Here is a 46,970-nt window from a genome sequence, read left to right as displayed (position 1 = left end):
CGCCGGTACGCAGCACTGAACGTGCAGCCCACCTTTGCCACGCAGTCCGGCCCTCTGCTGCTGCAGGACGGCAAGGTGCATCCGGCGTTCAACCGTTCCGGGGCGTCTTTCAAACTGCGCAGCGGGGTGGGTGTCTGCCGGGACGGCCGGGTCCGGTTCGCGGTCAGTGCCGGGCCGGTGAACTTCTACTCGTTCGCCGTGTTCTTCCGGGACACGCTGGGCTGCCCAGACGCCCTGTACTTGGACGGGAGCATCAGCGCCTATGCCACCGCAGATCGCAGCACACAGCTGGCGGAGTTCGCGGGTATCTGGAGTGTCAGCCGCTGACCGCGGTCCATCACGGACAGCCGCCTGCCCCCAGAGTGGGAAGCAGGCGACCGTTGCCCGGCAGGGAGGGGGTCAGTTACCGACGGTCAGGGTCACGCGGCTGAGGGGTTCGGCGGCCGCGTCACCGATCGGGCGGACCTCGTAGGAGATGGTGCCCGCGCCGGGCTTGCTCTGGTAGCTCCAGCCGCAGGTGGCGTCCAGGGGGATGTCCTTGGTGCCGATGGTGCGCTCGCCGCGCTTGACGGTCACGCTGTAGCCCTCACCCTGGCCGACTCCGCCGAAGCGGAAGGGTTCGCTGACGGTCTGCCCGTCCGTGATGCTGAGGGTGTAGTCCTCGGTGCAGTTCGCGGCGCTGGCGTCGGCGCTGGCCGCCGCGACGGTCGTGCTGACCGTCCCGAGTTCCGTGCCGTCCGGGCCGTTGACCGAGTAGGTGTGCGCGCCGGCGGCGGGACTGGGGACGTCGAAGGTCCAGGTGCCGTCCTCGCCGACGGTGATCTTGCCGAGGCTGGTGCCGTCCTCGAACAGTTCCAGTTCCTCGCCGGGCGTGCCGGTGCCGTTCATGGTGAAGCCGCCGGCCGGGAGTTCCGTGTCCGCGGCGGGAGCCGCGATGGCGAAGCCGGTGGCCACGGCGCCAGTGGTGTCGGTACCAGCGGTGTCGGTGGTGGTGTCGGTGCCTGTGGCGTCGGTGCCCGTGGCATCCGTGCCGGTGGCGTCCGTACCTGCATCAGCGACCGTCACCTTGAACTCGCTGCGGGCCGAACCGCCCTCCACGGTGTACGTGTGCTCGCCCACGGTCGGGGCGGGCAGGTCGGCCGTCCAGCTGCCGTCCTCGCCGACGGTGGCGGCCGCGACCTCCTGACCCTCGTCCTGGATGGTCAGGGCCACTCCGGCGGGGCCGGTGCCGCTCATGGTGAACGGCTCGGGCGGCAGGTTCGCGTCGGAGGCGGGGTTGGTGACCAGGATGCTGGCCGCCGGATCGGTCACCGTGGTGGCCGTGCCGTCCGTTCCTGCCGGCTGACGGTTGACCAGCCAGCAGCCGCCCAGCAGCAGGAGTGCCAGCAGCGGAATGATCCACCAGGGGAATCCGCCGCGCCGCTCGCGTTCCGGGGGGGCCGGAGGCACGGGCGTGGTCGTGACCGGCGTGACCGGCGGCACGTTGGCCCGCGCCGCCGTGGCAGCCGCTGCGGCACCGGCCGCACCCAGACCGGCCGCGCCCACACCGGCCGCCGCGACGCCAGCCGCGCCCCCCGCACCGAGCAGGGCGCCCAGGCTGCTCAGGCCCGTGGGCAGCAGACCGGCCAGACTGCCGCCCATCCCGCCCAGCAGGCCGCTGAGACCGGCCGCGCCCAGATTCCCGGCGCTGGCGCGGCGGCCCAGGACCGCCAGGACCAGCGGGGTCATCAGGGCCAGCAGGCGGCCGGCGCTGGCACCGCTGCCGCCCAGCGCCGTTCCCAGCCGGCCCGACAGACCCTCGACATTCCCGAAGAGGCCGCCCAGCAGCCCGCGACCCTGGCCCTCGATGCGGGCCGTCTCGGCCGCGTCGTTCAGCGTGTTGGTGTTCAGCTGGCCGTGACTGTCAGCCAGGGACTCGAAGGGTCGCGCGAGGTTCAGCAGGTCGGTCGCTCCGGACTCGGTCCGGCCCTTCTGGACCAGGGCATTCAGGACGAGCGGCAGGGCCGCCTGCGTGGCGCGGCGGCCCGCGCTGCCACCGAATCCGGCGGCCGTCCCGATCCGCTCGGCCGCCTCACCACTGAACTGCCCCTTGAGGAAGTCGAGCATTCCCTCGGCACTCAGGGCGCCGGCCGCGCCGACCGCCGCCACGGACGGCGTGGTCATGGAAGGCACGCCGACGACCGGAGCCTGGAGGTCCGGCACATGGGCCCGGTCGGCCGGGGTGACCGCAGGGTCCGGCTTGCCCAGCCCCACGGCGCCACCCAGTCCCGCCACGCCACCCAGCGCCGCACCGCCCAGCGCGGTTCCGGCGCCCAGCAGGCCACCCAGGCCGCCCAGCATGGAGCCGATGTTCCCGGCGTTCGCGCCCCGCTGGCCCAGCAGGCTCAGCAGCAGCGGGAGCGCCATGCCCATCAGGTGCTGCGCCCCGCCGGCCGGCACGCCCGCCTGCTCGGCGACCGTCTGCGCGACCGTGCCCGAGCGGCTGCCCAGCAGCACCGGCCCGAGCAGTTCGCCGGCCTGCCGCAGGTTCTGCGCGCCGTCCGCTCCCTCCATGGCTTCCTGAACACTGCCAAAGCGCGGGAGGTTCTCGATGGCTTCCGCGATCTGGGCCGGGCCGCCGGGGGTGGCGGCGTGGTCGGCCAGGGCGTCGAGTTGCAGGGGCAGTCCGACCCCCAGGGCCCGCTGGGCGCTGCCGAGGTCCAGACCTGCGGCCTGACCGAGTCGCGCGGCTCCGTCGCCTCCGAAGAACGATTGAATCAAATCCGTGATGTTCATGACGCCTCCTGGGTGTGTGACGCTGCTGGATCTGTACCGTTACGGCTCTGGTACCGGCGCCTCTGCCAGCCCGGTTCACGCCGCGTCGGGTCGCATTCGGGTGGGCAGGACTTCCGGCGCAAGTGTAAGTTATTTCACTCGGGCGCGGCGATCGGATCAGAACGGCCCTTACCGTAACATTCATGTCCGGCGCGCGCTGCAACGGCTTCTTCATGCATTCCGGCGCGGCCCTTCCCCCGGTGGGGGCAGTCGCCTGTCGGGGCGTTCCCCGGCTTCACCTGCCGCGCCGGTTCAGGGTGCGCGGCGGTAGGTGCTCTGGACCAGACCGCTCGGGAAGGCCCGCGTCCCCAGATGCTTCCAGTGCAGGTCCGCCTCCAGCGGTCCGAACAGCGGCCGGCCCTGACCCAGCAGCACCGGCACGCGCGTCACGGTCAGTTCGTCGATCAGACCGGCCCGCAGGAACGCCTGCACGGTCTGCCCGCCGTCCACGTACACGCCGCCCGCCCGGCCGCTGTCCCGGAATCGCGCCCGCAGATCGGCAGCCAGCGCCCCGACCGGGCCGGGATGCACGCTCAGGCCAGGGCGGCCCGCCGGCAGATCGTCGGCCTGCAGCGTGCGGCTGAGCACCACGACCTCGTGGCCGGCGTACGGCCAGGGCTCGAAGTCACGCACCGTCTCGAAGGTCGCGCGGCCCATCACGATCACCTGCACGCCGTCCATGAACGCCCCGAAGCCGTGATCCTCGTCCGCCGGGGCGGGCACACCCTCCGGGGACGCGCCGGGCAGCCAGTCGAGTTCGCCACCGGGCCTCGCGATGAACCCGTCGAGACTGACCGCCACGAACACCCGGAACGACACGCCACTCATGCGGACACCCGCCCACGCGGCCCGCGCCCAGGGGACTCCATAACCCAGTCAATCGGAGGCTGGATCATATCTGCCCCAGGTACCGGTCGCGGTACACCACGTACGCCAGTCCCAGCGTGCTGAGCGTGCTGACCAGACTGCTCAGGCCGTAGCTGATCAGCGGCAACGTGATTCCAGTCAGCGGCAGCACGCTCAGGGCCGCGCCGATGTTCTCGAGAACCTGAAACCCGATCTGCCCCAGGATGCCCGCGAACAGCACCTGATCCTGCAGGCGTGGCGATTCGGCGGCCATGCCCGCCAGCCCCCAGAACAGCGCGCCGTACAGGACCAGCACGACCACGCCCCCCACGAAGCCCTGTTCCTCCAGCCACGTGGACACCGCGAAGTCCGTGTGCGCCTCGGGCAGGAACCCGTTGTGCGACTGACTGCCCTGCTTGTACCCCTTGCCCTGCAACCCGCCGCTGCCGACCGCGATGGTGCTCTGGATGACCTGATACCCGGCCCCGCGCGGGTCCTGGTACGGGTCGAGGAAGATCGTCAGCCGCTTCTGCTGGTACGGCTCCAGGTTCGGGTACAGCACGGTCGGCACCGTGACCCCGACGGCCAGGACAGCCAGCAGCGCGTGCCAGACCGGCATGCGGGCGGCCAGCATCATCACGGCGAACATCACGCACAGCACCATCGCCCCGCCGAAGTCCTGAATGACCACCAGTCCCAGCGCCGGCAGGAACACCGCCAGCGCCCGCACGTACGTCCTGGCGCCCTTGAAGCCCTCGCGGAGCGTGACGGCCAGCATCAGGATCAGCGCGAACTTCAGGATCTCCAGCGGCTGGAACTGCAGCGGCCCCACCACGATCCAGTTGCGCTGCCCGTTGACTTCCTTGCCGATCACGAAGGTACTGACCTGCATCAGCAGCGCCAGTCCGTACAGGTACGGCGCGGCGCGGTAGATGCGGTCCCGGCCCGCCCACCACAGCAGCGCGATGGGCGCGGCGGCCAGGGCGACGCCCATCAGCTGCTTGTTGAAGATCCCGCTCGACGCGCGGGGCGACAGGGCAGCGGTACTGACGGTCATCAGGCCCACGACCAGCAGGGCCGCGATCACCACGGGAAAACGCAGGTCGTACTTCAAAGGCAGCTCCGGCGGGCAGGGAAACACGTCACCCCCACAGGCTACGACCTGCCGGGGTGACGTGGATGGGAAAGCGGGGAGTGGGGGGTGCGCGGCGGTCCTTATACGGATTCCGTCTGTTCCGTTGACAACCCGGAAAACCACCGGGTTGCCCACTCCACGACCGGAACCCGTTCGCCTTCTACTCGCGTCCGCTCGGATTGAACGGTTTGGACAAACCATTCAATCGAAGTTCGTGTTACAGGCGGCTCTTGGGGTCGAAGGCGTCGCGCAGGCCGTCACCCAGAAAGTTGAAGGACAGCACGGTGATCAGGATCGCCAGTCCGGGCCAGAACGCCAGGTAGGGATGCTCCAGCACGACCTCGTTGGCGTTCGAGAGCATGTTGCCCCAGGTGCTGACGGGCGGCTGGATGCCGAAGCCCAGGAACGACAGGGCCGCCTCGCCCAGGATCGCGCCGCCGACTGCCAGGGTGCCGTTCACGATGATCACGGCGACCACGTTCGGCACGAGGTGACGGAACATGATGCGGGCGTTGCGGGCGCCCAGCGCGCGGGCGGCGTCCACGTACTCCAGGTTCTTGAGTTTCAGGACCTCGCCGCGCACGAGGCGGGCGGTGCCCATCCAGCCGAAGAACGTGAAGATCCCGATGATGATGAACACACTGGCGTTCGGCGTCTGTCGCAGCGCCACGATGGCCGGGGCGTCACTGGCGAGCAGCAGGGCGCTGAGGGTCAGCAGCAGCGGCAGTTCCGGGATGGACAGCATCAGCTCGATGAAACGGCTGATGACGGTATCGACCAGTCCGCCCAGAAAGCCGGACAGCAGGCCCATGATGGTGCCCAGGCCGACGCTGAAGATGGCGACCGTGAAGCCCACGATCAGGCTGACGCGGCTGCCGTAGATGATGCGCGACAGCAGGTCGCGGCCCAGGCTGTCCTGCCCCAGCAGGTGCTGCGAACTGGGCGGCGAGTAGATGCCTTCCAGGTCCTGGGCGTTCGGGTCGTAGGGCGCGATCAGCGGCGCGAAGATCGCCATCAGGATCAGCGCGGCGATCACCATCAGGCTGACCATGGCGGCCTTGTGGCGGCGCAGGCGGCGCAGGGCGATCTGCAGGGTCGAGCGGCTCTTGGCGGGCGGGGCGGCCGGGGTGGCAACAGCGGTGGTCATGGCAGCCGTCCTTTAGGAGTACCGGATCCGGGGATCGACGAGGGCGTAGGCGAGGTCGGTGAGCAGCTGGAACACGACGGTCAGCAGGGCCAGCATCATCAGGCAGACCATCACCACGTTGAAGTCCTTGGTGACCAGCGCGTCCAGGATGGCCTTACCCATGCCGGGCCAGGAGAACACGGTCTCGGTGATGACAGCGCCGCCGAACAGGCCGGGAATGCTCAGGCCCATGATGGTCACGATGGGGGTCACGGCGTTGCGCAGCGCGTGCTTGTACAGCACCCGGCGGTCCGCCAGTCCCTTGGCGCGGGCAGTGCGGACGTAGTCCTGCGTGAGCGTTTCGAGCATGTTGGCGCGCATGAAGCGCATGGTCACGGCGATCTCGCGCAGCATCAGGATCATCAGCGGCAGCAGCAGGTACTTCAGTTTGTCCAGCGTCACCGCCCACCACCCGGCTTCCGGGGGCACGTCGCCGCCCAGACCGCCCGGCGGCAGGGACAGCACCCCGCCCGTCAGCTGCGGCAGATAGATCGCGAAGAAGTACAGGGCCAGCGCACCCACCCAGAACACCGGGGCGCTGACCGCCACGAACGCGAAGAAGGTCAGGACGTAATCCAGCACCGAGTACTGCCGCACGGCGCTGAAGATCCCCAGCGGCACGGCGATCAGGGTGCTGATCACCAGCGCCGGCACGGTCAGCAGCAGCGTGTTCGGCAGGCGGTTCTGGAAGATGTACTCCAGCGCGGGAATCCCGAAGTCCTGCGAGTACCCGAAGTTCCCGGTGACGGCCTGCTGCAACCAGAAGAAGTAGCGGGTGATCCAGGGCTGGTCCAGGCCGTACGCGGCGCGCAGGCGGGCGATGTCCTCGGGGGTGATGTTGCTGTTGCCGAACACCAGCTGATCGACCGGGTCGCCGGGTTGCAGGGCGGTCAGGCCGAAGATCACGAGGCTGATCACCAGCAGCAGCGGAATCATCTGAATCACTCGTCGTAGTGCGTAGGTTCCCATGTTCGAACTCCTGAAAAAACGGCGCGGGAGGGAAAGCGTGTGTGCCTTCCCTCCCGCGCCCGGTGCTGGGCGGGCCACGCCCGGTGGCCCCGCCCGCAGGCGTTACTTCTGCTTGTACTCCTCTGCGACGCCCTTGCTGGTCCAGCCGATCTTGGCGGCGTTCCAGCTGGGGTACAGGGTGTAGGCGCTGAAGGTGTAGTTCGCCAGTCCGGGAACCTTGGTGTACACGTTCACGCGGTAGTACAGCGGCAGGGCGGGCAGTTCGCTGTTCCAGATGCCCTGCATGCGGTCAAACAGCTTGATGCGGTCGGCGAGGTTGAATTCGACCTGCGCCTGCTTCTGGAGCCTGTTGAATTCGGCGTTGTTCCAGCCGGGGTTGTTCTGGCCGGCGTAGCCGTTGGCAGCGGTGGGGATGCTTTCACCCTTGAACAGGTTGCCTTCCTCGAAGATGGGGTTGCCGGTCCAGGCGTACATGGCGAGGTCCCACTTGCCGCTCTCGCCCTTGCTCAGGAAGTCCGGCCCGAAGATGACGCTGGCGGGGTAGTTCTGGATGTTGACCTGCACGCCCACGGCCTTCCACTGGGCCTGCAGGATCTGCTGCACGCGCTCGCGGATGGTGTTGCCGGCGGTGGTGGAGAAGTTCAGCGTGAGTTTCTTGCCGCCCTTCTGCAGGATGCCGTCGCTGCCGGGCGTCCAGCCGAGCGCCGCGAACAGCTGCTTGGCACGGGCGACGTTCAGGTTGTAGTCGTTGACGTCTTTCTTGTACAGCTTGCTGATGGGGTTGACCCAGCTGTTCGACACGGCCTGACGGCCCTGGAACAGCGCCTTGGTCAGGGCGTCACGGTCGATGGCATACAGCAGCGCCTGACGCATGCGGGGATCGTCGAGGTCCAGGTCCTTGGAACGCTGGCCGCGGGTGTTCACGTCGATGTGCTCCCAGACGGCGCCGGGCACGAAGTAGGTCTTGTACTTGCCACGCTCGGTCTTGGCCAGGTCCACGCCCTGGTCGAAGGTCAGGCCGACGGCGCTGACCGCGTCGAGCTGCCCGGACAGGATGTTGACTTTCAGGGTGTTGGTGTTCGGGATGAATCGGTACGTGATGGTCTGCACGTACTTGTCCTGATCCTTGGGGTGCCCCCAGTAGTTGGGGTTGCGGGTCATGGTCAGGCTGTTGCCGCTGCGCCAGGCGGTGGGTTTGAAGGGTCCGGCCACGACCTTGGGCAGGTTGCGGGCGGTGGTGTACGCGGAGATGAACTTCTTCCACTCCTCGTTGGTGACCTTGGCGTCCTTCTCGTTCTTGGTCTTGGCGTCGAAGGCGTTCCAGGCGGCGCTCATGACGTGACTGGGGGCCAGGTCGGGGCTGGTCTGGTCGGCGAACAGGTAGGGCGGCTCGTAGGTGATGGTGAAGGTGTCGCTGTCGGCGGTGGTGATCTTGGCGCGGTTCCATGGGGAGCGGTCAGGGACCGGCACGCGGTCGTCGTTGATCAACTTCAGCCAGAACTGGAAGTCGGCGATCTTGATGGGCGTACCGTCGCTCCACTTGGCGTCCTTGCGGATGGTGTACGTGACGCTGTTGCGGATCACGTCGCCCTTGGCGTCCTTGACGATCTTGTAGTCGCCGTTGGCGATGCTGGGCACGCGGGTGGCGATGTCGGCGTAGGGTTCGCCGTCGTCATCCAGGCCGATCAGGTCGGCGCCCATGTACCCGTTGACTTCGCTGGTGATGGCGAGGTTGTTGGTGTTCCAGGGGTCGTAGATGTTCGGCGGTTCCTGCGACGTGCCCACGACGAGGCTGTTGTTAGCAGGTCCTGCGAGTGCGGCGCCGAGGAGGAATGCAGTAAGGGCAAAGGTCTTTTTCATGATGGCCTCCCTGAACACTGGGCTGATGGTGCCGCCCTTTTCCTTGAATGATGAGCGTCAGTATAAGGCCCATTAACCTGCCGTCAAGGGTGGTCGGAACCATTCCCGCTGCACGGAGCGGGCCTCATCTTCATCTTTCGGGTGGGCCGGGGGACACAGACACAGAAAAACGCCCCGGTCGGCAGGGACCAGGGCGTGCAGGGAGGGCGTCAGGGACGGATCAGTGGCTGGAGCAGCCGCCCGAGCCTTCGCCGTCCGGCGACTGCGAGCCGTCGGTGCGGAACGAGGAGCCGCAACCGCAGGCGGACGTGGCGTTGGGGTTGTTCACGGTGAAGCCGCCGCCCATCATGTTCTCGACGAAGTCCACCTCGCTGCCGCGCAGCAGCGGCAGGCTCATGCGGTCCACGAGCAGCTTCACGCCGCGGTCCACCACGATCAGGTCGCCTTCCAGTTCGCGGTCGTCGATGGCCATGCCGTACTGGTAGCCACTACACCCGCCGCTCTTGATGAACACGCGCACGCCCGCGTTCTCCTTGCCACTGCCCGCAAGAATGCTCTGAGCCTTCTGCGCGCCGAATTCGCTGATGCTGATTTCACGGGCGGGCACGCCGCCGCTGGTTTCCTGGGTGGTCGTCGCGGTCATGCGTGAAGCGTAACACCATTCGAATAATAAAAAGGTGCCTGGAAGGCAAAGTGCTGCCCCCGGCGCCAGCTGCCACAGGCTTCTCCCGCCACCATCCGGCTTACATTCCTTGAGCGTGCCAGTGTTAAGATGAAGGACATGACGAACCCGTATGCCGAGTGGTTCGAGCAGCTTCGCAGCGAATACGGCGAGCAGCTCCGGGCCATGCCCCTTCCTGACGGCCTGCCGGAACACCTGCGGACCCTGATCAACGCCAAGGACGAGGACGCCATCCAGTTCATGGTCAAACTGGCGTGGCAGTTCGGCGCGCAGGTCGGGTACGCCGCCGGCACCCGCCAGGGCGACACGCCCGCCGCGAACATCCCCAGCACCCCGCGCGTCCAGGCCTGATACCAGCAGAGCATCAGCACACTCACGCTTCACGCCGCCCCGCTCAGGAGGCGGCGTTCTTCGTGCCGTCCTCTCGCTCCTGCTCACCGCGGTTTTCAGGTGTGTTGAAGGGTTCCCTCAGCACACCTGAAACGAGCAGAGCGAGAAGCCGTAAACACCAAGCGGTTGGAAGTGGAGTTGAAGGGCGTGCCGTTCGCCCTTCAACGGAACTGGAAACCGCTGTCATACGGACTTCGATTGAATGGGCTGCAAAGACCGTTCAATCCGAGCGGATGCGAGAAGGAGAGAAACGGGTTCCGGACGTGGAGCTGGCAATCCGGTGAAGTTCCGGATTGTCAGCGAAACAAACGGAATCCGTATCAGTGAAGCTCTGACCGGGGCGCACTCCAGCATCCGACCGCCGGGTCCGGGTCGGGCAGCAGGCCAAGCGCGATCAGCTCCTGCAGGGTCTCGCGGGCCAGTTCCGCCAGGGTGTCGGCCGGGGCCTGGGTGGGTGGCAGGTCCGCCAGCCCCAGTTGCCGGGCGCGCAGACTCAGGTGTCGGGCCAGTTCGTCCATGCGTGACAGTCAAGCATGTCCGGCCCTCCGGCCGCAAAAGGCCGCCGCCCTGACAGGTATCAGGGCGGCGGAGACAGTCAACCGTACTTCAGTGGGATGGGTTCAGTCGTCGGCGTGGGCGTGGGCGAGGCTTTCGCGCTCGTCGGCTTCACGCAGGGCGCGGATCATGCGCACGATGCCCAGCACCGCGAAGTAACTCACGACCGGCAGGCCGATGGTCAGGATCCACAGGATGGTGTTGGCGTTCGCGGTGGTCAGCAGGCCACCCTGGATCAGTTCGATCTTGTAGCCCGCGACCGACAGGACGACCATCATGACCATGAAGGCCACGCCCGCCGCCAGTCGCACCGGGTGGTTGGTGGGGTTCTCGGCGTAGTACATGTTCTCGTCGCTGCGGTCCAGCATGGGCACGGCGAACATGGCGGCCATGATGATGCCGGGGAAGACCATCGCGCCCACGAACTCGGCGCTGATCACGCCACCCAGAACCTCCCACTCGAAGCCGGGAATGATGGCCAGGGCGCCGAAGACCCACAGCAGGTACCAGTCGGGCTTGATGGAGCTGATCGCCTGGGTGCTGGGCGGGCCGTAGTACTCGACCGAGTGCACGGGAATGAAGGCGCTGAACAGCACGACCAGACCGGTGAACAGCAGCACCAGCAGCAGCATGATGGGGGTCTGCTGGGTCATGAGCGGCACGCCCACGATCTTCTTGTAAGCAAGGCGCTTGGCGTACTGCGGCTGGGTGTGCTTCTGCTTGATCATGATCAGCATGTGCGCGCCGGTCAGGGCCAGGAGGATGCCGGGCAGCAGCATGATGTGGTAGCCGTAGATGCGCGGGATGATGCCGTCGCCGGGGAATCGGCCCGCGAAGGCGGCCTGCGCGGCCCAGTCGCCGACCCAGGGCACCGACTTGGTGATCGCGTAGATCACGCTGACGGTGTTGTAGGCGTAGTTGTCGTAGGGCAGGATGTAGCCGGTCACGGCGGTCAGGGACGCGAAGATCAGCAGCAGCATGCCGATCCACCAGTTGATCTCGCGGGGTTTCTTGAACGCACCCGTGAAGTAGATGCGCATCATGTGAATGACGGCGGCCGCCACCATGATGTTCGCCATCCAATGGTGGATGCGGCGCAGCATGTCCCCGAAGGGCATGGCGTTGATCTTGAGCGCCGAGTGAAACGCGGCCGGCACGAGGTTCGGGTTGGCCTTGGTGCCGGGGTCGAAGGAGTTCACGACCAGCGAGTTGCTGGGCTCGTACGACAGCGCCAGCAGAATGCCGGTCAGGATCAGGACGATCAGGCTGAACAGCGTGATCTCGCCCAGGAAGAACGAGTGATGCACGGGGAAGGCCTTGCGCAGGAACTTGTCGTTCAGGCGCGAGATGTGCAGACGGTCATCCAGCCACTGGTTCATCCGAGGATCTCCTTGACCTGCTCACGGTACTGTTCCCAGTCAGCCTCGTTCAGGAAGCCGTAGGGTGCCGACACGAACGTTTCGGTCACGACCAGCTGGTCGTTCTCGAGCTTGATCGGCAGCTGCGGCATGGCGCGCAGGGGCGGCCCGCCGATGACCTTGCATCCCTGCAGCACGTCGTACTGTCCGGAGTGGCAGGGGCAGAACAGCTTGGTGGCGTCGTTGGGGTCGTTCGGGACGGCGCACCCGGCGTGCGTGCACTTGTTCGAATAGGCGACGATCTGACCGTCGATGATGCCGTCCAGCTTCAACTCGGCGTGATCGTCCTTGCCGGGTTCCTTGAAACCGCCCTGCTCGAAACGGAACACGGCCAGCTGGTTGTTCGGCTCGGTCTTACGGATGACGTTATTGCCCTCGGCATCCTTGCCCATCGGCCACGCGGCGACACCCTGCTCGCTCAGTTCCGAGATCTTGATCGGCTGACCTTCCTTGCTGGCGTCGGCGTGCACCAGGATGTCGCCTTTCTGCGGGGGGGCCTTGTCGGGCGTGAGGCGGAAGGCGGGTTTGGCGGCGCCCAGCGTGGTGACCAGGCTGACCGTTCCGACGGCCGCGCCGGCGCCGAGGGCCGCGTTGATGAATTTACGGCGGGTGATTTCAGGATCCTGCTTCTTGTAACGCGTCATATCAGTCTCTCCGTTACCAGGGGAATTCGCCGCTGGCGTCCTCGACGAGAACCTCGCCGTCCATGAAGTACTTCTTGTACAGCGCCAGGCTGGCGGCCAGGGACAGCAGGATCATGGCGGCGTAGAAGCCTTCGGCGGTCACGTTGGGCATGACCGGTTCGGCCGCAGCCCATCCGGCGAAGTCTGTGATCATCTGCCGCACGAACAGCACGCTGAACAGCACGGTCATAGCGATGCTGGTGATCATGGCAAGGGTCGCCAGGGGCGTGGAGCGCACCTTGTGAATGCCGGGGTGCAGTTCCTGACCTTCAGCCCACACGCTGTACAGGCCGATCAGGCCGTAGGTGAGCAGGACCATCACGAAGGTGCCCAGGAAGATCTCGGGCAGTTTGATGTGGTCCGGCACGAAGCGGCTGCGGTTCTTGAGCACTTCGGGGTCGATCTTGCTCTGGCCGGCCGCGACGGTCGCGGGGGTCAGGGGTTCCTCGATCTTGTTCCCGAAGGAGTTCAGGACGTAGTTCGCGACGGCGTACACTTCGTTCTCCGCGAGCTGTCCGAAGGCCGGCATGGCCCCCTTGCCCTTGGTGACGATGGTGTGCACGTACACGGGATCCTGGACGATCTTCTCGTTGCCGGCCAGCGCGGGACCGGCCCCACCCTGACCTTCGGCACCGTGACAGCCGGCGCAGTTGCCTTCGTAGACCGTTTTACCCACGGTGGGGTATTCCTTGCTGATGTTCGCCACGACCGCCGGGTCTACCACCACAGGTTCAGGTGCCGTTTCCTTGTTGAACAGGAACAGCAGAATGATCCACATGATGGCCGCACTTACGATGGCGACCCAGGGCATGACAGCGTCGTTTCTTTCCACGTTCCCTCTCCCTAAGCGTGAACTGGCCTGTTATTTCCCGCCGTGCGACGAATGGAAATCCTGCTTCGAGGTGGCCTAATGCGGGTCAGCATAGCACGCACCGAACACGCTCCCAGCCGCGCTTTGAGGTGCTGACCGCGAGACTTCGGCAGCCTTTATGGTGCTCCTTACCGAGCGGTTAAATGTCCCCCGGCCCGGTCGGCGACCGGCACCTTCCCCAGGTCGGCCAGCAGCGGCCACAACGCCGACGCCAGGGCCGTCACGTCCCGGTTTTCCGGGTGCTCGCGCGGGTCCTGGCCTCCCTCGCTCAGCAGGGCGACCACCAGCGGGCGCGGCGTGAAGATCACACCCACGTCATGGTGCACGCCGGTCAATTCGCCGCTCTTGCTGGCCACGCGGTACAGGGGCGTGCCGTCCGGGTAGGCCGGAACGCCACGGCCGATCAGGTCGCGGTACTGCTGGCGGCCCAGAATGCTCAGGGCCAGGGCCGTGTGCGGCGGGTCGAGCAGGTCGCCGCCCAGCAGGAGGCGTAACAGCCGCGCCTGATCCGCTGCGGTCGTGGCGTTGCGTTCCCCGCGCCGCTGCGCCTCGTTGCGTTGATCGGGCGGCAGTTGCAGCTTCCCGACCAGCCGCGTGCCGTTCAGGCCGTGCGCGCCCAGCCAGCCGTTCACGGCGCCCACGCCCAGCCACCCGATGGTCAGGTTGGTGGCGGTGTTGTCACTGACGATGATCATCAGGGTCAGCACGTCCTGCCAGGACAGCGCCAGCCCGGCCCCCAGTTCGTGCAGCACACCCGCGCCCGGCACGCGGTCCTGTGCGCTCAGGGTCACGCGGCCGTCCAGGCTCAGGTCGCCGCGCTGGGCGGCCTGCAACGCCATGACCAGCAACGGCACCTTGATCGTGCTGGCGGCCGGGAACACCCGGTCCACGTTCAGGGTGGCCAGCGCCTCGCCCTGCGGCGTGCCCACCCACAGGCCCACCGTGCCGGCAAACCCGGCCCCACGCAGCGCCGCCTGGAAGGCATCCAGCGCCCCGGCCACGTGATCCTCTCCCCTGCCCCGCGTCATGTCAGTCCGGGAGGATCAGTCCGGCCAGCCCTGCGAACGGGTGCGCGGTGCCCACCGGACGCAGGGTGCAGAAGGGCGGCCCGCCGTCCGGTTCGACGCGGTGCGGGCAGGTCGGGCACTCCGGGAACGCCTGATCGGTGTAAGCGAGGTCGGCCTCGGCACTCTCGATCACCCACTCCCTCGCGCAGCCGGCGCGGAAGGTCACGGGCGCGGCCACCTTCTGGCGGCGGCTCATTCGAGATTCGCGATTCCCTCGCGGATGGCGTACAGCGCCGCCTGCGTGCGGTTGTTCAGTTGCAGTTTCGTGAAGATCTCGCTGAGGCGGTTCCGGACCGTCTTCTCGCTGATGTCCAGGCGTAGCGCGATGTCCTGGTTCGAGAATCCCTGAGCCAGCAGCTTCAGGATCATGGTCTCGCGTTCGTTCAGGTCGGCGTGCTTCTCGCTGGGCAGTTCCTCACGCTTGTCCCGGAAGTCGTCCAGGACGTTCTGGGCCATGTCGGCGTCCAGCAGCGCCTCGCCCGCCGCGACCCGCCGGATCACGTCGAGCAGCGTGGTCGCGTCGGCGTCCTTGAGGACGTACCCGCGCGCTCCGGCCTTGACCGCCTCGAACACGTAGCGGTCCTGCCGGTACATGGTGATCATGATCACCCGCGCCGCCGGGTCGATCTCCAGGATGCTCTGCGTGGCCTTGACCCCGTCGAGTTCCGGCATCTGAATGTCCATCAGGATCACGTCCGGGTGGGTGTCGGCGGCGTACCGGATCGCCTCACGGCCGTTGGCGGCCTCCCCGATGACGCGCATCCCCTCGGATTCCAGCAGGCTGCGCAGTCCCTGACGGAACAGCGCGTGATCGTCCACGAGCAACACGCGAATCATGCCCGCAGTGTAGGCCAAGCCCGCCCGCACAACAGGGCGAACGCCCCCAGGTCCGGAATGCAGCAAAACTGTAAGCCCCGACCCGCTAGACTGACCGGCGTGATCACCTGGTTCGATGCCCTGCTCGTCACCCTCTGGGCCGTCCTGACCGCGCTGGGCGCCCGGCGCGGACTGGCCGGCCTCGCCTGGGGCGCAGCCGGCGTCGCCGTGTGCTTCCTGGCGAACTCCCTGGGCGCCGGCGCGCCCGCCTCGCTGATCCTCGCGGCGCTGCTGGGCCTCGGCACGGCGCTCGCCATCAGCCGCCTGATCCCCTCACCCCTCGAACAGCCCTGGCACCTGGGGGCCGGCGCGCTGGGCGGCTTCCTGCTGGGCGGCCTGCTGATCTCCACGGTGTCCCTGGGCTTCCCGATGGACGTGAAGGTCGACGCGCGCGGCGCACGCGCCAGCTACCCGTCGGCCAGCCTGCCGCCCGCGCTGTACGACGCCGTGCGGAACTCGGCGCTGCAGGGCAGCCTGCGCGGCGTCTGGAGCAGCGGGCCCGCCCTGAAAACCCTGATGATTCCCGACCAGACCCGCTGAACCCTGCCCCCACGCGCCCCGAGCGACACGGACTCCGCTCCGGTGGGCCACCCCTCCACCCGAGTCCGGATCAGCTGGCCTGCACGGCTGGCGTTTCCGGGTGCGGCTCGTCCGAGCGCTGGCTCAGCACGGTCGCCACGACGACCAGCAGCCCGCCCAGCGCGCCGCGCAGGCCCACCCGCTCACCGATCAGCAGGAAACTGAACAGGGTGGCCGTGACCGGCTCCAGCGCGTAGATCAGGCTGGCGTTCGCGGCGCTGACCGTCCGCTGCCCGACCGTCTGCATGAGCGTCGTGGCGGCCGTGGCAGCCACGCCCAGGTACAGCAGCGGCGCCCACGCGCCGGCCGGTGGCCACAGCTGCCCCGGCGCCGACAGGGCCGCCCACACCCACGCCAGGACCGTGACCGTCAGCACCTGCACGAGCGTGAACGGCAGCGCCGCGTGCCGGTGCGCCATGCGTTCGAGCGTCACGATGAACCCCGCGTACGTGACCGCGCACGCCAGCGCCCAGGCGTCCCCGACCACCAGCGCGCCGCCCTCCCAGGACAGCAGGGCCAGTCCCGCCACGGCCAGCGGCAGCGCCGTCCACAGCAGCGCGGGCATCCGGCGGCGCTGCGCGAACACCAGCCACACCGGCACCAGCACCACGCTGAGGGCCGTGAAGAACGCCGCGCGGTTGGCGCTGGTCGTCTGCAGGGCAATCGTCTGCGTGCCGTACCCGGCGATCAGCCACGCGCCCAGGACCGCCCCGTCCCGCCACAGCCCCGACTCCCGCCACCCTCCCGGCGCCCCCGCAGCGCGCGGCGCGGCGCTGGGCGCCCGGCCCGGCCGCCACAGCAGCAGCGGCAGCAACGCCACCGCCGCGATCAGGAACCGCCACGCGATCAGCACTGCCGGGGGCAACGTCTCGCCGAGCGTCTTGACGACCGCGAAGGTACTTCCCCACAGGCACGTCACCAGAACCAGTAGAACCACACCACGCGCCTGAACCGACATGCCCGCGATTGTAGAGCCCGGCAGCAGAAACAGGCCCCCCGCGCGGGAGGGCCTGTCCAGTCGAGCCGACTGTGAAGCGGGTTACGGAGCGGTCAGCGGATGGTGGTCTGGAAGCAGGCGCGGCCCGACTCGCCGACCGCCAGGGTGCCCAGCGTGACCGTCATGGTGCCGCGCGCGAAGGTGCCGCCCGTGGTGGTCAGGCGGCCACCGTCGGCATCGGCGGCGCTGCTGCTGAGGTACGAGGTGACCGCGCCACGCGTGAGCTTCACGCCGAAGCCGGTCGCCGCGCTGGGCTCGTCCGCGTCGTAGGCGGTGATCAGGGCGTTCGTGTTGCCGGGAACGTGATCGACCAACACGAAGTTCGGGAGGGCCGCGCCGCCCAGGTTCTGGAAGGCGATGCAGTACTCCAGCACTTCCAGTGGCAGGCCGCCGCCGGACGTGCCGAACGCGGTGTTCTTCGTGACGTTCCGGACCTCCTTGGTCAGCTTGCCGTACACCATGTTCGTCACGGCGCTCGCCGAGTTGTTCGCAGGCGTGGGGTCGGTGTTCGGGCCACTGACGGAAGCCGTGTTCGTGATCGTCCGGGCGGCCGGGGTGCTTTCCAGCGTGGCGGCGGACGGGGCGGTGGCGGTCACGGTGACGGTCACGAAGGCCGTGTCGGCCGTGGTTGCCACGCCGGTATCGACCGGCAGGGTCGCCCCGACACTGATGGCGTTGCCGCTGCCGCTCGCCGCGCCGCAGGTGGCGCCGCCCGTGCCGGCGCAGGTCCAGGACACACCGGTCAGGTCGGCGGGGACGGTATCGGTCACGGTGGCGCTGCTGACGGTGGGGCCGTTGTTCCAGGCGCGGATGGTGTACGTGATGGTCCCGCCGGGCTGCGCGAAGGCCGGGCCGGTCTTGCTGACCGCCAGATCACTGGTGACGGCAGCGTCTACCGTGACCTGCACGGTCGCCGTGTCGCAGGCGGTCGTGACGGTCGCGTCGCAGATCTGGTACGTGACGCTGTACGTTCCGGCAGGCGTTCCGGCGGGCACGACCAGCTGTCCACTGCCGTTCACGGTCAGGCCCGTGATCCCGCCGTTGTTCTGGACGGTGACGGTCGCGTTGGTGGTGGTGGCGGCCGCGCCGCCCACCGTGTCGTTGCCCAGCACAGTGACGGTGCCGCCCACGCCGAAGCCGAAGTTGACGGCCGGGTCGTTCACGGCGTCGATCACGCGCGTGACCACGGCGGCGCTGGTGTTGTTGGCGGGTGTCAGGTCGGTCGTCCCGGCAGGCGTGGTCACGCTGGCGGTGTTGCTGAGGTTCCCGGTCGCGGTCGCGGTGCCGGTCAGGGTGTACGTCAGGAAGTTGCCGTCCGGCGTGGCGTTGGCCGTGTTTGTGTCCAGGCTCAGCGTGCCCGTGACGATGCTCACGCTGCTGGCCGTGAAGCTCTGCGTACCGCAGGTGGCCGTGCCGGTCGCCGCGCAGCTCAGGCCCGTCACCGTGAACCCGGCGGGCAGCGCGTCCGTCACGCTCGCCCCAGTCACGCTCCGGGATCCGTTGTTCCACACGCGGATGGTGTACGTCACGCTGCCGCCACTGCCCACGGCAGCCGGGCCGCTCTTGTCGATCGCCAGATCAGCGATGTCGGGCAGCGTGACGGGCGTGGCCGACTGCGTGTCCCCGTTCGCCGTGGCGGGCGGGGTGTTGCCGTTCGTCGAGATGTCGGTTGCCAGCAGGTCCACCGGGGGAATCGCCGTGCCGCCCACGAAGGTGTAGCCCGGGTTGGCGCTGCCGGTCGTGCTGGCGTACACGGTGTTGTTCAGGACGCTGCCGCTGGCGGGCAGGCTGGCCGCGTCAGGGTAGGACACACGCACCGTGAAGGTCACGGTCGCGCTGGCCCCGGCCGCCATGGTGTTCGTGCCGGTCAGCAGCGCGGTGTTCGTGGTGCCGTTGAAGCCGCTGTTCGCCGTGACCGCGCCGCTCGTGACGGTCGGGCCGGCCACGATGCTCAGGGTGCCGGTCGTGAAGGTGCGGGTCAGGTTCTCGGTGAGTTGCACGTTCGGGTTGCTGACCGGCCCGGTGTTCTTGACGGTCACGGTGTAAGGCACGTCGAACACCAGCCCGCTGACGGCAGTGACGGTTCCCACGGATTTCACGGTGTCGATCCGGTTTTCCGGGAACACGCAGGACGCCCCGTCGGACTGCGCCGCGACAGATCCGGTCGCCAGGGTGGTGAAGGCCCCGGTGGACAGGTTGATAGTGCCGTACGTGCCGCCGTTCTGGTACGCGTACAGGGTGCCGCTGACGTCGAAGAACGCGCTGCCGATGGCGTTGGCGGTCGTGAAGCCGGGGAAGGTGCCGCGCAGCACGGAAGCGCCGGTCGTGGGGTTGATCTCCATCACGCCGCCCGGCGTGAACACGCCGTACAGCAGGTTGTTCACCGGGTTGAACGCCAGGTCGAAGATCGGCAGGGCCTGCGACAGGGTCAGGGTGCTCAGCATGCTGATGGCGCCGCCGCTCGTGGTGGGCAGCTGAATGCGGTACAGCGGCGTCTCCTGCGCCAGCCTGTGAACGTACATCACGCCGGTGGAATCCACGGCGGCCGCCGCGATGCTACTACCGGCGGGAATGGTGGTGTTGAACACCTCGACCGCACCGCTCTGCCCCAGACGGTACAGGCGGAACGGCGCTCCGGTCGTGAACGGCGTGATGTTCAGCGCGTAGAAGTACCCGTCACCCTTGTTGAACGCCAGGGCATTCAGGCCAGGACCGAATCCGCCGGCCCACTGGGCCGCGCCGCCCGTGCTGAGGTTATTGCGGTCCAGCAGGTACAGGTTCGACAGCAGCGTGCTGGTATCCTGACGGATCTGGTAGAAGCGCGCGTCGCAGGTGTAGGGGGCGCCCGCCGTGCTGGCGGTCGTGGTCAGGGTGGCCGTGGCGGGCGCGGCGCCCGTGGCGGCCTGGGCGTTCACGGTGCCGGTCACGTTCGCGGCGGGAATGGTGTTCGTGCGGGTGGCGGCGCCCGCGTTCACGACCGTGACGTCCACGGTCACGCTGCACGTTCCGTTCGCGGCGATGCTGCCGCCCGTGAGGCGGATGGCCCCGTCATTGCTTTCGATGGCTGCGCCACCGTTCGTCAGGACCGTGTTGCCGGTCCCCGTGACAATGGTGCTACCCGCGCAGGAGTTTGCCGTGACCCGCAGCGGCAGCGGCAGGCTCAGGCCCATGGTGGCCGCGATGTTGTCCGTGATGGCCAGGGCGCTCGTGGCGAACGCGTACGGGTTGGTGACCGTGATGTTCAGGGCCGTCACGCCGCCCGCAGAAACGGTCGTGGGTGAGAACGACTTGCTGACGTTCAGGCGTGGTGGCGAGACGGTGAGGGGAACGCTGGCGTAATCGTCTTCGGTGGTGATGCCGTTGTTCGTTCTCGAGTCGCTGTCCGGCTGGGGGGACGAGATGATCTCTGCGACGTTCGTGATCGTGCCGGTTCCCGTGACGGTCGCGGTGATCGTCAGGGTGGTCGTGTCGCCCGTCACGGGGCTCGGAACGCTCCAGATGCCCGTGGCCGAATCATAGGTGCCGGTGGCGGCCGAGGAACTGACGAAACTCAGTCCGGCAGGCAGGATATCCCGCACCTGCACGTTCTCCGTGGGAACGGCCGGGCCGGAGGCGGGGTCCGGGCCGTCGTTGCGCAGCGTGACGGTGTACGTGACGTTGCCCCCCTGAATGGGCGCGGCGCTGCTGACGGTCTTGGTGAGTGACAGGTCAGCGACGCCACTGGTGATCAGCAGGGGCACGCTGCTGATGTAGAACAGGTCCTGGCTGCCCTGGATGTTCAGGGTGGCCGAGGACGCCCCGCTGGTGACCTTGCTGGTCACGTCGAAGGTGTCGAAGTCCACGCCATAGGCGTCGTCCCGTCCGGTCGCGGTGGCCGTGATCCCGGAGCTGAGGCCGCTGCTGATGGTGCTGTTGAAGATGCCCTGCCGGGGACCACTGAGGGCACCACCCACGTTGAAGATGTTGTTGATGGCCGAGGGCGCCTGTCCAGCCCCAAAGCTGAGCGCCTCAGCAACGTTGGTCGTGGTATTGACGTTCAGGGTTTCGTCGCCTTCCCAGGCCAGGACAGACGTTCTGGCTTCAAAGACGCTGGGGACGACCAGTCCATTGACGGTGCGGGTGGTCAGTTCGTTCTGGCTGCGGTCGAAACCCTCGTAGATCACCATATTTTTGTAGGTATCAGTAGGGGTTTCGTAGATGATATACATACCCCATCCACCCAGCACAGTAGAGTCGAAGCAATGCAATGAGTTCAGTCCCGCTTCAGTGGCCAAAAACTGTCCACCATTACCAAAATTACTGGACATTATGGTGAGATTCGACATTGTGTACTGCTTATTCGGATCTGCAAGACCCGATATGTACGTCGTTATATCTGCAACATTCGCAAAATACCCATTGTAAGCAAAAGTTGTCCCACCAGAAATCACCGGAAGAATATCATCGTATTGCGTCTGTGCGTTAACAGCAATCCCATCGAACGTCACAGCGGTGTCATTACGAACAGTGCCTGGATTCGTTGCCGTCTTACCGTTCCGGTCAGCAGAGGCCGCCCAGTACAGCAATGCCTTGACAATGGTGGCGCCCGCTGGCACGCCAGTCACAGCCTGTGACGTGGCCGTGGTGCCCACCTGGCAGGCGTCGGTAGCCGTCGTCGCAGAGTTTCTGAGGGTACGGAAGCTGGCGCCGGTGGTCACATAGTCGATGCGGCCCTGGAACTTGTAGGTGGGCGTGGTCGGCAGGGGGCGATCTGCCAGGGCCGTGCCGGTCACGGCCAGTCCCAGCAGGGCCGCAGCCGTCTGCCGGAGCCGGGAGGAGAATCGGGAGCTTCTGCTGGGGGGTGCGGTCATATGTGGTCCTCGCTTTCCGGGTGGGGTGGGGGGCGGGTCATTTCGTGAAATTTTCCTGCGTGACTTCTTGCGACGGCCTTACAAAGGTCGGGGAAAACTGCGTCCTCATGAAGGAAAATGGGGAGAGTACGGCCGGGCCGCCTCTCCCCCACCGGGTGGGTGCGGGTTACCTGTTCTGTCCGAGGGTTTCGTCGAGGGTCAGGTCCAGGCGCAGGTAGGCGCCCTGTTTGGTGTAGGTGCTGCCGATGCCGGTGAAGCCGGCGGGGTTGTACCCGGCGGTGATCCAGGTGCCGGGCAGGGCGCGGACGGACGCTTCGAGGCCGTAGCCGTACTGGGTGGTGCCGCTGGCGGGCTGGGTGATGGCGCGGCCCCAGACGCCCACGCCGAAGCGGTCGTTGACGTAGTAGGTGCTGCTGGCGCCGAACTGCGCGGTGAAGCTGTCGGGGTCGTTCAGGAGGGTGCGGGTGTCCAGTCCGGCGCGGACGGCCCAGGTGGGCTGGCGGTACTCGGCGGCGAAGTTGCTGCTCAGTTCGGGCTGGTTGCCGGCCAGGGTGCCGTTGATGTAGCGGACGGTGCCCAGGGAGTTGAAGGTGCGGTTGCGGTAGGCGTAGCCGATGGCGGCGCGCTGGCCGTTCTTGCCGGCGCCGAATTCCATCAGGCCGTCGGCGGTGAGGCTCAGGTGGTCGCTGAGGCTGCCGGTGACGCCGGTGCGCAGGACCACGCCGAAGCCTCTGGCGGTGTACGTGAGGTCCGTGCCGGCAGTGGCGGTGACTCGGTCGGTGCCGTAGCGCAGGTCGGCGCCGGCGCCGAGTTCAGTCTGGGCGGTGGCGAGGTTGTAGGTGGCGCTGCCGCGCAGGCCGGCGGTGACGCGGTCAGTGAGGGGCAGGGTGGTGGTGACGCCGAAACGGGCGCGGTTGCCCTGGCCGCCGGCGTTGGGAAGGTCGTAGGCGACCTGGTAGTTGGTGTTGCCCAGGCGGCTGTCGAGGGTCAGGGCGGCGGTGTGGCCCTTGTTCCAGTTGATCTGGTCGCTCAGGCCGACGCTGACGGCGTCGGTGATGGCGTAGCGGGTGGTGATGGTGGTGGTGGGGTCGAGGTTCCCGGTCAGCGGCTGGGTGTGGGTGATGTCCACGTCCAGGGGTTTCTGGTGGTAGCCGGCGCTAAGGACAGCTCCGACGCCGTACTGGTCCCCGAAGGCGTACTTGAGGCCCGCGCCGACGCTGAACGGCGCGAGGCGGTAGTCGGCGCGGCCGGTGACGCTGCCGCCGCTGGTGTCGGTGGCGGCGGTGCCCAGGGTGTTGTGGTATTCGGCCTGGACGCTGCTGCTGAGGTTGCCCGTCAGGCGGCTGTCGATGCTGGCGCTGGTGGTCAGGCCGGGCGTGAAGGGCGCGAGGCCGCTGTACGTGCCGTCCTGGTAGCGCACGCGCGCCTGGATGGTGTTCTGGCCGAGGGTGGTGCTGAGGTCGGCGCTGGCCTGGAATCCGCCGGAGTAGGCGAGCAGGCCGTCGGTGCGGGTGGTGCCGTTGTCGTAGGTGGCGCGGGCGCCGGTCGTGACGGTCTGGTCGAGGCTGATGGCGGCCGCGCCGACCGTGTAGTTCTGGCCGGTGTACTTGACCTGCGCGCCGAACGCTGCCTTGCGCTGGCGCAGCGGGTCGCTGAGGCGGTAGCTGGCCAGGACGATCTGGTCGTTCAGTTGCGCGTCCGTGCGGTCCAGGGCGCGGGCGAGCGTGATGATGCCGGTGCGGTGGTCGAGGATGTAGTCGACGTTGCGGGTCAGGGTGACGCGGCGCAGTTCCTTGCCGGTGTCGCGTTCCAGGGTGAGCAGTTCGAGGGTTTCGCTGCCTTCGGTGACGGGGCTGGCGTTGTTCAGGCGCAGCAGGCGGGTGCCTTCGGGGGTCAGGCGCTGCTCGCTGACGCGGGCGTCCGGGACGAGCGCGGCGAAGGCGGACACCTGGGGGTTGCTCTTGCTGGTGACGGTCAGGGCAGTCAGTTGCTCGCCGACCGGCAGGACGTCGATGGGCAGGCTGGTCTGGCGGTACTCGGCGCGCAGGGTGGGGTGGTCGTAGCTGAGCGCGACCGGGTCGATGCCCTGCAGGGGCACGCTCTCGGTGCTGCTGTCGCCGTACACGCTGAAACGCTTGAGGGTGTCGCGGTCGGTGGGCAGGCCGTCCTTGTCGGCAGAGACGTACAGTTTCCCGCCGGCCAGCGGCCCTTCGTAGGAGGCGCGGGCGGTCCAGGTCAGGTCGTCGGCGAGGTTCAGGTTGCCGTCCAGGCCGAGGGTGGCGCTGACCACGCCGACGCCGACGCGGCTGCTGTCGGGCCGGACCTCGAAGGTGTAGGGTCGCACTTCCTGGCCGACCAGCACGCCGAGTTTCAGGGTGGTGGGCGACGACTGGGGGTTCAGGACGAGTTCGCCCTCGCCGCCCACCAGGGTGATCTGGTAGTCGGCCTCGGTGGGGTTCTGGTCGGGGGTGCGCGGCTCGAGGTTGGAGCGTAGCGTCAGTGTGGACTGGGTGGTCAGGTTACCGCTGGCGTCCAGGGCGCGCAGGCGCAGGCGCAGCGGGGTGCTGCCGTCGGCGATCAGGTCGCCGGGCAGGACTTCCACGCGGGCGGTCGCGCCGACCAGTTGCACCTGGACGCTGTCCTGGCCGTACTGCAGGGTGTTCGCGCCGGTCCTGAGGGGCACGCCGACGTAGGTGACGCGGCGGGTGCCGCGTTCGGCGTCGGTGGTGACCTCGCCGATCTGGTCGTCCGGGACGGGCATGCCGTTCACGTTCAGGCGGGCGGTCTGGTCGGCCGGCACCTCGACCACGACGCTGATGCGGTCGCGGATTCGGACCTGCGAGCCGTTCAGCGGGAACTTGATGGCGCCGGCGTTCTCGGTGACGGTCGCGGTGGGCGCGGTGACGCTCTGTGCAGCGTTCAGGTCGTTCAGGTCGACGCGGCCCTCGAGGTTCTCGCTGCGTTCCCCCTTGAAGCGGGCCAGCAGCGCCGGGGCGTCCAGGGTGGGCAGCGGTCCCTCGTGCGACAGGTCGTACGTGACGGCGCCGCGCAGCGCGGCCCCACTGGCAGTGGCGGGGCTGCTGGCCGGTTCGGGCAGCACCCAGTACAGCGTGCCGCTGGGACCGCGGACGGGATCGGCGATCGGCTGTCCGTCCAGGCGGCTGCTGCCGGGCACCAGGGCCGCGCCGGTAGGGGCGCGGTGCGCGACGATCAGTTCGGTCGCCTGACGGGGCGCGTCGAAGGGCAGGGTGACGCTGCTCGCGCGGCGCTGCGCGGGCGCCTCGGCAGCCGGGACCGGCTGGGCGCTCAGCTGCCCGGCGGCCGTCTGCGTGACGGCGCAGTCCGGGGTGCGCAGGCTGGCGTTCAGGTCGAGGGTGCCGGTGGCGGTCACGCGGGCGCGGTAGCTCAGGGCGCGGGTCTCGCCGGCAGCCAGGGTGCCGGTGAAGCTGGTGGTACCCAGGGCTTCCAGGCCGCTGCCGGGCGTGTCGAGCAGCAGGTACGGCACGGGCCGCGCCGAGGTGTTCGTGACGCGCAGCGTGACGGTGACCTCGTCGCCCTGGGTGGCGTCCGGCAGGGCGTCGCGGCCCAGTTGCAGGACGGTGCTGTCGGCCAGGACGTTCAGCGTGACGCGCTGCTCCTGGGCCCACGGGGCGAGGCGGGCGGTGACGGTCAGCGGGCCGCTCTGGGTGGCGGTGCCGGTGACGCGCAGTTCGCCGGGGCGCGCGGCGCTCAGGGTGCCCTGCACGCTGTTCAGGCCCTCCACGTTCAGGCCCGGCGTGTCGAGGGTCAGGTCCAGCGGCAGCTCGCCGGCGTAGGCGGTGGCGGCGCGGGCGGTCAGGGTGACGGTGTCGCCCACGCAGACGTCGAGTTTGTCGCTGCTCAGGGTCAGGCTGGCGGTCGGGCGCACCTGGATGCGCGCCTCGCCCTGCCCGTTGCGGGGCACGTTGACGCTGCGGGTGTCCACGGTGACGTCCGCGCCGGGAACGGGGCCCGGCACGACGGCGTACGTGCCGGGCGCGACGCGCTGCGTGAAGGTGCCGCCCACCGTGACGGTGGACTTGCCGACCAGGGCGTCGACCGTGGTGGGCGTCACGCTGCCGGGCAGGATCAGTTCGGCGGTGACGCGCAGCAGGCCGGTCTGGTCGACGCGGCTGATGGTGATGGGCTCGGGCGTGCCGGCGCGGGTCAGGCTGAACCCGACCGTGTTGCTGAACTGGCGGGCGGTGGCGGGCTGCCGCAGCTCGACGGTGTAGTTCCCGGCGCGGGCGGGCAGCGCGATGTCCGTGAAGCCCAGGTCGGCGCTGACGGTCAGGGGGGTGACGTTGCCCTGCTCGTCGCGCAGGCGGGCCTGCAGTTCCTGGGGACCGTCGCCGTCGTACATGCGCAGCACGTGGTTCTGGCCGTCGCTGCTGACGTTCACGGCCGGCACCCAGTCCTGGGAGTGGACGTTCACGTTCAGGCGGTCGGCGCTGACGGACGCGCTGATCCCCGCGAGGCGGATGGCGAAGGTGTTCTTGCCGTTGCCCTGCGTCACGGCCTTCAGGCGGTAACGGCCGGCGGGGAGCGTCTGGTCGAACAGGGTCTCCCAGTCGTGCGCGCCGGGCGTGAAGGTGCGGGTCAGGACGGCGCGGCCGTCACTGTCGATCAGGGTGAACGTGGTGGTGACGTCGCTGCGGTTGGCGTCGTACTGCTCGTCGCCGTAGTAGGTGTCGCTGCGGTAGTCGCTCTGGTCGACGCGGGGGCTGTACAGTTCCAGGCGCACGGCGCCGTCGATGGGAACGTCCAGGGCGAGGTCCTGATCGCCGACCGACCAGGTGAGCTGGTCCCCGACGGTGGTCAGTGGCAGGCTGGTGCTGATTTCCTGTGCGCCGGCACCGGCACTGACGGCCAGGAGGGCCGTGAGGGCAGTGGCGAGTCGCTTGAAGTCGGGTTGCACGTTCAGTACCTCCAGCTCAGGACCGGGTCGGTCGTGGCGGCGCGGGGCTCGCCCTTCCAGTCAAAGCGGTAGGTGAAAGTCCTTTCACCTGCTCCGAGGCTACCCGAGTAAGTATTTCCGCCTTCTTTCAGAACGGCGCCCTCGGGGAGCGGGTCGAGCAGGGTCACGCCTTCCAGCGCGCGGGGGGTCTTCAGGGTCAGGACGACCACGTAGCCGCCCTCCGTGGCGTACACGGCCTTGTCCAGGGTCACGGCGCCCACCGTGAGGGTGGTGCGGCGCAGCGCGGCAATATCGCCTCCCAGCGGCGCGAGCGGGAAGTCCACGCTGGTCAGGCCGCGCACATGCACGGTCTGCGTGCCGCTGAGCGCGCCGTCCTGCGGCAGCTTCAGCGGGGGGTACGGGGTGGTGTTCGGGTCCAGGCGCAGCGCGTGGGTGCCCATGGGCACGTTCGGGAACGAGTACCGACCTTTCGGATCTGTCACAACCTGACGGCCCCCGGCCAGCAGCACGCGCGCCCGCTCGACCGGGGTGTCCAGCAGCGGGTCGAACAGACCGTTGCGGTTGCGGTCCACGAACACCGTGCCCACGATGTCCGCGATGGGTGCGAACTTCAGCGGGTTGAGTTTCGTGGTGGCGGTCGCGCGGTTGCTGGCGATGGCGCGGGCCACGCCGCCGGCGCCGGTCCCGCTGACCTGCACTGTGTTCACCAGTTCTCCGGTCGCCTCGGGCGTCACGCGGGTCTGGTACGTGATGGTGATGCTGCCGCGCGCCGGGATGGTCCCCGCGTTCCAGGTCAGGACGCCCCCGCTGATGGCCGGGTCCGCGAGCGGCTGCCCGGCCAGGGTGCTCGTGCCGGGAATGTACTCCAGGCCGCGGGCGGGCGTGTCGGTCACGACGGCCTCGGTGATGGCGGTCGTGGCGGACTCGTTGGTGATCTTCAGTGTGTACGTCAGGCGGTCGCCGTACGTGGCCTCCTGGGCGCTGACGGTCTTCAGGATGACCAGCTTGGCCGTCCAGACCGGCGTGCGGACCTCGTTGCTGGGCATGGGGGTGCTCAGTTCGGTCGTGACGAGGTTGAAGACGTTGTTCAGGGACTCGCCGTCCTGGGCGCGGGTGCTGACCTGCGTGATGATGGTCAGGGTGCGCGTCTCGCCGGGCGCCAGCGTGCCCAGGTTCCAGGTGACGGTCTGCGCGCCGGGCTGCCCGCCCAGGACCCCGCCGGCACTGGCGCTGACGAAGTCCACGTGCGCCGGGATGGGATCGGTCACGACCGCGTTCGTCAGGGGGCGGGTGTAGGGGTTACGGACGGTCAGGGTGTACGTGATGGTGTCGCCGGCCGCGACGGTCCCGCCGGCCGGGATGGTCACGGTCTGCCCGGCGTCGCCCTGGGTGGTGGCCGTGAAGGACTTGGCCAGTTCCGGGAAGGTCGCCTCGACGTTCCCCACGAGGTCGCGGGTGGTGTTGCTGGTGCCCCGGTCGCCGTTCACGGTGATCAGGGATTCGAGCGGCCCGGCCTGCGGCGCGTCGTAGCAGATGCGCACGAACGCCGTCTGGCCGGGGTCCAGCGCCAGCGGCTGCGCGAGCGGCTGGCCGTTCTCGCCGTACAGGACGCTGGTCGCGCCGCCCACCGGGTACGTGACCGTGATGCGGAAGTTGTCGCGCACGTCCCCGGTGTTCTTCACGGTGTGGTCGAAGCACACCTGCTGCCCCACCACCGCGAACGGGCGGCTCTGCGTGTCGGCGGGCGTGCCTTCGGGCGCTTCGGGCACGCCGACCGGGCCGATCGCCACGGCCGGCAGGTAGCGCACGTCGGCGCTGGCGCTGCCGCTCACGGTGCGCCCGCCCGTCTGCGCGGTCGCGGTGTTCGGAATGACGCGGTTCTCGGCCTCCGCACCGGCCAGCATGCGGAAGGTCAGGGTGATGGTCGCGCCGGGCGCGAGGCTCGCGGCGCGCACCCGCACGCCCCGGACCGGGCTGATCTCGGCGGCCGTCCAGTTCACGCCGTCCTGGGTGTACTCCAGCGTGCCGGTGTTCGTGCGGGCGCTGCCGGGCACGAAGCTCAGGCCCTGCGAGATCTGGTCGCTCAGCAGGTCGGTCAGGATCACCTCGCGGCTCTCACCCTGACCGGTGTTGCTGGTGGTGACCGTCACGGTCGTCTCGGTGCCGGGCCGGACCAGGGCGGGCGTGAAGGACTTCTGCACGCCCAGCACCGGGGGCGGCCCGACACGCACGCGGCTGACGTTGTTGCTGTCCGGGTTCTGCCCGCCGGCGCAGCTGGCGATCAGGTTCACGTAGGCGTCACCCTGCGCGTCGCTGGTATTCACGACCAGCAACAGGTCCACGCGGGCGTCGGGGGCCAGGGTGAGTTCCGTGACCTCGGGTTCGTTCGTGTCGGGCTGACCGTTGCCGTTCAGGTCCCGCACGACCCGCAGGGCCGGGCTGACGGTGCTTTCGGTTTCGCTGCGCGCCAGGACCGGGAAGTTCCCGGTGGTGTTCCCGGTGTTCACGACCGAGTAAGCGAACACGGCGCGCTCGCCGGGCAGCAGCGTGGCGCTCTGGCCGGGCTGGGGCACCGTGCCGTCCGGGGTGACGCTGACCGAACACACGGCCTGCACGACCGTCACGACGGTATTCGACACGGCCCGCACCGGGTCGGTCGCGGCGGGCGGCACGAACTCGGCCTGCGCCTGGTTGGTGATCTCGGTCCCAGCCGGCGTGCGGGCCGCGCCGGCCTGAGCGGCCATGACGAGCAGGGCGGTCAGCATCGTGGTGGTGTGGGGGAAGCGGGTCACGGGAGTCTCCTTTGGGGCGCCGGCAGGGCGCGGGAAGGTGGGGCGGCGCACTCAAATGTGCGGGGGGTGCAATATCAGGTCTGCTGTTGGCTGAAACGGAAAGGGTGGCGCGGTTGCCGGTGTGACAGACGCGCCCCGCGTCAGTGCAGGGCGCGTCCGGGTCAGATCAGTTGACGGTGACGATGAAGTCGGCGCTGAGGGTGGCGCCGGGGGCCAGGGCGTCGGGCAGGTCGTTGTTGTCGGCGTCCACGGCCACGTCGACCTTGGTGCCGGCGAGCAGTCCGGTGGGGGCCGTGGTGGTCCAGGCGCCGCCGTTGACGCGGTAGATGGTCTTGCTGGGCGCGGGGGTCAGCGCGACGCTGAACAGCGTGGTGTTGGCGGGCACGGTGTCGCTCAGGAAGAAGCCGTTGACGCTGGTGTTGTAGGTGTTCTTCCCGATGATGCGGTAGCTGATGTTGTCGCCGGGCTTGGCGCCGTTCGCGCCGGTCGCGGTGTAGTCAGCGGGGTTGGGAATGGTGTTGATGGGGTTGCTGCCGGCCGTCACGCCCGCCTTGGCGACGAACTTGGCCACCGCCACGGACCCGGCGGGCGCCACACGGATGATGTTGTTCGTGTCGGTCATGGGGATGGTGCTGTAGTTCCCCACGGCGTTCTGCGTGACGGCGTAATCGCCGGTGCGCGTGCCGGCCGGCACCTGGATGACCGCCACGGGCTTGTACTCGGTGCCGGGCGCCACGACGGGCGTGATGAACTTGTTGTAATCGGGGCTGGTCGGATCGTTGCTGACGCGGGGCAGCAGCGAGCCGTCCGGCGCGTAATACAGGACCGGATAGAGCGTTTTGATGCCTGTCACGGCGTCCGTCAGTTCCACCGTGCCGCTCAGGGTGTAACTGTCGTTGTACTGGCCGTTGTTCACGACGTCCATCGGGAAGGTGGCAGTCGCGTCGGTGAAGTCCGGGCTGGTCGCGCCGCTGGTCGGTCCGTTGGGGTTCACGGTCTGGATCGGGGCGGGGGTCTCGACGGCACCCTGGGTGCCGGTGGCGTCACCGAACTGCGCGGCGGGCGGCAGGATGGTGTTCCTGGTGTTGCTGTTCGACACCAGATCGGCGTCCTTCAGCGAGTCCGCGCCGATCAGCACGGTGACCGGGGCGATCGGGGCCGAGTCGTTCGCGTCGGGGTAGGTGACTTCCGTGCGGTACACGACGGTGCTGCCGTTGGGGACGGTCACGGTGGGGTACTGCGCGACGGTCGGGTTGGTGGGATCGACGGACACCTTGATGGGTTCGCCAGTCACGGGGTCCAGGAAGCGGATGGTCACGCCGGTCGTGGTGTTCGTGAACACGCCGGTGGCCGGGTCGAAGGTGTAGGCGGGATCGGGCGTACCGTCGGCCAGGGCCGGGAACAGCTGGACCTTGTCGGTCGCCCCGCCGGTGTTGGTCAGGGTGTTCGTGAACAGGACCCGGTCGGGGGTGGCGTTCGTGTCGGCGATCGGGTAGGCGATCTGCTCGTCACCGGCGACGTTCGTGGCGATGGGCGTACCGCCGGGGGTGGGGTCGGTCGCGCCGCCGGGCACGGGGCTGGGCGTGGCGGGGGGCGTGGTGGGGGCGGGCGTGACGTAACCGGGCGCGCTGACGACCGGGGTGTTGTCGCCCGGCTTGCCGACCACTTCGGTGGGCACGTTCACGCTGGTGACGGGCGGCACGCTGGCCGGGGGCAGGGGGTTGCCGGCGCTGTCGACGGGCGTGCCAGGGTTGGTGTTGGGGTTGTTGTCCAGCGCGGGGGCGTACACCGTGATGCGCGTGAACTGCAGGTCGGCGTCGACGGCCTTGCCCTCTTCCTGGACGGTGGTGCCGCTGGCGTAGCCGTTGCCGGGGGTAACCAGGGGGTCGGCGCCGGCGGTGCCGGCCACGGTGCCCTCGGGGGACGCACCGAAGACGCTGGTGGGGGTGATCAGGGCCGGATCGGTGGGCAGGGTGATGACCTGCACGATCTTCACGATGCCCTCGTCGACGCCGGTCGTGGCGGGGTTGTCGGCGGTGACGGGAACGGCCGACCCGGCCGGGATCTCGGCGCCGCGGCTGCCGTCAGGGTTCACGAGGTAGTACTTGACGGTGGCGCCCGCCGCGCTGCCGGTGGTGTCGGCGTTCAGCACGATGCTCAGGGGCGTGTTGCCCTTGTTGACCAGCGAGTAGGGCGTCTCGATGACCTGACCGGGGACCGCGCCGGTGGTGAGGACCGGGGTGCTGGTCAGGGTGTTGCCGTCGGCGATGCCGCTGGTGGTGTACACGATGTCGAAGTCGGGCTTGGGCAGCACGACGGTCTGCACGGTGTTCGAGGTGCTGTTCAGGGTGGTGCCGGCGTTGGCCGGGTCTTCGAAGCTGGCGGTCGCGGTGTTCTCGATGGTGGTGCCGGCCAGGGTGCCGGCGGCGCTGGCGGAACCGGCGGCCAGGGCGGCCATCAGGGCGATCAGTTGGGTGCTACGTTTCATGGTGTTCCTCCGGGGAAAGGGGTGGGCGCGGTGTTCGGGGGCGGAGCGGTTCATTACCGGACCTGAACCCGGTAGCCGAGTTTCAGGGTCTGGTTCGCGCTGATTTCACTGATCGTCCAGCGGACGGCGGTGTACTCGTTGGGTTTGACTTCGACTTCACGGGTGACCGTCTTACCGTTCTCGGTCACGGTGACCTTCTTCTTCAGGGGTGCCGCCGCGAAGGTCTTGCCACCGTCGATGGAGTACTCGGTGCGGGCCACGCTCATGTCCTTCTCGGGGGCCATGTAGACGGTGTTTTTGGGGACGGGCAGCGTGACGGGCACGTTCTTCAGGACCTTACCGCCGGTGTTGCGCACGTTGACCACCTGACTGATCAGGTCGCCGGGCTGGACGTTTTTGGGGCTGGGCGAGAACTGCTCGGTCACCTTGCCGTCCACCTTGACGCTGCGCACCAGCGACATGCTGAGGTCCAGCTTGAGCGGCGCGGCGCCCTGCGCGAGGGCTGTGCCGACCAGCAGGGCGGTGAGCAGGATGGGGGTGCGGGTGTTCATGAGATCTCCTTGACTGGGACGGAAGGACTGCGTGGGGCAGGCCAGGGCTGGGACTGCCCGCAGCGTAGGAAGACGGGTCTTACGCCCGGCTTACAGGTCGGCGGCCCTCACCGTCGTAGCGGAACACCGCGTGACCGCGCGTCGGCCGGACTGACCACGGGAACAACGTGAAAAACCGCTCAAAATCAGAAAAAATCGCCTGCCAGTCGACAGCCCCCGCGTCAAGCGCACCTCTGCGCTCCCCCGGCGGGGGTGTCGGACGCGGGCGTGGCGCTCCCCCGGTCAGGGGCCGCGACTCTGCTTCATGAAGAGCCGGGGCTCAGGAACCCGACACAGGGGCGGGGCCAGGAACTCGTCGCTCCTGGCCCCGCCGCACATCCTGGCCCGCGTCAGCGGCCGAAGCGGCGGTCGCGTCCCTGGAAGTCCCGCAGGGCGCGCAGAAAATCCACGCGGCGGAAGCCCGGCCAGTACACGTCGCAGAAGTAGTACTCGGAATAGACGCTCTGCCACAGCATGAACCCGGACAGGCGGATCTCGCCGCTGGTGCGGATGATGAAATCCGGGTCCGGGATGTCGGCGGCGTACAGGTGCGCGCTGATGTGGTCGGGGCCCAGGTCGGCGGCCACCTGCGCCAGGGTCTGCCCGGCCTGCGCCTGGGCGGTCAGGTGGCGTTTGACGGCGTCCACGATCTCCTCGCGGCCTCCGTACCCGACGGCGATGTTCAGGCGCATGCCGTCGTAGTGCGCGGTTTTTTCTTCCAGGTCCTTCAGGGCGGCCAGCACCTGCGGCGGAAAGCCGTCGTGCTGCCCGATGGCGCGCACGCGCACGCGGTTGGCGTGAATGCGGGGGTCGGTGGCGAGACTGCGGGCTTCCTTTTCCAGCAGGCCCAGGATGTGCGCCAGTTCCGCCGGGTCGCGGCTCTTGTTGTCGGTGGACAGCACCCAGATGGTCGCGGCGGGAATCCCGAGTTCCAGGCACCACTGCAGCACCTCGTGGGCCTTGTCGGCCCCGATGGAGTGTCCCATCTCGCGTTGCAGGCCGCTGGCCCGCGCGAAGCGGCGGTTCCCGTCGAGAATCAGGCCCAGGTGGCGGGGCAGGTGCCCGTGGGCGCGCACCTCGCGTAACAGACGCTGTTCATAGCCCCACAGCAGGGCGCCACGGGTCGCATTCCGTGTTTTCTGAATGGTCTGGACTGCGACTTTGAGCGGCTCGGACGACATGCGCCCAGTCTAACGCGCCCGCCAGCCCTCACGTCCCCCGAACAGACGAGGCGGCCCTGCGCGCCCGTGCGGTCACAGCCCCACCTTCACAGCCCCACCTTCACAGCAGCGCGGGCTGCGCGGCCAGGAGCAGTGCCTTCTGATCCAGCCGCGACAGGGCCTCCTCGGCCACCACGCGCCGGGGCAGGTCGGCCTGCGCGGCGTGCAGGTGCAGCGTGACGCGGCGGTGTGTCATGACGTGCGTCAGGGTGCCCAGGAACGCGCCGGGGCGGGCAGGCAGCCGCGCGCACAGCCGCTCCAGGGCCGACTGCGGGTTCTCCCCGGCGGCGAGCGGCTCGGTGGGCAGGCCCATCAGGCCGCCCAGCAGCGCGCCGCTGCGGCGTTCCAGCACCGCCTGCTGCGGCGTGCCGATCAGCACCGCCACGACCGACACGTCCTGCACGGCGGCCCGGACCTTCGGGGCGGGGTAGGCGGCGGGCGTGCCGGACGCGAACGCCGCGCACCAGGGCCGCAGCGGGCAGACCTCGCAGCGCGGCGCGGCGGGCGTGCAGACGGTCGCACCCAGATCCATGACCGCCTCGTTCCACGCGCCGGGCCGGGCCGGGTCCAGCAGCGCGTCGGCGCGGGCCTGCACCCAGGCGGGCGTGGGGTGCGCCTCGGCGTGCAGGCGGGCCAGGACGCGGCGGACGTTTCCGTCGTTCACGGCGCGCGCCTCGTTCAGCGCGAGGCTGCTGACCGCCGCCGCCGTGTACGGCCCGACGCCCGGCAGGGCCAGCCACCCGTCGTACGAGCGGGGAAAGCCCTCGTGCGCGACCCGCTGCGCGGCGCGGTGCAGGTTGCGGGCGCGGGCATAGTACCCGCAGCCCTCCCAGGCTTTCAGGACGGCGTCCTGCGGGGCGGCGGCCAGCGCCTGCACGGTCGGGAAGGCTGTCAGAAAGCGGTCATAGTAGATCTGCCCACGTGCCACCTGCGTCTGCTGAAGAAGGATTTCCGCCACCCACACGCGGTAGGGGTCCCGCGCGCCCTCGGTGCCGGCCCGCCAGGGCAGGGAACGGCCCGTGCGGTCGAACCACGCCAGTAGCGCCGCGCGCAGGTCCGGAAGCGGGAACGGGAAGGCCGGGACGGACGGAGACACGGGGGCAGTGTAGGGTGCCCGTCCGGCCGCGACGGGCGCGGCGAACACCATCCCCCTTTGAAGAACGCGCCCCCCGGCCTGTCAGGGTCCGGGGGGCGCGTCGGGGGCAGAGACGCTCAGGCGGGCACAGCCTCCCGCGCGGCGGGACGCACGCGGCGGCGCACGCCGTCGGCGTACTCGGCCAGTTCGTTCAGCAGGTCCGGCACACCCACGCGCAGCAGGTACTGTCCGCCGGGTAGCGGCGTGAGCGCCAGGAACGGCGGGCGGGTCAGGGTGTCGAGGATGCTGCCCAGCTCGGCGTAGTTCACGCCGCTGCCCAGCCGCTCGGCGAGGCGCGGCACGCTGACCACCGAATGCGCCGGCTGCTGCGACAGCGTGAGCAGCACGAAACTGAACGCGCCGCGCTGCGCGAGGTGGGAACTCACGAGTTCCGCCACGCTGGCCGCCGACTCCAGGTCGATGCTGCCGGCCTTCCAGTACCCGCGCAGGTCCACCGGAGACAGCGGCGCGAGGTGCGCGTGCTCGATCAGCGCGCCCAGCGCCTCGCGGGTCAGGCAGGGCGTGTTCGCGGGGCGGCCTTCCTCGGTGGTCAGCAGCACGCAGTAGTCGGCGTTCTCCTTCCAGGCGGGCGTCTGCAGGGCCGCCTCGCTGGTCGCCACGAGCACCGAGTACCCGTGCGTGCCGAGTTCGGCGTTCAGGCGCAGCACGCCGCCGCCCAGGTGTTCCAGGCGGTACCCGGTGAGGCGCGCGAGCTCCGCGAGTTGCGGCTCGGCCTCCAGGGACGCGGCAGACAGGACCGGGCCGCTGGCGACCGGCGCGCGTTCCGGCGTCTCGAAGCTCACGTCCAGGGTCCGCAGCGGCGCGGCGGAACGTCCGGACGCCACGGGACGCACGGCGCTGCTGTTCCCGCCGGCCGGGACGACCGTGCCGCCACTCCCGCCCGCCGGGCTGGCCGGCAGGTCCGGGGTGAGGGCGACCGGCGCGGGCCGCAGCGGGGTGACCTCGGCGGCACGTGTCTCGGCAGCACGGGTCTCGGCGGCGCGGACCTCGGTCACGCGCGGCTCGGGCGGGCGCGCGGCCCGGCCCTCGACCGGACGGGACTCGACCGGACGCGAATCGATTGGGCGCGACTCGACTGGACGCGGTTCGGGCTGGCGCTGTTCGGCGGGCCGGGTGGCCGGCGCTTCGGGGCGGACCTCCTGCAGGCGGACCTCCCGCACGTGCGGGGTGGAGGACACCACCACGCGCCGCGTCTCCGGGACGCGCGGCACCTCCCGGCGGGGCGGCGGTTGCGGCGCGTGCGGCTTGACGACCGTCTCGACCTGATAGCGGCCCGGAGCGAGCAGCGTGAGAATCAGCACGTCGTTCACGCCCAGGTGCTGCGCGTGGTACAGCCCGCCCAGACCCCACACCCGCAGGCGGTCCAGGTCCACCTGCACCGCGTGCTCCTCGCCTTTCTCGTCGACCAGCACGGCCGGTCCCGCGTTCGGGAAGGTGCTTTCCAGGTACTTGAGGAGGCGCAGGCTGCCTTCCTGCAGGCAGGGGCGGGTAACGATGTACCGGATTGATTTCACGCGTTGACTCCTCCGTTGAAAGCGGTCCTGGGCGTTCTGGGCGCGGCAGGTGTGGGTAAATTGTTCCTAAAGTAGCAGAAATACTCGCGCGTGACCGCACATTTCCCCGCAGGGCAGCATGGCCGCGCCTCATGAGGGGAGGCTGGGCGTTCCATGACCCGCGCACGAACGGCCCGGCCGGGCCCCTGCCGTATCCTGACGGGCATGACCGACGCCACCCAGACAGCCGTTCAGCTCGTGCAGGCCTACTACGACGCCTTCAACCGCGGCGACGCGGCCGGCATGCTGGCCCTGCTGACCGACGACGTGCGCCACGACATCAACGAGGGCGACACCCAGACCGGCCTGGACGCGTTCCGGGCCTTCCTGGCGAAGATGGACGCCCACTACCGCGAGCGCGCCGAGGACCTGACCGTCATGGCCACCCCGGACGGCGCGCGTGCCAGCGCCGAGTTCGTCATTCACGGCGAGTACCTGCGCACCGACCCCGGCCTGCCCGAAGCACAGGGGCAGCGCTACGTGCTGCCGGTCGGCGCGTTCTTCGACGTGCGCGGCGGGAAGATCGCGCGCGTGACCAACTACTACAACCTCGCGGACTGGACCCGGCAGGTCGAGCAGGGCAGCGCTTGAGCCTGAGCGTCACCACCGTCGGCGGGCCGGACCTCGCCCCGTTCATTCCCGCGCTGGCCCGCCTGCGAACCCTGGTATTCCGCGCGTACCCGTACCTGTACGACGGCGACCCCGCCTACGAGGAACGCTACCTGCAGACCTACCTGGACGCCCCGGACGCCATCATCGTGCTGGCCCGCGACGGCGACACCATCGTCGGGGCCAGCAGCGCCCTGCCGCTCACGCAGGAGACCGACGACATCCGCGCGCCGCTGCACGCCCCGGAATTCGACCCGACTGACGTGCTGTACCTGGGCGAGAGTGTTCTGACCGCCGAATACCGCGGGCGCGGCCTGGGTCACGCTTTCTTCGACCACCGCGAGGCGCACGCCGCCCGCCTCGGCCTGAACACCACCGCCTTCTGCGCCGTGCAGCGCCCGGACGACCACCCCGCCCGGCCCACCCCGTACCGCACACACCACGCCTTCTGGGCCGCGCGCGGCTACACCGAACGCCCGGACCTGACCACCACCCTGAGCTGGAAGGACCTGGGCAACGACCACGAAACGCCCAAACCCATGCGCTACTGGATCAGGAAAACCCAGACCGGGGGATAGTCACGGACGGGTGAAAGGACCGGGCCGACCGGTCAGCGGTCATTGTCTCAGCGGTGACCGTTCTGGGCGGCCTTCTCGGCATCCTGACGTTTCTTCGCCTGCGTCCACGAGAACGACCGGAAGGCGTCCACGGCGAACCACACGGCCAACACGGCCGCCACCGCCGCCCACACCCAGCTCTGGGACTGCGCGGCCAGGAACGCCAGGACCGCGCAGAGCACGGCCAGCGCAACGCTAGAAGCGAACACGATATGGGGGGGCACGCGACGACCGAACATGCGTCACAGCGTACCCCCCTCACTCTTACTCACCTCTGTCGCGCAGGGTCAGTGGCCCAGGTCAGTGATCGAGTGTCCGGCTGAGGATCACGCCCTGCAACTCGTCGGTGTCGTACCCGCAGGCGCGGTAGAAGGCCTGCGCCTCCTCGCTGTCGGCCGCCACCCACACGTTGCAAATGCCCTGTTCGCGCATGTGGGCGTGCAGGGCTGCGACCAGGGCGCGGCCCACGCCACGCCCCCGCCAGGACTGGCGGACGCCGATCTCCTCGAACATCACGTCCAGCGGGTCGCCGCTGCGGCGGCGGTGCCGGTACGCCATCAGGAACCCCACCGGGTGGCCGCTGTCGTCCTCGGCGTGCCAGTGCCACACGCCGGGGTCGCTCAGGTACGCGCGGGCGGCGTCCGGGGTGAGGGGCGGGCTGGGCGGTTCGTCCGTGAAGTCCGTCTCGTCGTGCGCGAGGCGTTCCAGGGCGGCCTCGTCGCCGGGTCCCAGGCGGCGGATGCGGAAGGGAGTCATGGGTCATCATGCACCGGCCGGGGCGGGGGGAGTGGGCGGGCGCTTCTGCGTGCGGGCTGACGCTCTGCCGGGGCGCGGGCGTGGCAGACTGCGCGGGATGCCGGATTTCGACGTGATCGTGATGGGGGCGGGCCACAACGCGCTGGTGACCGCCGCGTACGCCGCGAAGGCGGGCCTGAAGGTGGGCGTGTTCGAGCGGCGGCACATCGTGGGGGGCGCCGTCAGTACCGAGGAACTGGTGCCGGGGTACCGCTTCGATTACGGCGGCAGCGCGCACATCCTGATCCGCATGACGCCCGTGGTGCGGGAACTGGAACTGACGCGGCACGGCCTGCACTACCTGGACGTGGACCCGATGTTCCACGCGTCGGACGGCGAGACGCCGTGGTTCATCCACCGCGACGCCGGGCGCACGGCGCGGGAGCTCGACGCCCTGTTCCCCGGTCAGGGCGAGGCGTACACGAAATTCCTGGACGACTGGACGCCGTTTGCGCGCTCCGTGGCGGACCTGTTCAACTCGGCGCCGGGGCCGCTGGACATGGGCAAGATGGTGGTCAGCAGCGGCAAGGGCAAGGACTGGATGGAGCAACTGCCCCGGATTCTGCGCCCGTACGGGGACGTGGCGAAGGAGTACTTCACGGACGAGCGGGTGCGCGCCCCGCTGGTGTGGATGGCCGCGCAGAGCGGACCGCCGCCCAGCGACCCGCTGAGTGCGCCGTTCCTGCTGTGGCACCCGCTGTACCACGAGGGCGGCGTCGCACGGCCCAAGGGCGGCAGCGGCGGTCTGACGCAGGCCCTGAAACGCGCCATCGAGGCGGACGGCGGGCAGGTGTTCGTGAACGCGCCCGTCAAGGACATCCTCGTCAAGGATGGGAAGGCGCAGGGCATCCGGCTGGAGAACGGCGAGACGTACACCGCCCGCGCCGTCGTGTCCGGCGCGCACATCCTGACCACCGCCGGCGCCCTGCCGGACGAGCATGTACCCGCCGCCGCCCGGCAGGTCCGCGTGGGCAACGGCTTCGGCATGGTCCTGCGCCTCGCCCTGAGCGAGAAAGTCAAGTACCGCCACCACAAGGAACCCGACAGCCGCGTCGGCCTGGGCCTGCTGATCAAGAACGAACAGCAACTCATGAAAGGCTACGGCGAGTACCTCGCAGGCGAACCCACCAAGGACCCGCCCCTGATCGCCATGAGCTTCAGCGCCGTGGACGACTCGCTCGCCCCGCCCGGCGGCGAGGCCCTGTGGCTCTGGGCGCAGTACTACCCCTACGAACTCAGCAGCGGCTCCTGGGAAACCCGCACCGCCGAAGCCCGCGAGAACATCCTGAACGCCTTCGAACACTACGCGCCCGGCACCCGCGACACCATCGTCGGCGAACTCGTGCAGACGCCACAGTGGTTAGAAACGAACCTCGGCCTGCACCGCGGCAACGTCATGCACCTCGAAATGAGCTTCGACCAGATGTTCTCCTTCCGCCCCTGGATGAAAGCCAGCCAGTACCGCTGGCCCGGCGTGCAGGGCCTCTACCTGACCGGCGCCAGCACCCACCCCGGCGGCGGCATCATGGGCGCCTCCGGCCGCAACGCCGCGCAGGTCCTCGTAAAAGACCTGACGAGACGCCGGTGGCGGTGAGCGGAGTGCGCGGGTCACACGCCCCCTCACCCTTCCGCCCCTCCGGGGCTCCCTCCCTCTCCCGCAAGGGGCGAGGGAATGAACGGCCTTCGTGCCCCGTCAGAGTGGTAGAGCTGCACAGCAGAAAAGACCGGGGGGAGGGGTCTTGACGCGCCTTTCCCTCTCCCCTGCCCTGCTCAGGTTCGGGCTGGCGTTCGCGGCGCTGGGCGTGGCGTTCCTGGGGGCGCTGCTGATCATGGGCGGGAATCCCGTGGGCTGGGCGTTGATTGCGCTGGGGTTGCCGCTGTCGGGCGTGCTGGCGCTGGCGGGGGACGCGCTGGGTCCGGCGTTCCCGGAGGTGCTGGGCGAGCGGCTGGCCGGGCTGCTGGCGGCGACGCGGCCGTGGATGGCGCTGGTGGCGCTGTACGTGGCGCTGAAGATTCCGGTGCCGCTCTGGCCGGAGGGGTTCCCGGTGCTGGGGCTGGCGAGTACGGCGGCGTTGTGCGCGGCGGCGCTGGCGTTCGTGTGGGAGCGGGTGGGGTGGCTGCGGGCGGCGCTGATGCTGGTCGTGTCGTTCGGGGTGGGGCTGGGCGTGGAGTTGCTGGGGAGCCGGACGGGCATTCCGTTCGGGGAGTACTCGTACGCGGGGGCGCCCGCGCCGACGCTGCTGACCGTGCCGTTGATCGTGCCGCTGGGGTGGTTCGCGTTGACCCTGACGGCCACGAGCCTGTCGCGCGGGCGGCCGTGGCTGGCGGGCGCGCTGATGATGCTGTGGGACGTGGGCCTGGAACCCCTGATGACCGCGCAGGGGTACTGGACGTGGACGGACCCGCTGCCGCTGTGGGCGGGCGCGCCGGTGCAGAACTTCCTGGGGTGGTGGGCGGTCGGGTGGGGCCTGTCGTGGGTGTTCACGGGGCTGGCGCCGGGGCTGTTCGGGCGGGCCGGGGTGGGCTGGGCGCTGCCCGGCTGGCTGGAGCGGGTGGACGGGAATGTGCAGGCGAGCCGTGTGCCGTCCCTGAGTCTGCTGCCCGGTGCGCGCCGGGCCGGTGAGGGCCTGGATTTCCGGGTGGTGTACGCGACCGAGGCGTTCTTCCTGCCGGGCGGGCTGGTGCTGGTGGGCCGTTACGCCGAGGCGGCGGTGACGCTGGCAGCCATGGGGCTGGGTTTGGGGCTGGCGCGGGCGCTGCGTCCGGGTCGGCGTGCGGTGGCCCGTGCCCGGTAAGCCCAGGTCCGGGCAGGCTGGGGGGGACCGTCACACCTGGGCGACGTGGCTGCTGTCGCGCAGCGTGAGCCGCAGCGTGCGCGCTGGCCTGGGCGGCGTGTGGGTGCGCGGGCCGGTCCCGGCGGGCGGGGCGGTCCTGGCGCCGAACCATCACAGCTGGTGGGACGGGTACGTGCTGCGCGAGGCGGCCCTGTGGGCGGGTAATGAGTTCGCGGTGCTGATGGGCGCGCGGCAGCTGTCGCGCTTTCCGTTCCTGCGGCGCGTGGGCGCGGTGCGCGTAGACGAGGTCCGGGCGGGCGTGCGGCGGGCGCGGGTGGGGTGGCTGGTGGTATTCCCGGAGGGCGCGGTGCAACCGGCCGGGCCGCTGCGGGCCATGCAGCCGGGCGCGGCGTGGATCGCGGGCGCGGCGGGCGTGCCGCTGGTGCCGGTGGCGCTGCGGGTCGTGATGCGCGGCGCGCAGGCGCCCGAGGCCTTCGTGCGCTTCGGGTGGCCGGTGGCGGGACCAGACCTGGAGGGCGCCCTGCAACGCGAACTGGCCGCGCTGAACGCCGAGCTGCTGGACAGCGACCCGGAAGCGCCGCCCGCCGGGTACCTGCGGGCCGTGCCGGGCCGCGCGAGCCGTTCGGAGCGGGTGGATCTGCCCTCCAGGCTGCTGACCTGGATCACCGGGGACAGAGGATGAGGATTCATTGGACTGCCGCTTGGGGGCGGGTGCAGCGGCCCGTGCAGGCGCTGCTGCTGGGCTGGCTGGCGACCAAGGCGGCGGTGCTGGCCGTGAACGCCGTGACCTTCCCCCGCCTGCGGCCCGCGCCCACCCCGCGTGGGGGGCCGCGCGTCTCCATCCTGATTCCAGCGCGGGACGAGGCGGACAACCTGCCCCGCACCCTGCCCGGCGTGCTCGCCCAGGGCGCGTTCGAGGTGCTGGTGCTGGACGACGGCAGCCGCGACGGGACCGCCGACGTGGCCCGCCGCCTGGGCGCGCGGGTCCTGACGGGCGAGCCCAGACCGGACGGCTGGAACGGGAAACCCTGGGCCTGCCAGCAACTGCTGCGCGCGGCGCGCGGCGAGGTGCTGATCTTCACGGACGCGGACGTGGACTGGCACGCGGGTGCGCTGGGCGGCCTGCTGAGCGAACTGACCCGTTCCGGCGCGGACCTGCTGAGCATCCAGCCCCGGCAGGCGAACGCGGGCCTGGGCGCCCGCCTGCTGACGCCCCTGGTGGACGCGGCGGTACTGTCGTACTTTCCGTTTCCGCTGACGCGCCTGCGCCACCCCATGACTTCCATCGCCAACGGGCAGGTCATGGCGTTCCGCCGCGCCGCGCTGCGCTCCGTGGGCGGGTACGCGCCCGTCCGGGCCGAGGTGCTGGAAGACACCCGCCTCGCGCAGCACCTGGGCGCACAGGGCTTCCTGGTGGCCACGGCGCTGGGACGCGCGTGCATCGGCGTGCGCATGTACCGCACGTACCCGGAGTCGGTGGCGGGTTTCAGCAAGAACGTCCTGCCGCTGCACTTTCACTCACGGCCGCTGCTGCTGCTGGCCGCCGCCGGGCACCTGGGCGCGTACACCCTGCCGTGGCTGCTGCGCCCCTGGCTGCGCGGCCCCGGCTGGACGGCCCTGCGCGTGGCCGGGCTGCTGGAACGCACCCTGATCAGCGTGGTCGCCGGTCGCCGCGCCCCCGCCGACCTGGCCGAGGGCCTGCTGGGACCCCTCACGCCGCTGCTGGCCCTGCCCGTGTACCGCCGCGCCCTGCGCCGCACCGTCACCTGGAAGGGCCGCGAGTACCGGCAATGACGGAGACCCCTCACCCCCATCAGTAGGCTTCTCTCCCCTCTCCGTTCGGGAGAGGGCCTTGCCGCAGGCAAGGGGTGAGGGGTCTCCCCTGCCTCCACCCCCGCCCGTTCATGTGCAGCTCAGGTGTGGGGTGGAGGCTCGGGGCATGGTCGGTTCACGGGCGGTCCTGATGGCGTGTGCGGTTCTGGCGCTGGCTCCGGCGGCGCTGGCGGCGGGATTCCGGGAGGAGTCGTTCGCGCAGGTGAACGGGGGCGCGTGGCAGTCCGCTCGGTTCTGGTGCGACACGCCGGGGCGGGTGCTGGCGCTGTCCGGGGGTGGGATCGGGCCGGGCACGCTGACGCAGTGGGTGAGCGGCGCGGGTCGACTGACGGCGCGGTCGCGGACGCCCGTGACGGTCGGTGCGGACGATGCGGGGGCGGGTCAGGTGTACACGCCGCTGACCTTCGCGGGAAGCAGCGCCCCGGCGCCGGGCTTCTTCGTGCACAGCAGCAACGTGGAGAACGTACAGGACCCCGCCTACCGCCTGACACACGTGAACGAGTTCCGGGTGCCCGCCGGGTCGTTCGACTGCCGCTACGTGCCGCAGGCGGCGGTCATGGCGGCCACGGCGCGGCACAGCGTGACCGTGTGGGAATCAGGCGGGCGGGTCACATACGCCAGCCGCAACCGCGACGGCACGCCGGGCGTGCAACTGACCGGCGGCACGCACGTCACGGGCCGCGAGCGGGACGAGTACCGCTGGAACCGGGGCGGGTACGGGTACGTGCTGGTCGTGGGCACCGCGCGGTCTCCGGGCGGCGAGTTGCGGGTCGAGCGGGCCGGGCGGGTCCTGAGCCGCGAGCCGCTGCTGGCGTACACCGTCAGCCGCGCCCGCTGAGGGGCGGGGGGCGCCCGTACCTTCCGGGCCGGGTCCGCTGCTCTATGCTCGGCAGCGTGAGCACAGGTCGGGAGGTGGGGGCGTGAGGCGGCAGCCGGGGCATGTCGCGGTCATCGGGGCGGGCTTCGCGGGGCTGGCGGCGGCGCTGCGGCTGGCGCGGGCGGGCGCGCGGGTGACGGTGCTGGACGCGCTGGACGGGCCGGGCGGCAAGGCGGCGCTGGGCTTCCCGGAGTTCTCGAGCGGCCCGACGGTCGTGACCATGCCGCAGGTGTTCCGGGCGCTGCACGCGCGGCTGGACCTGCCGACGCCCACGCTGACGGCCGCGCGGCCCACGACCACCTATCACGGCGCGGGCGGCCGGATCTTCGCGCCCGAGGCGCTGCACGTGGCGGGCAGTCTGGACTCCACGCTGGCGCAACTGTTGCCCGCCGAGGGACGGCGCTACGCGGCGCTGCTGGCCTCGTCGCGGCGCATGTACCTGGACGCGCAGGACACGTTCCTGTTCGCGCCGCCGCCCGGCCCGGCCCGGCTGGCCCGGTACGCCCTGACGCGGGGCCGGCGGGCCGCGCCGCTCGTGCCGCTGCACCGCTTCGTGCGCTCGGGGTCGTTCATGACGCCGTTCTGGCTGCGCTTCGCCACGTACCTGGGCGCCGACCCGTACCGGGCGCCGGCCGTGCTGCACAACATCGCGTGGGTGGAACTCGGGTACGGCGTGTGGCACCTGCGCGGCGGCCTGCTGGACCTCGCGCGCACCCTGCACGCGCAGGCGGCGGCGCTCGGCGTGCGCTTCGAGTTCGGCACGCGCGTCACCAGCCTCAGCACGCACGGCGGGCAGGTGCTGGGCGCGCACACCAGTCAGGGGGCCTTCGCAGCGGACGCCTGGGTCAGCGCCGCCGACCGCGCCCTCACGCTCTCCTGGCTGGGTGAGAGCGAGAAACCCACGCCGCGCGGCGTGAGCGGCTTCGCGCTGCAACTGCGCCTCTCGGAGGACCGGGGGCAGGCGCACCACATCTACTGGCCGGTCGAGTACGCCCGCGAGTGGCGGGACATCCGCGCCGGACGGCTCCCGCGCGACCCGACGCTGTACCTGCACCTGGACGGCACGCGCGCCTTCCTGCTCGTGAACGCCCCGCCGGACCCCGCCGTGGCGGGCGACCCGCGCGAGTACGGCGCGTGGCTGCTGGCACGCCTTCAGGACCGCCTGCGGACCAGTGAAGGTGGGCCGCTGCCCGTGCAGGAATGGCAGGCGCTGTCGCCCGCCGAGTACGCCCGCACCGCCCGCGCCGGCGCACTGTACGGCCGCGCCCCACACGGCCTGAGCGGCAGCCTCCGCCCCGGCTGGACGCTCCCGCACGCCCGGAACCTCGCGCAGGTGGGCGGCACCGTCCACCCCGGCGGCGGCGTGCCCCTGAGCATCCTCAGCGGCTGGAACGGCGCCGGGCAACTGCTGGGCCTCCCCTTCGACGACCTGGACGGACGGCAGGTGCCGGGCATGACGGGGGCCACCGCCGACACCTGGGATGGCCTCCTGCCTCCTGATCGCCTGGATTGACGGAGCCCTGAGAGTGAGAAAAGGAGCCCTGCGACCCGCGCCGGACTGAAGCGGAGGCCAGACCACCCTGCCCTCACACGGGGCATAAGATGACCTCATGACGGCCCCGCCCGAACTGCTGACCCTCGGTTCCCTGCGGGCAGCGCAGGTGCCGTTCCGGCGGGAGAAACCACTGCTGCTGCTGGCGTACCTGAGTCTGCGCGGCCCGCAGGAGCGCCGGGCGGTCGCGCGCCTGTTCTGGCCGGACGCGACCGATCCCATGAACAGCCTGTCCGTGGCGCTGGGGCAACTGCGCCGCGCGTCCGGCACGCTGGTGCTGGTCCACACGACCGACACGCAGGTGAGTACCACCCTGACCTGCGACGTGCCCGCCCTGCTGCGCGCCTGCGCCGCCACTGACCTGAGCGGCGCGCAGACCCTGTACCAGGGGGCTTTCGCGGCGGGCCTGCCGGACGCGGACCTGTCCGATGAGCTGGCCGGGTGGGTCACCGTGACCCGCGAACACTGCGCGTCCACGTACCGCGACCTGCTGCTCAGTCAGGCCCGTCAGGCGGCGGAGACTGATGCCCTGCGGGCCGGGGAGTGGGCCGCCCAGGCCTACGCCGTGGCCGGGGCCGCCCCGCCCGCCCCGCCGCTGTTCCGGGAACTGCACGCCCTGCTGCGCGCCGCCGGACACCCGGACGCCCCACTGCTGGAACGCGACGCGGCCAGCCTGAACGTCACGCTCAGCGCGCCGGCTCCGCCGCTGCCGGGCCGGCAGGCCGAACTTCAGCAGTTGACGCTGCTCCCGGCGGGCGAGACGCTGTGGGTGCGCGGACCAGCCGGGATCGGCAAGAGCGCCCTGTTGCGCGCCGTTCCGGCCGGAACGCTGCTGCGCGCCCGGACGGGGCAGCCGTACGCCACGCTGCTGGGCCTGCCGGACCTGCCTCACCCCCCGCCGGCGGACGGGCCGGGCTGGGCGCGGCACCTCGGCGCGCGGCCCGGCCCGCTGCTGATCGACGACTGGGAGACCTGCGACCCGGAGTCCCGCCGCGCCCTGCTGGGCCTGAGCGCCACCCGTTCGGGACCGCCGCTGATTCTGGCCAGCCGCGAAGGGCCACCCACGCTGCTACCCCAGCTGATCCTGCGGCCACTGCCGGCCGGTAGCCCGGAGGAGCGCGCGGAAACCGGTGGCCTTCCGGCGTTGCGGCCCGCCGGGCGCGGCGGCCTGTCCCTGGCGGACGCCTACGCTGCCCTGCTGGCCCCGCACGCACCCCGCGCGCGGCAGCTGCTGGCGTGCCTGGGCGTGCAGGACGACCCGGACCTGCGCGCCACGCAGGCGGCGCTGGAATTCAGCGGTGACGATATGGCCGCCACGCTGGAGCGCCTGCGTCAGGTGTACCTGCTGGACGGCACCCGCCCGACTGCGCCCGCCGCCT

Annotated in this window: 37 protein-coding genes (2 of these 37 cut by a window edge); 12 read left to right on the top strand and 25 right to left on the bottom strand. The window is 69.8% G+C overall.

Features of this window, described 5'->3' with window-relative positions; genetic code table 11:
* On the top strand, positions 1–327 hold the end of the coding sequence (locus BXU09_RS08245) for a phosphodiester glycosidase family protein (protein ID WP_078301775.1). It extends 411 nt beyond the left edge of the window; 327 of the gene's 738 nt are visible here — the last part of the coding sequence; its start codon lies beyond the left edge, outside the window; it ends in the stop codon at positions 325–327.
* A 72-nt stretch (positions 328–399) separates the two neighbouring features.
* Here BXU09_RS08245 and BXU09_RS08240 read toward each other — a convergent pair whose 3' ends face one another.
* From BXU09_RS08240 to BXU09_RS08210, 7 genes are all read right to left on the bottom strand, one after another.
* Entirely contained in the window at positions 400–2,775 is a 2,376-nt protein-coding gene (locus BXU09_RS08240; RefSeq protein ID WP_078301773.1) for a DUF937 domain-containing protein, read from the bottom strand.
* Positions 2,776–3,066: 291 nt separating this feature from the next.
* Positions 3,067–3,642, bottom strand: coding sequence for a dihydrofolate reductase family protein (locus BXU09_RS08235; protein WP_078301772.1), 576 nt, complete (start codon positions 3,640–3,642; stop codon positions 3,067–3,069).
* A 64-nt stretch (positions 3,643–3,706) separates the two neighbouring features.
* Positions 3,707–4,774 (bottom strand): FtsW/RodA/SpoVE family cell cycle protein, encoded by a 1,068-nt coding sequence (locus BXU09_RS08230; RefSeq protein ID WP_078301771.1) that lies wholly within the window; start codon positions 4,772–4,774, stop codon positions 3,707–3,709.
* Positions 4,775–5,012: 238 nt separating this feature from the next.
* On the bottom strand, positions 5,013–5,942 hold the full coding sequence (locus tag BXU09_RS08225; protein ID WP_055362309.1) for an ABC transporter permease: 930 nt from the start codon (positions 5,940–5,942) through the stop codon (positions 5,013–5,015).
* A gap of 12 nt (positions 5,943–5,954) precedes the next feature.
* A complete protein-coding gene (locus BXU09_RS08220) occupies positions 5,955–6,950 on the bottom strand; it encodes an ABC transporter permease (RefSeq protein ID WP_055362308.1) in 996 nt (331 codons plus the stop codon).
* A 102-nt stretch (positions 6,951–7,052) separates the two neighbouring features.
* Positions 7,053–8,810 (bottom strand): peptide ABC transporter substrate-binding protein, encoded by a 1,758-nt coding sequence (locus BXU09_RS08215; protein ID WP_078304878.1) that lies wholly within the window; start codon positions 8,808–8,810, stop codon positions 7,053–7,055.
* A 220-nt stretch (positions 8,811–9,030) separates the two neighbouring features.
* Complete coding sequence (locus tag BXU09_RS08210) at positions 9,031–9,453, bottom strand: iron-sulfur cluster assembly accessory protein (RefSeq protein ID WP_055362307.1); 423 nt, start codon at positions 9,451–9,453, stop codon at positions 9,031–9,033.
* A gap of 138 nt (positions 9,454–9,591) precedes the next feature.
* Between BXU09_RS08210 and BXU09_RS08205 the strand changes: the two genes are divergently transcribed.
* On the top strand, positions 9,592–9,843 hold the full coding sequence (locus BXU09_RS08205; protein ID WP_078304876.1) for a DdrH: 252 nt from the start codon (positions 9,592–9,594) through the stop codon (positions 9,841–9,843).
* Between the two features lie 359 nt (positions 9,844–10,202).
* Here BXU09_RS08205 and BXU09_RS08200 read toward each other — a convergent pair whose 3' ends face one another.
* From BXU09_RS08200 to BXU09_RS08170, 7 genes are all read right to left on the bottom strand, one after another.
* Positions 10,203–10,400: a hypothetical protein gene (locus BXU09_RS08200; RefSeq protein ID WP_078301770.1), complete on the bottom strand. Its 198-nt coding sequence runs from the start codon at positions 10,398–10,400 to the stop codon at positions 10,203–10,205.
* A 102-nt stretch (positions 10,401–10,502) separates the two neighbouring features.
* On the bottom strand, positions 10,503–11,816 hold the full coding sequence (locus tag BXU09_RS08195; RefSeq protein WP_078301769.1) for a cytochrome bc complex cytochrome b subunit: 1,314 nt from the start codon (positions 11,814–11,816) through the stop codon (positions 10,503–10,505).
* Positions 11,813–12,499 carry a Rieske 2Fe-2S domain-containing protein gene (locus BXU09_RS08190; RefSeq protein ID WP_078301767.1) on the bottom strand — a complete coding sequence of 229 codons (687 nt, stop codon included), beginning with the start codon at positions 12,497–12,499 and terminating at the stop codon, positions 11,813–11,815. The genes BXU09_RS08195 and BXU09_RS08190 overlap by 4 nt, the downstream gene beginning before the upstream one ends.
* A gap of 13 nt (positions 12,500–12,512) precedes the next feature.
* A complete protein-coding gene (locus BXU09_RS08185) occupies positions 12,513–13,370 on the bottom strand; it encodes a cytochrome c (protein ID WP_168174574.1) in 858 nt (285 codons plus the stop codon).
* Positions 13,371–13,537: 167 nt separating this feature from the next.
* Complete coding sequence (locus BXU09_RS08180; RefSeq protein ID WP_078301764.1) at positions 13,538–14,437, bottom strand: serine hydrolase; 900 nt, start codon at positions 14,435–14,437, stop codon at positions 13,538–13,540.
* 1 nt (position 14,438) lies between these two features.
* A complete protein-coding gene (locus tag BXU09_RS08175; protein WP_078301760.1) occupies positions 14,439–14,672 on the bottom strand; it encodes a hypothetical protein in 234 nt (77 codons plus the stop codon).
* Complete coding sequence (locus BXU09_RS08170) at positions 14,669–15,313, bottom strand: response regulator transcription factor (protein WP_055362301.1); 645 nt, start codon at positions 15,311–15,313, stop codon at positions 14,669–14,671. The genes BXU09_RS08175 and BXU09_RS08170 overlap by 4 nt, the downstream gene beginning before the upstream one ends.
* A 99-nt stretch (positions 15,314–15,412) precedes the next feature.
* Here BXU09_RS08170 and BXU09_RS08165 point away from each other — a divergent pair, with 99 nt between their 5' ends.
* Positions 15,413–15,892 carry a hypothetical protein gene (locus BXU09_RS08165; protein ID WP_230286250.1) on the top strand — a complete coding sequence of 160 codons (480 nt, stop codon included), beginning with the start codon at positions 15,413–15,415 and terminating at the stop codon, positions 15,890–15,892.
* Positions 15,893–15,962: 70 nt separating this feature from the next.
* On the opposite strand, the gene BXU09_RS08160 is transcribed toward BXU09_RS08165, so the two are convergent.
* The 9 genes from BXU09_RS08160 to BXU09_RS08120 form a co-directional block, all read right to left on the bottom strand.
* Positions 15,963–16,889: a DMT family transporter gene (locus tag BXU09_RS08160; protein WP_078301758.1), complete on the bottom strand. Its 927-nt coding sequence runs from the start codon at positions 16,887–16,889 to the stop codon at positions 15,963–15,965.
* 92 nt (positions 16,890–16,981) lie between these two features.
* Complete coding sequence (locus BXU09_RS08155) at positions 16,982–21,136, bottom strand: DUF11 domain-containing protein (RefSeq protein ID WP_168174573.1); 4,155 nt, start codon at positions 21,134–21,136, stop codon at positions 16,982–16,984.
* Between the two features lie 808 nt (positions 21,137–21,944).
* Positions 21,945–26,714, bottom strand: a complete 4,770-nt coding sequence (locus BXU09_RS08150; RefSeq protein WP_078301754.1) for a DUF11 domain-containing protein — start codon at positions 26,712–26,714, stop codon at positions 21,945–21,947.
* A gap of 2 nt (positions 26,715–26,716) precedes the next feature.
* Positions 26,717–29,506, bottom strand: coding sequence for a DUF11 domain-containing protein (locus BXU09_RS08145; RefSeq protein WP_346417558.1), 2,790 nt, complete (start codon positions 29,504–29,506; stop codon positions 26,717–26,719).
* A gap of 166 nt (positions 29,507–29,672) precedes the next feature.
* The gene (locus tag BXU09_RS21890) at positions 29,673–31,994 is read right to left on the bottom strand and encodes a DUF11 domain-containing protein (protein ID WP_078304871.1); all 2,322 of its coding nucleotides are present in this window, start codon (positions 31,992–31,994) and stop codon (positions 29,673–29,675) included.
* 53 nt (positions 31,995–32,047) lie between these two features.
* The gene (locus BXU09_RS08135) at positions 32,048–32,545 is read right to left on the bottom strand and encodes a hypothetical protein (protein WP_078301753.1); all 498 of its coding nucleotides are present in this window, start codon (positions 32,543–32,545) and stop codon (positions 32,048–32,050) included.
* A gap of 389 nt (positions 32,546–32,934) precedes the next feature.
* Entirely contained in the window at positions 32,935–33,765 is an 831-nt protein-coding gene (locus BXU09_RS08130; protein WP_078301751.1) for an isoprenyl transferase, read from the bottom strand.
* 100 nt (positions 33,766–33,865) lie between these two features.
* Positions 33,866–34,900 carry an A/G-specific adenine glycosylase gene (mutY, locus tag BXU09_RS08125; RefSeq protein WP_240501114.1) on the bottom strand — a complete coding sequence of 345 codons (1,035 nt, stop codon included), beginning with the start codon at positions 34,898–34,900 and terminating at the stop codon, positions 33,866–33,868.
* A 116-nt stretch (positions 34,901–35,016) separates the two neighbouring features.
* Positions 35,017–36,474 carry a hypothetical protein gene (locus tag BXU09_RS08120; protein WP_240501113.1) on the bottom strand — a complete coding sequence of 486 codons (1,458 nt, stop codon included), beginning with the start codon at positions 36,472–36,474 and terminating at the stop codon, positions 35,017–35,019.
* Positions 36,475–36,678: 204 nt separating this feature from the next.
* On the opposite strand from BXU09_RS08120, the gene BXU09_RS08115 reads away from it, so the two are divergent.
* Both BXU09_RS08115 and BXU09_RS08110 read left to right on the top strand, forming a co-directional pair.
* Complete coding sequence (locus BXU09_RS08115; RefSeq protein WP_078301748.1) at positions 36,679–37,104, top strand: ketosteroid isomerase-related protein; 426 nt, start codon at positions 36,679–36,681, stop codon at positions 37,102–37,104.
* Complete coding sequence (locus tag BXU09_RS08110) at positions 37,101–37,700, top strand: GNAT family N-acetyltransferase (protein ID WP_078301747.1); 600 nt, start codon at positions 37,101–37,103, stop codon at positions 37,698–37,700. The genes BXU09_RS08115 and BXU09_RS08110 overlap by 4 nt, the downstream gene beginning before the upstream one ends.
* Positions 37,701–37,747: 47 nt before the next feature.
* Here BXU09_RS08110 and BXU09_RS08105 read toward each other — a convergent pair whose 3' ends face one another.
* The gene (locus BXU09_RS08105) at positions 37,748–37,978 is read right to left on the bottom strand and encodes a hypothetical protein (RefSeq protein ID WP_078301746.1); all 231 of its coding nucleotides are present in this window, start codon (positions 37,976–37,978) and stop codon (positions 37,748–37,750) included.
* Between the two features lie 61 nt (positions 37,979–38,039).
* Positions 38,040–38,495 (bottom strand): GNAT family N-acetyltransferase, encoded by a 456-nt coding sequence (locus tag BXU09_RS08100; RefSeq protein ID WP_078301745.1) that lies wholly within the window; start codon positions 38,493–38,495, stop codon positions 38,040–38,042.
* 97 nt (positions 38,496–38,592) lie between these two features.
* On the opposite strand from BXU09_RS08100, the gene BXU09_RS08095 reads away from it, so the two are divergent.
* From BXU09_RS08095 to BXU09_RS08065, 7 genes are all read left to right on the top strand, one after another.
* Positions 38,593–40,128, top strand: coding sequence for an NAD(P)/FAD-dependent oxidoreductase (locus BXU09_RS08095; RefSeq protein ID WP_078301744.1), 1,536 nt, complete (start codon positions 38,593–38,595; stop codon positions 40,126–40,128).
* 145 nt (positions 40,129–40,273) lie between these two features.
* On the top strand, positions 40,274–41,329 hold the full coding sequence (locus tag BXU09_RS08090) for a carotenoid biosynthesis protein (protein ID WP_240501111.1): 1,056 nt from the start codon (positions 40,274–40,276) through the stop codon (positions 41,327–41,329).
* Positions 41,319–42,011, top strand: a complete 693-nt coding sequence (locus tag BXU09_RS08085) for a 1-acyl-sn-glycerol-3-phosphate acyltransferase (protein ID WP_240501110.1) — start codon at positions 41,319–41,321, stop codon at positions 42,009–42,011. Before BXU09_RS08090 ends, BXU09_RS08085 begins: the two co-directional genes overlap by 11 nt.
* The gene (locus tag BXU09_RS08080) at positions 42,008–43,123 is read left to right on the top strand and encodes a glycosyltransferase family 2 protein (RefSeq protein WP_078301742.1); all 1,116 of its coding nucleotides are present in this window, start codon (positions 42,008–42,010) and stop codon (positions 43,121–43,123) included. Before BXU09_RS08085 ends, BXU09_RS08080 begins: the two co-directional genes overlap by 4 nt.
* Before the next feature lie 145 nt (positions 43,124–43,268).
* On the top strand, positions 43,269–44,000 hold the full coding sequence (locus BXU09_RS08075; RefSeq protein WP_078301741.1) for a hypothetical protein: 732 nt from the start codon (positions 43,269–43,271) through the stop codon (positions 43,998–44,000).
* 82 nt (positions 44,001–44,082) lie between these two features.
* The gene (locus BXU09_RS08070; protein ID WP_078301739.1) at positions 44,083–45,552 is read left to right on the top strand and encodes an NAD(P)/FAD-dependent oxidoreductase; all 1,470 of its coding nucleotides are present in this window, start codon (positions 44,083–44,085) and stop codon (positions 45,550–45,552) included.
* A 97-nt stretch (positions 45,553–45,649) separates the two neighbouring features.
* Positions 45,650–46,970 carry the 5' portion of a tetratricopeptide repeat protein gene (locus BXU09_RS08065; RefSeq protein ID WP_078301738.1) on the top strand. Its footprint extends 1,040 nt past the window's final position, so the window shows 1,321 of its 2,361 coding nt (coding positions 1–1,321); its start codon is at positions 45,650–45,652; the stop codon falls past the right edge of the window.

This window comes from Deinococcus sp. LM3 (assembly GCF_002017875.1).
Taxonomy (GTDB): Bacteria; Deinococcota; Deinococci; order Deinococcales; family Deinococcaceae; genus Deinococcus.
The sequence above is the reverse complement of the archived record's forward strand: the minus strand, read 5'-3'. Positions and strand labels throughout refer to the sequence as shown.

Excerpts from the sequence above, each read along its gene's own strand:
- BXU09_RS08240 (WP_078301773.1), bottom strand. The coding sequence starts at position 2,775 with ATGAACATCACGGATTTGATTCAATCGTTCTTCGGAGGCGACGGAGCC.
- BXU09_RS08190 (WP_078301767.1), bottom strand. The coding sequence starts at position 12,499 with ATGACGCGTTACAAGAAGCAGGATCCTGAAATCACCCGCCGTAAATTC.
- BXU09_RS08210 (WP_055362307.1), bottom strand. The coding sequence starts at position 9,453 with ATGACCGCGACGACCACCCAGGAAACCAGCGGCGGCGTGCCCGCCCGT.
- BXU09_RS08130 (WP_078301751.1), bottom strand. The coding sequence starts at position 33,765 with ATGTCGTCCGAGCCGCTCAAAGTCGCAGTCCAGACCATTCAGAAAACA.
- BXU09_RS08180 (WP_078301764.1), bottom strand. The coding sequence starts at position 14,437 with ATGACGCGGGGCAGGGGAGAGGATCACGTGGCCGGGGCGCTGGATGCC.
- BXU09_RS21890 (WP_078304871.1), bottom strand. The coding sequence starts at position 31,994 with ATGAAACGTAGCACCCAACTGATCGCCCTGATGGCCGCCCTGGCCGCC.
- BXU09_RS08225 (WP_055362309.1), bottom strand. The coding sequence starts at position 5,942 with ATGACCACCGCTGTTGCCACCCCGGCCGCCCCGCCCGCCAAGAGCCGC.
- BXU09_RS08215 (WP_078304878.1), bottom strand. The coding sequence starts at position 8,810 with ATGAAAAAGACCTTTGCCCTTACTGCATTCCTCCTCGGCGCCGCACTC.
- BXU09_RS08095 (WP_078301744.1), top strand. The coding sequence starts at position 38,593 with ATGCCGGATTTCGACGTGATCGTGATGGGGGCGGGCCACAACGCGCTG.
- BXU09_RS08195 (WP_078301769.1), bottom strand. The coding sequence starts at position 11,816 with ATGAACCAGTGGCTGGATGACCGTCTGCACATCTCGCGCCTGAACGAC.
- BXU09_RS08155 (WP_168174573.1), bottom strand. The coding sequence starts at position 21,136 with ATGTATATCATCTACGAAACCCCTACTGATACCTACAAAAATATGGTG.
- BXU09_RS08075 (WP_078301741.1), top strand. The coding sequence starts at position 43,269 with ATGGTCGGTTCACGGGCGGTCCTGATGGCGTGTGCGGTTCTGGCGCTG.
- BXU09_RS08220 (WP_055362308.1), bottom strand. The coding sequence starts at position 6,950 with ATGGGAACCTACGCACTACGACGAGTGATTCAGATGATTCCGCTGCTG.
- BXU09_RS08235 (WP_078301772.1), bottom strand. The coding sequence starts at position 3,642 with ATGAGTGGCGTGTCGTTCCGGGTGTTCGTGGCGGTCAGTCTCGACGGG.
- BXU09_RS08135 (WP_078301753.1), bottom strand. The coding sequence starts at position 32,545 with ATGAACACCCGCACCCCCATCCTGCTCACCGCCCTGCTGGTCGGCACA.
- BXU09_RS08200 (WP_078301770.1), bottom strand. The coding sequence starts at position 10,400 with ATGGACGAACTGGCCCGACACCTGAGTCTGCGCGCCCGGCAACTGGGG.
- BXU09_RS08170 (WP_055362301.1), bottom strand. The coding sequence starts at position 15,313 with ATGATTCGCGTGTTGCTCGTGGACGATCACGCGCTGTTCCGTCAGGGA.
- BXU09_RS08205 (WP_078304876.1), top strand. The coding sequence starts at position 9,592 with ATGACGAACCCGTATGCCGAGTGGTTCGAGCAGCTTCGCAGCGAATAC.
- BXU09_RS08080 (WP_078301742.1), top strand. The coding sequence starts at position 42,008 with ATGAGGATTCATTGGACTGCCGCTTGGGGGCGGGTGCAGCGGCCCGTG.
- BXU09_RS08160 (WP_078301758.1), bottom strand. The coding sequence starts at position 16,889 with ATGTCGGTTCAGGCGCGTGGTGTGGTTCTACTGGTTCTGGTGACGTGC.
- BXU09_RS08115 (WP_078301748.1), top strand. The coding sequence starts at position 36,679 with ATGACCGACGCCACCCAGACAGCCGTTCAGCTCGTGCAGGCCTACTAC.
- BXU09_RS08100 (WP_078301745.1), bottom strand. The coding sequence starts at position 38,495 with ATGACTCCCTTCCGCATCCGCCGCCTGGGACCCGGCGACGAGGCCGCC.
- BXU09_RS08105 (WP_078301746.1), bottom strand. The coding sequence starts at position 37,978 with ATGTTCGGTCGTCGCGTGCCCCCCCATATCGTGTTCGCTTCTAGCGTT.
- BXU09_RS08175 (WP_078301760.1), bottom strand. The coding sequence starts at position 14,672 with ATGAGCCGCCGCCAGAAGGTGGCCGCGCCCGTGACCTTCCGCGCCGGC.